Origin of the sequence: Flavobacterium sp. HBTb2-11-1 (assembly GCF_009826975.1) — a bacterium.
GTDB lineage: Bacteria > Bacteroidota > Bacteroidia > Flavobacteriales > Flavobacteriaceae > Flavobacterium.
This window is the reverse complement of the sequence record NZ_WUMO01000005.1, coordinates 288358-346028: the sequence shown is the minus strand read 5'-3', so window position 1 is coordinate 346028 and position 57671 is coordinate 288358. Positions and strand designations below refer to the sequence as shown.

The following is a 57671-nucleotide window of genomic DNA, read 5'->3' as shown; positions in this document are numbered from 1 at the left end:
CTGAAACCAAAACTCTTTTATTCACTTTCGGTAATCTGCCAATGATAAAAGACATTTGTTCGTGAAACCCTAATTGAAGCGATTTATCAAATTCATCTAAAATTAAAGTCTGAATTTTATCGGTTCTAAAAGTATCTCTGTCAATATGATCGGCAATTCTTCCAGGCGTTCCAATTAAAACCGCTGGCGGATTGCTCAAGTTTTTCATTTCCGTTTCAATCGAATGTCCGCCGTAACAAATATTGACTTTGTATTGCGTTCCCATTTTTTTCCAAACCTGTTCAATTTGAAGCCCTAATTCGCGTGACGGAACCAAAATCAAACACTGAACCGATAAGATTTCTGGCTGCAATAATTCTAAAATTGGAAGCAAAAACGCTAATGTTTTTCCAGATCCTGTTGGAGAAAGCAATAAGACATTATTATCGTTCAGAATAACATCATTAGCAGTTTCCTGCATTTCGTTGAGATTCTGAATCCCTAAATTCGAAAGTATGTCGTTGGAATGGTGTTTTTTCATGCTGCAAAAGTAGGGAAAATTTGTTTCAAGTTTTTTCTTGTTTCAGGTTCCAAGTTTGAATGGTGTTTTTTTTGTTTCACGCAGATTTAAAAAGATTTAAACAGATTTGAGCAGATTTGGGCAAAAATTTACCTCTCGCAGATTTTGCAGATTAAGCAGATTAAACTGCAAATATCAAAATTAAAAAAATCTGCAAAATCTGCGAGAGACAAATAACCACAAAGATTACATTTCACGCGGACTTAAAATGGATTTAGCAAATTTGAAAAAAATCAAAATTAATCTGCTCTAATCTGCAAAATCTGCGTGAAACAAAATTATAAGCAATGCAGATCAAACTTGAAACTTGAAACAAATAAAACCTATATTTGATTCCATAAAAACAGAATCATGAAACTTTTTACATTTCTCTTTTCACTTTTCACCATCACCATTTCTGCTCAAAACATTAAAAAATACGATACCTTCTTTGAAAAAGGAAACGGAAACCAATCCGCACCTTATCAGGAAACTATTGCTTATTTTAAAATGCTCGCTGCTGATTTTCCGACTATCCAAATAAAAGAAATGGGATTGACAGATTCTGGTGAACCTTTACACATGATTACTTTCAATCCTGACAAGGAATTTGATTTTGATAAAATTCAGAAAACCAAAGCTGTTTTGTTTGTAAATAATGGAATCCATGCTGGAGAACCTGACGGAATCGATGCCACAATGCAATTCTACAGAGATTTGGCAACAGGAAAAATGAAAGCACCAAAAAATACCGTTTTGGTTACGATTCCTGTTTATAATATTGGCGGTGCTTTAAACCGAAATTCGACAACGCGCGCCAATCAGGACGGACCCGAAATTTATGGCTTTAGAGGAAATGCCAGAAACTACGATTTAAATCGTGATTTAATGAAATCGGATACCAGAAACACTAAAAGTTTCGTGGAGATTTTCCAGAAAATAAATGCCGATGTTTTTATTGACAATCACGTAAGCAACGGTTCTGATTATCAATACAAACTGACGTACATCATGACACAGCACAACAAATTGGGAACAATTTTGGGCGATTTTATGAATAACGAAATGATGCCAGCTTTGGTAAAAGATCTTCAGAAAAAGAAAATCGAAACCACGCCTTATGTTGATTCGTTTAAAGATACACCAGACAAAGGCTTCGGGCAATTTGTAGATAGTCCGCGATATACAACGGGTTATACCTCGCTGTTTAATACGATTGGTTTTGTGGTCGAAACGCACATGCTAAAAAAATATGCCGAACGCGTAAAAATGACCTACGAATACATGAAATCGACTTTAGATTTTACTGATGCCAATTATCAAAAAATAAAAGATTTACGAGTAAAAAATTTAGAGCAATATCAGCCTAAAAAATCATACACTTTAAAATGGGAATTGGACAGCACAAAAGCAACCACTTTTTCGTTTTTAGGATATGAAGCAGGCTACAAAAAAAGCGACGCTACAACAGGGAATCGTTTGTATTACGACCGAAGCAAACCGTACAAAAAAGACGTTCCGTACATTAAAGAATTTAAATCGGTTAAAGAAGTTCTGATTCCGACAGCTTACATTGTTCCAAGAGGATATTGGAATATTATTGAGCTTTTGAAAAACAATAATATTTCGTTAAAAACAATTAAAAACGATACAATTATAGAAGTCGAAAGCTACAGAATTGCCGATTTTAAAACTGTTCCGTCTGCTTACGAAGGACATTATTTACACCGAAACACAACCGTAACTTCTAAAATCATTAAAATGGCTTTTGCTAAAGGAGATTACATCGTGCCAACGAATCAAAAAGGCGTAAAATATCTTCTTGAAGCTTTTGAACCAGAAGGCGTTGATTCGTTCTTTAATTGGAATTTCTTCGATGCTATTTTACAGCAAAAAGAACATTACTCTGAATATATTTTTGAAGATACTGCTGGACAACTTTTAAAAGATAATCCAACTCTAAAAGCAGAATTAGAAACCAAAAAACAAAACGACCGAGAGTTTGCCAAAAGCGCCGAAACGCAACTAGACTGGATTTACAAACATTCTGTTTATTATGAAAAGGCACATATGCAGTATCCTGTTTATCGTGTTTTGTAATTTTTTTTATAACGCAGAGTTCGCTAAGATTTTTTTGCTTTTGATTAAGTTTAGTAAAAACGCTGAGGTCGCAAAGTTTTACTAGATCAATTACTTATATTTAAAATATCGAAGAAATGGAAAATTTATTAAATAATATCTTTAGCTATTCAGTTGTTTCTGCATTGATTACCTTAATTATTACCAAAATAGTCGAGGGAAGAATACAAAGCTCTTTTGACAAGAAACTTGAAAACATAAAAAAAGAGCATTCGTTAGAAATCGCAAAATTTCATACCGAAATAGATTCATTGAAAGCTAAAGAAAATTTCAAATTCACAAAACTACACGAACAAAGATTTGAAGTTCTCAAAAACACCTACTCTTATATAAATAATACAAAAAGCGATTTATCAAAATATGTTGATTTAATGAAAACTGCTTCTATAGATTCTACTGACGAGCAATATAAACAGGAATTGCACGGAAATTTCATAAAATCACAAGAACAGTTTATAAAATATTTTGGTGATAATCTCATATTTTTTAGTGAAAATCTCGAAAATATAGTAGCCGATTTCGCTTTGGAATGCATGCATATTTCTAATGATTACGACACAAACAAGATTTTTAAAATTCCATTAGATACAGCGAGAAAAAGTCAAAAAAATGCAGAATCTTATTTAACACTTGACGATAATATTTATTTTATTATGAAAACGATAAAAACTGAATTTAGATATTTATTAGGTACAGATTTATAATTCGAGCTAACTTAATCATTAAACTTAATTACTATTATGAGCGAAGAAAATAGTAGAAAATCGATTTTAGATTATACTTCAATTGTAACTATAGGCGGTATATTATTGTATCAACTTGGTTGGTCATATTGGGAAACATACCTTAATAATTTTAACATTGATAGCTCTCTAATTGATATATCAATTGAAAAAATCATCTCTACAACATGGACTACTATACTTCTAGTATTACTTGCCTTACTAAGGTCAATTGAAGACTTTATAAGGTTAAAAAAACAAGATACAATTTCAGTACGTTATGTAATTTTATATCTAGTTTTTGGAATTTTTTTAATGTATGAATCGAGTAATTTTGAAAAATTTACTTTCATTCATGTTTTGTTATTTGGTGTATTACTTTTATCCATAACGTTATTAGGAAATAAAATTGATAAATTAGGACCAATTAATAAAAAAAGCTATTTAATTATTTTAATTGTAGTCGCTTATATAATGTCAGCAGTTTATTATCCTTTTCAAGCAAAAAAGGATTCAACTAAAATTATTTCTGATCGCACAAATAATGTTTTAATAGTATTAAAAGATCGAAATAAAAAAATAAATGGAAAGTTCATTACTTTTATGAATGATAAATATTTTATCTTAGTTGAAAATAAGTTCTGTAAAAGAGAAACAAGAATATTCAGCAATAGTGAGATTAATTATGTAGTATTTCCCACTAGCCCCCGCTAGCGAGAGCGTCCCGCTCGTGAACACAATCTAAATCAAAACTAAAGAGGTCATGAGTACCAAGAACATATAAAAAATAATGATTGCTTTACTTTGCGGACACAGATTGCAAATCTGCGCTAACGGATATGGTATGGCACTGACAACTCAAAATATTTTGCATATCTAAATACAAAATTTACCGACCTAATATATCCGAAAAATGAACAAAAATAGTACAATTATCCACGATACAATTATTGTCAGAGATACAATCTATCAAACGATTTCTGCTACAAAAATAGATAAAGCCGAAGTATACAAAGATATTTTAACAAACCAAACATCTACCAATAATACAATATTTTTAGTATTCTTTGGTCTTTTAACTCTTTTTATCGGTGCATCTTACTTGTACAACATAACTGTTGCTAAAACACAAATAATAAAACAGACTAAGAAAATCTTTGCGGCGGAAAAGAAGAAAATGCATAAGGAAATCAAAGAGGATTTAAATGAAAAATTTTATAAAATAAGAGGTGAAAGTGCTAGATTATTCTCAAATCAGTGCTTAGAAAATACTCCACTTAAAAATGTGCAATTATTATATTGGATTTGTCAATGTATTAAATATTATAGTAAGATAAAAGATGGAGGACTGGCAGTAAGACAATCTTGCAAAAGAGCTATTAAAATTTCTGAAACTATTAAAACAAAAAAAGCTGAATGTAAACCACTTCTACTAGAACAATATCCTAATTTACAACGCAATTTCTATAAGATATTTGAGAAATTACCATTAGAATTGTCAGAAGAAAAAAATAAGCTAAAAGAATTATTAGATGAGATAGTATCATAATTATATTAAAATACAATCATTTATTTTAATAGTTAAAATGTTTTATTGTCGAAACGCATATGCTGAAAAAATATACAGAACGTGTAAAAATGACATCCGAATACATGAAAGCGACAATGGATTTTACCGATGCTAATTTTCACGAAATCAAAGAGCTTCCCTGCTAGCGCGAGCATCCCGCTCGTGAACGCAATCTAAATCAATACGTAAAGAGGCACGAGAGGGACGCTCGCGCCAACGATATAAATTGAATAAAAAAAGCCTAATAAAACATCAAATTTTATTAGGCTTTCTTTTTATCATAAAAAGAATAAAACTTATTTATCCTTCAATATCTTCTCTAAAAATTCTACTTTTTCTTTTTCAGCTTGAACTAAACGTTCGTAAAGCTTTTTGTTTTCTTCGTAAGCTTCAATTAATTTATCTAAAGGATTGAAAGTAAATACTGATCCATGCGCAAATGCTCCATTACTGCCACTATTATCATAGAAATTATTAAAATAGTTAATCACGCTTTCTTCTGAAAAATTTTGAATTGCTTCAACACTTACTCCTAAAGCTTTTGCAATAGCTTTTAGTTTTTCATCATCGATGGTTTCACTATTTTCCAAAATAGAAATTGCCTGTTGGTTTGTTCCTAAAGCTTGAGCCAAAGCTTCTTGCTTCATGTCTCTAAGTTCACGAATTCGGCTTATTTTTCGTCCTATATGGTTTGGTTTTGTTAGTGTGCTCATAAATCAAAAGTGTTACTTATTTAACAAAAGTACGATTTTTGAAATATGAATTAATTAAAAATGACAATTTCCTTAAAAACAAATAAAATCTTACAAACGAAACCGTTTTGCGTGAGGGATAGAAGCTGGCTACCGAAGTAGCGCGGATAGCCCGACAGCAATAAAAAAAAGGCCCAATAAACGCAAAGTTGATTGGGTCTTTTCTTTTATTGGTGGCACGTCCAAATAAATAAATTTCAAATTCCAATTAAATACTGATTAACTGTTGGAATTTGGAATTTTTTCTATTGATTTTTTTTTCGTAGGATTTTTTTCTTCTTCAAACAATAATTTGATGTTTTCGTATGAGTTTTTAAGTGCTTCCTTGATTTGTTCTGGGTTTAACCACGCTACTTTTTCTATTCCTTCTTCTAATTGTCCGTGTGGCGTTCCTTCAAAATCGGAAAACATTTCGAACCAATGCGTGATTTTAAGTTTGTATTTTCCGTTGCGTTTAAAGATATGATAGGTTTTTTGAAGTTTATTCGTAATACGAAGCTGGTTTACTCCTGTCTCCTCCTCTACCTCACGCATAGCCGTCGCTTCAATGTCTTCCCCTTTCTCGATGCCGCCTTTTGGTAAATCCCATTTTCCGTTTCTAAAGATAAATAAGACTTCGCCTTTCTTGTTGTAGACAAAGCCTCCGCCCGCTTTATTTACCGGAATTTTGGCTTTTAGGGTTTTCATCATCTCACTTTCGTCGGGATGATATAGAATCGCTTTTTGAATTTTATTTTGAAAAATTTTTATAATAAGCTGTTCGATATCAATACTCTCCAACAAGAACAATTGGAAATCTGTTTCTTTCGAGATTTCATTTGTCAAAAAAAGTGGTTTGTCGTTTACAAAAACTTTATACATTTGTACTATGATTTTTAATAAAGATACTGCCGAAAAAACAGCCGAATTGCTTTTGCAAATAAATGCAATTAAATTGAATCCCGAAAATCCTTTTACATGGGCTTCTGGTTGGAAATCTCCTATTTATTGCGATAATAGGTTAATTCTTTCATTTCCGAGCATTAGAAACTATGTTCGTGATGAGTTTGCTAAAAACATCGAAAAACAATTTGGAAAGCCTGATGTGATTGCTGGTGTTGCTACTGGAGCCATTGGAGTTGGAATTTTGGTTGCCGAAAGTTTAGGGCTTCCATTCGTATACGTGCGTCCAGAACCTAAAAAACACGGTAGACAAAACCAAGTTGAAGGTTTTTTACAAAAAGGACAAAATGTTGTGGTTGTAGAAGACTTAATCAGTACTGGAAAAAGCAGTTTACTAGCTGTTGAAGCTTTAAGAAACGAAGGCGCTAATGTTAAAGGTATGGCGGCTGTGTTTACTTATGGTTTTGGCGTTGCCGAAGAAAACTTCAAAGAGGCTAATGTTGATTTATTCACATTGAGCAACTACGAAAACCTATTAGATCTAGCAGTTCAAAAACAATATATTACAGAAGATCAGCAATCGACTCTTCAAGAATGGAGCATAAGCCCATCAACTTGGGGACAAGAAAGCTAATTTTAGATTTCTGATTGCAGATTTTAGATTTTAGATTTTAAAGTCGCTTTGCCCTTTTTGGAATTTGTCCCGATAGCTATCGGGATTAAAAAATTGGAATTTTATTTAAAGTTTCAGCTTTGCGAACTTAAATAAAGTCAAGCAACATAAAAAACCTAGCGCACTTTGCGGTAAAAAACAAAACAAACAAAAAACAATATGAACTTAGAAAGTCCAAAAGTTACTGTTCAGAAATCAGCTCAGGATTTATTTGATCAACTGACTGATGTAAAGAATTTCGAAAAATTAATGCCAGACAATATCGCTAAATTTGAAGTGACTGGTGAAGACGCTTTTATTTTTGGATTGAAAGGGATGCCGGAAATCAAATTAAAAATGAAAGATAAAGTAGCTCCAAACAAAATTGTTTTGGGGGCTGCAAGCGATAAACTTCCGTTTACACTAACTTCAAACATTGACACTGTTTCTGATTCAGAAAGTGCTGTTCAATTATTTTTTGAAGGAGAATTCAATGCTATGATGGCAATGATGGTCAAAGGCCCAATCAGTAAGTTTATTGAAACTTTAGCAAACAATATGCACAAGCTTTAATAATGGTGAATTATTAATTGTGAATTATTAATGAAGCCTGATTTAATGAAATCGGGCTTTTTTTTGAATGCCACGAAGACGCTAAGGCACGAAGTTTTTTTCTTCTAAAATAATATACTAGACGCACTGCAGTGCTTCTCTACGGAAAAACCTTTGTCACTTTGCTTCTCTGTTACTTTGCAACTCTCAATAAAGCATTTTAACCTCTTTAATCTCAAACTCCGCAACAGAATCATCTTCTAGCAAAACCTGCAATTTTCCTATTGGAGAAACGCCTTGAATGATTCCCATAAAGTCTTGGTTATTATTATCTCTAAATGCAGTTGGAATTCCCTTTTTAAATAAAAAATTAAAATAATCATCCCAAAAAGTCTGCGATGAGGTATTCCACAATTGGATTTTCTCTTTTAGTTTTTCGACTATTAAAACTGCCAATTCTTCTTTATCAAAAGATTTACCAGCAATAGCCGCCATAGAAGAAGCAGTTGGTAATTCAGCAAAATCAGTTTGATTGACATTGATTCCGATTCCGGCAACTGACACGATTCTGCCATCGCTTTTTAAGGTATTTTCGATTAATATGCCAACTAGTTTCTTATTGTATGACAGAATGTCGTTTGGCCATTTAATACAAATATCAGGAATATTTAATATTTTTAAAACCTCTGCAACCGATAAAGAGACAACGAGACTTAAATTGAAAACTTCGTCGTTATTAAAGAGAAAATCTTTAATCAAAACGCTCATAGTTAAGTTTTTACCAGCTTGAGTCTTCCACACGCCACCTACTTGCCCCTTTCCTTTTGTCTGATTTTCAGCTGTTACCGTTGTAAAATTCTCTAGTTCATCTTGACTTGCCAAAGCCTTTAGAAAGTCATTTGTAGAATCTATGGCATCGAGTTTGATTAGTTTCATTAAATAATTTAAATATCTTAATTTAATATTTTGTTAAGGTTCAAAAATAATCACAAAATTTGGTAACTTTACAAATTCATATAAAATAATTCATGGCGAAAAAGACTATTAATAATGATGTTCTACTGGCGAACATAATCAAAGGGATTGAGGAAGTAAAAGGAAATGATATCGATATTCTTGACTTAAGAGAGATAGATACAGCTGTATGCGACTATTTTGTTATTTGCAACGGTAGCTCAAACACCCAAGTTAACGCCATCGTAAACTCAATTCAAAAAACAGTATCAAAAGACTTAAAAGATAAACCTTGGCACGTAGAAGGAACAGATAACGCAGAATGGGTTCTAATGGATTATGTACACATTGTAGTACACGTTTTCCAGAAACATATTCGCGAATATTATAACATCGAGAGCCTTTGGGGCGATGCCAAAATAACTTCAATCGAGAACAAATACTAAAGAAACTTTCATTAAATGGCTAAAGATAATAATCCAAATCCGAATAAATTTAAAATAAGTCCTTGGTTAATATACACCGCAATACTTTTAGTTTTTTTATTCATAAGTTTTGCCACAGGAGGATCAAGCTTAAGCGAACCTGCTCAATTAACTTCTTCTAAATTCAACACGCTTTTAGAAAAAGGCCAGATTGAAAAAGTAATTGTTTACAATAAAGCAGAAGCTGAGGTATATTTGAATGCTGCGGCTCTTAAAGACCCAGCAAACAAAAAAGTTGCTGAAGATATTTTCAAACAGCCAAACAAAGGCCCACATTACACTTTGGAAATTGGTAATGATCAAATCTTTCAGACTAAACTGGAAAAAGCAGTTAGCGAAGGAAAGCTGAAAGATTTCAACTTTCTTCAAAAAAATAACTGGAGCGATATTTTAATCAGCTTACTTCCTATCATCATCATAGTTGGTGTATGGATTTTCATTATGCGTAAAATGTCTGGCGGAGGAGCTGGAGGCGGCGGACAGATTTTCAATATCGGAAAATCTAAAGCTAAATTGTTTGATGAAAAAACAGACATTAAAACCACATTTAAAGATGTTGCAGGTTTAGAAGGCGCTAAAGAAGAAATTCAAGAGATTGTTGAATTCCTTAAAAATCCAGAAAAGTATACGAATCTTGGAGGTAAAATTCCAAAAGGAGCTTTATTGGTAGGACCTCCAGGAACGGGTAAAACTTTATTAGCAAAAGCTGTTGCTGGTGAAGCACAAGTACCTTTCTTCTCTCTTTCAGGTTCAGATTTCGTAGAAATGTTTGTAGGAGTTGGTGCTTCACGTGTACGTGACTTATTTAAACAAGCTAAAGAAAAATCTCCTGCTATCATCTTCATCGACGAGATTGATGCTGTTGGTAGAGCAAGAGGAAAAAGCAATATGTCTGGCGGAAACGACGAAAGAGAAAACACTTTGAACCAATTACTCACAGAAATGGATGGTTTTGGCACAAACTCTAACGTAATCGTTTTGGCAGCAACAAATAGAGCAGACGTTCTTGATAAAGCTTTAATGCGTGCAGGACGTTTTGACAGACAAATTTTTGTTGATTTACCAGACATTCGCGAAAGAGCTGAAATCTTTAAAGTACACTTAGCTCCTATCAAAAAAGTTGAAGGTCTTGATTTAGATTTCTTAGCAAAACAAACTCCAGGTTTCTCAGGTGCTGATATTGCCAATGTTTGTAACGAAGCCGCTCTTATTGCTGCCCGTAATAACAAAGCTGCTGTTGACAGACAAGATTTCCTTGACGCTGTTGATAGAATCATTGGCGGTCTTGAAAAGAAAAACAAAATCATTACTCCAGAAGAGAAAAGAGCAATTGCAATTCACGAAGCTGGTCACGCTACTGTAAGCTGGATGCTAGAACACGCTGCACCTCTTATTAAAGTAACTATTGTTCCTCGCGGACAAAGTTTAGGAGCTGCATGGTATCTGCCAGAAGAAAGACAAATCGTGAGAACAGATCAAATGTTAGACGAAATGTGTGCTACAATGGGTGGTAGAGCCGCTGAAAAAGTAACTTTCGACAGAATTTCGACTGGTGCATTAAGCGATTTAGAAAAAGTAACGCGTCAGGCTCGTGCAATGGTAACTATCTACGGATTGAACGATAAAATTGGAAACGTGACGTATTACGATTCAACTGGACAAAGCGAATATAATTTCTCTAAACCATATTCTGACGAAACAGCAAAAATTATTGACAAAGAAATTTCAGATTTAATCGAAGGTCAATACCAAAGAGCAATTCAGATTCTAGAGGAAAACAAAGATAAGTTAAATCAACTTGCTGATATTCTGATTGAAAAAGAGGTAATCTTTAAAGATGACTTAGAAAACATCTTCGGAAAACGCACTTTCGACAAAAATTTAGAAGAGGTAGTTTCATAACGAATTAGCAAATACATAATAATATTTTTCAAAATCTTAATTCAAAAGTCCCTTTTGAATTAAGATTTTTTTATCTTTGAACGTTTTCAATTAACATGTAAAGCATTTCATATAAAAAATGAATTTTTTCAAAAAAATATTTGGCTCTAGTGAGGCCGCTTCTGATGAAGTGAACGAAAGCGAATATGCAGGAACTTCTGCGCAGAACAGTCATTTATCCTTAGATGAACAATTTATTTTCAATTTCAAAAAAAATGGAGGTAAATTCTTGTACTGCGAAAACATGGGAGAGGTTTCTGAACAATTTGAAAATATCTTAGAAGAAAATGATTGGTTTGAACAAGAAGTTTTATGTTACGAACCTGCCTTATTTGGTTTATTAGACGAAAACAAATTATTTTACATTGCCCCTGCTAAACCAAAATTCTTATTGGCAAGCTGCGAGAACCTTATTGCTGATGAAGGTTCTATTTTATTTTCATCAAAACAAATCAGACAGAACAAACCAAACGAATTACCTGCAAATATTGTTATTATAGCCACTACCAGCCAAATCCTACCAATGAAAAGCGACGGATTGAGCGCTATAAAACGCAAATACGAAAGAGACATACCTACTAATATCACTACAATAAAATATTTCGAAAAAGCGAAAGACGAAGATTTTACTCAATACGGAAGTGTTGCAAAAAATCTTTATTTACTGCTTTTAGAAGATCTTTAAGATGAACGAAACACTGAAGAGAACCATTTCTGGTGCTGTTTATATCGCTTTATTACTAACTTCGATATTGTTTTCTACAGAAAGCTTCATTACTCTTTTTGGTGTTTTCCTGATTATTACGATATATGAATTTTCTAATATCGTAAACCTGAACAAAATATTTTCTATTCTCTTCGGAACTTTAGTTTATGCTGCCATTATTCTTGTAAGCCATTACAATAAACAGACAACTCAATTTATAAACGATACTTTAAATTCTGATATCAGTTTAGAAATCAATATAAAACAGCTGGATTTAATTCTTTTAGCTGTTACACTTGTCGTTTCTATAAAATGCATCATATTCTTATTTTATGATTCTGTTCAAAAAGTAAGCACTTCATCAAAATACTTATACCTTCTCGGATATATTACACTTCCATTTGTATTTATTGTAAAAATCTCTTTTGGAACAAATGATTATAATCCGAAAATTATCTTAGGATTATTTGTTTTGATTTGGACGAATGACACTTTTGCTTATTTGGTTGGAAAATCAATGGGAAAACACAAATTATTTGAACGCGTTTCTCCAAAAAAGACAATTGAAGGTTTTATTGGTGGTGTAGTTTTTGCCGCATTTGCCGGCTTTCTAATTTCTAAACTCTACATTCAGCCAAAACCTGAATTTAGCAGCAAATCGATTTTAATCTGGACCATTATAGCGTTAATTGTGAGCCTTTTTGGAACGATTGGCGACCTGATAGAATCCAAATTTAAACGAATTGCAGGTGTAAAAGACAGCGGCTCGATAATGCCTGGTCATGGAGGTATTTTAGATCGATTAGATAGTGTTATATTTGTAGCACCAATTATATTTTTATTTTATCAAATTTTATATTATGTTTCATAAAGAAGGTGGCCCGTCTATTTTATTAGGTTCTGTTTTTACAGTAGCAGTACTTTTAATTGCTGATAAATTCATTGATATTGCTTGGCTGAGAATGCTTGTTCAATTTGCAGCACTTGTAATTCTGATTATTATTTTACAATTCTTCAGAAATCCTAAAAGAATTGCAGTTAGAAACAACGATCACATTTTAGCTCCTGTTGATGGAAAAGTGGTGGTTATCGAGGAAGTTTATGAAGGAGAATATTTTAAAGATAAACGTTTACAGGTTTCTATTTTTATGTCGCCAATCAATGTGCACGTAACGCGTTACGCAATGGATGGCATCATTAAATTTAGCAAATACCATCCTGGTAAATTCCTTGTTGCTTGGCATCCAAAAGCAAGTGAAGAAAACGAAAGAACTACTGTAGTAATCGAAAACGAAACTTTTGGCGCTATTTTATACAGACAAATTGCTGGTGCTTTGGCTCGTAGAATTGTAAACTACGCTAAAGAAGGAATGCAAGTTGTTCAGGGAACTGACGCTGGTTTCATTAAATTTGGTTCAAGAGTAGATTTATTTTTACCTTTAGGTACACCAATCAATGTTGAGTTAAATCAAAAAGCAATTGGTGGAAAAACAATTATTGCCACAAAAGCATAAATGGCTGATAAAGATTTAGATATTCGCTTTAATAAAGCTGTAGAAGTCGCCATGACAATGACTCAAGCTTCGCTGCCACAAGACGTGCAGTTAAGACTTTATGCTTTTTACAAACAGGCTACTTTTGGAACAGCAGTTTACAATCAATCTCAAAATTTTGATTTACGAGATGCTTTTAAAACTAATGCCTGGATGCAGATAAGCCATATGTCTGTAGATGAAGCTAAAGAAAATTATATCGAGATTATCAATTCATTAACATCAAAATAAAAACATTATGAAGAAAAACGTTGTTCTTTTCAGCACTTTAGCTTCATTTTTACTATTATTTTCCTGTAAAGAAGATAAGCTGGTTGAAGTTGTTGAAGTTCCTCTTCCAACAAAAGAAGAAAAAATAACTATCGGTTCGCCAAATGATGTTAAAGCCGATCCTGGTTCTTTTGAAATGACAAAATTGCCATTTAATTATGATGCATTGGCACCAGACATTAGAAGCTTAACTTTAGAAACACATTATTCTAAGCATTATTTGTCGTATACTAATAATTTCAACAAAGAAATTCTTTCGACTGAGTTTGAAAATATGCCTATTGAAGACATTTTAAAAAAAATGCCTCTTACGAATTTAAAACTTCGTCAGAATGCGGGTGGATATTATAATCATACTTTGTATTTTAATATTCTCAGCCCGAAAGAACAAACTCCAAAAGATACTCTTGCAGGCTCTATAAATAAAGAATTTGGTTCTTTCAACAATCTGACAAATCAGTTTAAAGCACAGTCAGAAAAGCAGTTTGGTTCTGGATGGGTTTGGCTGGTTGTGGATAGATATGGCAAGCTACAAATTACTACCACAGACAATCAAGATAACCCATTGATGAAGAATGCTCTGATTCCAGGAACTCCGATTATGGGAATCGATCTTTGGGAACATGCTTATTATTTAGATTACCAAAACAGAAAAGGCAGTTATATTGATGCTTTTTACAATCATATCAATTGGGAAAAAGTAAACGAATATTACGTTGAAGCACTCAAGAAGGTTAAAAAAGTATAGAAAACAAGCTGATGCAATTAAGTGTCAGCTTTTTTTTATACCTTTTAGGTACTTAAACGAAGATCATGAAAGACATTGCCAATCGTTTTGCAGAAAACCCTATATTATCTCCCTCAGATATACCGCCAAGCAGAGAAGGTCTTGAAATTACCTGTCTATTAAATCCTGGCGTTTTTAGGTTTCAAAATAAAATCTGGCTGGCCGTACGCGTCGCAGAAAGACCTAAACAAGCCGAAACGAGCATTTCGTTTCCAATTCTAACAGAAGCAGGAACAATTCAAATTATTGAAATCTTAAAAAATCATCCCGAACTTATCGCAACAGATGCCCGTGTAATTAATTATCAAGGAATCGATTATTTAACTACCTTGTCACATATTCGCTTATTGTGCAGCGAAGACGGAAAACATTTTTATGAACCCGAAGATTACCCGCATTTGGTTGGCGAAGGAATACTGGAAACTTTCGGAATCGAGGATTGCCGTGTTTCTTTAATAGAAGATAAATATTACCTGACTTTTACTTCTGTATCTCCTAGCGGCGTGGGCGTAGGCCTGCGAACCACAACCGATTGGAAAAACTTTCAAAAACACGGAATGATATTTCCTCCTCACAATAAAGACTGTGCGATTTTTGAAGAGAAAATAAACGGCTTGTTTTATGCCTTACATCGCCCAAGCAGTGTAGATATTGGCGGAAATTATATTTGGATTGCTTCTTCTCCTGATGGCCTTCATTGGGGAAATCATAAATGTATTATCAAAACTAGAAAAGAAAGCTGGGATAGTAAAAGAGTCGGTGCTGGAGCTGCGCCCATAAAAACAGAATTGGGTTGGCTAGAAATTTACCACGGAGCCAACGAATTTCATCAATATTGCCTCGGTGCTTTTTTATTGGATTTGGAAGATCCTACCAAAGTAATTTCAAGAACAGAAACTCCAATTATGTTTCCGAAAACGAATTATGAATTAAGCGGTTTCTTTGGAAATGTAGTATTTACCAACGGCCATATTATTGAACCAGATGGCGATACCCTGACCGTTTACTATGGCGCTTCAGACGAATTTGTCTGTGGAGCTCAATTTTCAATTACAGAAATCCTTTCATTGCTTGAAAAAGTTTAAAAATATCTAAACACATAGAAACATAGATTTTTAAGCTAAAAAAATTCCAAAAGAAATTAGTTTCCACACATAGACAAGCCATGTGCATTTAAACTAGTGAAACGCCTTTTCTAAAGTATCCAAAGCTATGTTTCTATGTGTTAAAATTTTATTTCACATCAAATATAAACGATTCCGAAGATTTAATTTTAACTCGTGCAATTCCCTCGCCATTTTTGACCGTAAAATAAGTTTTATTATCAGAATACAATTTGTCGATAAGAACATAAGAACCATCTTTTAAATTCCATTTTGTAATAATATCAGAAGGAACTTTTAGATCAAATTCACTAGTTTTTTCAGATGAAAAATTAGCCACAATAATCAATTTCTGTTTTTCAGACCATCGTACATAAGAATAAATCAATTCATCATAACCAGGGTTATCCTGTCTATTTGCCGATTGAATTTCTGCAAAACTTCCCATCAAAGCAGGACTATTAATGGTAAAATTCAACAAACGCTTGTAAAAATCACGAAGCTGTTTTTCAGATTCGGAAAGCTGTCCGCCATCAAATTTGCCATCATTCATCCAACGCTGATGATTTGGAACTCCGATATAATCAAAAATTGAGGTTCTCGAGCGTTTTCCAAAACCTGCATCTTCATTTCCTGCCTCTCCTACTTCCTGTCCAAAATAAATCATCGTTGGCGAAGTACTGATTGTTGCCGAAACCACCATTAAAGGTTTTCCTCTTTCTGGCGTTCCTGCAAATTCTGGGCTTGCCAAACGCTGTTCATCATGGTTATCTAGAAAGTGAAGCATATGATGTTCGATATCAGACATTCCGTTCTGGATTTTTGTCAATTCGTCTGGCGAAGATTTTCCTCGAATAATATCTTTTAGCTTATCATAAGTTTCCACTTTATCGTACAGATAATCCATCTTTCCTAAACGAATATAATTGCGATATTCGTTTGGATTATAAACTTCTGCCAATAAAAATGCATTGGGGTTTTTCATTTTAATCGAAGAATTCATATAACTCCAAAATTCATACGGAACCATTTCAGCCATATCGTAACGGAATCCATCAACACCTTTTGCTGTCCAATATAAAGCAATATCTCTAAACTTTTTCCAAGAATCAGGGACATCTTTATCTTGCCAAAAAGTAAAATGTTCTTGATATGATTTTTGGTCAAAACCAGCAGGAAGTTCAGGAAAATCTTTGCTTCCGTCTGGACGCACTCCGTAATTTACTTTTACCGTTTCGTACCAGTCATTTTGATCCGGCTTAATTTTACGAGAACCATTTCCTGTCCATTTTGCTGGATTTTCGTCAAATTTCCCATCAATAAGCGGATTTTTTTCTCCGTTTAAAGGAATGTCTCCATCAGGAATTTCAAAATGTTGCTGCGGAATGTAATAGAAATTATTGTCTCGTTTGTATTCAACCGTAACATCATCGTCTGCACCAAAATCTTTTACTCCTGCTGGGTTCGATTTTCCTTCATATTTTCTTGCAATATGGTTTGGAACAATATCAATGATTACTTTTAAATCTACATTATGAGTGCGTTTGATTAAAGCCTCAAATTCATCTAATCGTTTTGCAGGATTTACAGCCAAATCTGGATTTACATTGTAATAATCTTTTACGGCATAAGGAGAACCTGCACGGCCTTTTACCACCTCTGGATCATCATTTGAAATTCCGTACGCCATATAATCACGCACCAAAGCATGATGCGGAACTCCTGTGTACCAAACATAGGTTACTCCCAAATCTTTTATTTCTTGGAGCGCTTTATCTGTAAAATCATTAAACTTTCCAACACCATTCTCCTCAATAGTTCCCCATGGTTTATTGTTTGTATTTTTATTTCCAAAAAGGCGAGTAAAAACTTGATAAACCACAACTTTCTTTTCTGCTGCAGTTTGTTCTTTTGCTGTGCTCATTTTTAAATCTTTTGTTTTACAGGCTGAAAATAGAACCGTTAATGTTATTCCGGCTGCAATTATTTTTTTACTTATCATATTTTAGCTATTCTTAACTTATCTCTTTGGTTCTGATTCAAAAAATATCAAAACAATTTTCTAAAAATAGCTCATTTTTTAAAACTCCGAAAACGATTTATCTAATTTACAATGTTTTCAGTTTAAAAAACAACTACTACAACGTGAGAGTTTGAGTTTTTGTTGAAAAATTAAATAGCACTTAAATCCTACTTTAGACTGTTAATGACTTATTATAAATTAATCCTAATATCGACCACATGTTCTAACCTTTTTTATAAATTTGACAAAAATTTAATCAGTTGAAGAAATCACTCTTTTTCATATTCTATTGTCTGTTTCTTAGCGTACAATTTATTTCTGCGCAGGCCAAAAAAACTGCACAAACCCCAAAAACAATCGTCATCGAGAATGCTGACTTTTCTGATGTCGATCAGGTTAATGTGCCAGATGCGCTTTTACTTACTGGAAACGTAAAAGTAAATCATGATGGTGTCGTATTAACTTGCAATAAAGCCTATTTTTTTCAAAAAGAGAATTATCTAAAAGCATTCGGAAATGTGCAATTAGTACAAGGAGATACTTTGTTTCTGAATAGTAAATATGCTGAATATAGCGGTAATGCAAAAAAAGCTTTTGCTACAGGAAATGCCGTTTTAACTTCACCAGATGCTACTCTGCAGACTGATACTATTAATTTTGACAGAAATGTTCAGGAAGCATTTTACAACACCAAAGGTACTATCATAAACAAAGACAATACTTTGGTAAGCAAATCTGGAAGGTATTTTGTAAAAGAAAAGAAATTCCAGTTTTTAACTGAAGTTACAATTACGAATCCGAAGTATGTGATTAAATCAAACCATTTGGATTATTATAGTAATTCTGGACATACGTATCTTCTTGGGCCTTCAACTATTACAAGTAAAGCCAATTACATTTATACCGAAAAAGGTTTTTATGATACGAAGAAAAACTTAGCGCATTTTCTACGAAAATCATACATCAAGTATGACGACAGGCGTATAGAAGGCGATAGTTTATTTTATAATCGAAATACCGAATTTGCTTCGGCAACACGAAATGTAAAAATAACCGATTCTATAAATAAAGGAATCGTAAAAGGCCATTATGCAGAGCTTTACAAACTAAAAGATTCAATGTTTGTAACCAAAAGGGCTGTTGCTGTAAATCTAGTTGAAAATGACTCAGTTTACATTCACGGACAAAAGTTAATGGTTACGGGAAAAGAAGGAGAAAGAATTTTGAGAGCATATAAAAATGTTCGTTTTTACAAAACAGATATGAGCGGTAAATGCGACTCAATACATTCTGATTCCAAAATAGCCTTAACGAAGTTGATCGGAAATCCGATTCTTTGGAATGGCGAAAGCCAGATTACAGGCGATGTAATGCACTTGATTGGCGATAATAAAACGAGAAAAATTGACTCTTTGAAAGTACTGAACAACACTTTTGTTTTATCCAAGGATACGCTTGGAACAGGATTCAATCAGGTCAAGGGACTCAATTTGTTTGGAAAATTCCGGGATGGAAAACTTCATGATATTGATGTAATCAAAAACACCGAGGTAATTTATTATATGCGGAATGACACCAATGAACTGATCGGAATCAATAAAAATGTCAGTAGTAAAATCAATATGATATTGGAAAACAACGCCATTGAAACGATTACGTTTTTCAATAAAGTCGACGGGGATATTTTCCCCGAAGATGAACTTCCTGAAAATGCTAGAAAACTGCGAGGAATGAAATGGCGTGGTGACGAAAGAATAAAATCGAAAGACGATATTTTTACCGCAGAGGAAAACGAAGAAAACGAAAAACTGATTAAACAAGGAAAAGATGAGGAAGAAAAAGGCAAAAACGTTCCGTTGAAAGTCAGGAAAGAAACTTTAAATTACGATAAGAAAAACCCTGCTGCTAAGACAGATACGAAAACTAAAAATAAGTAATTCAGCCTCAGTGACAGTTTTCAGTCTCAGTGTTCAGTGCAGCGCTTTACTCAAAACTTAACTCTGACTACTTAGAATCTTAGCATCTCAGCAACTTAGAAGCTTAAAAAAATGAATCCAGATTTTATAAAATACCAAGCGCAAACTTCTCCTTACCCACTGGGAATTGAAGTTTCGCACGCCATTGGCTCATACATTTACGACACAAACGATAAAAAATATTTAGATTTTGTTGCCGGAGTTTCGGCTTGCACTTTAGGACATCAGCATCCGAGAGTCAATCAAGCCATAAAAGATCAGTTGGACAAATATTCGCACGTAATGGTTTACGGTGAATATTCTCAAAGCCCAGCCGTTCAATATTGCAAAATGATGGCTTCTCTGCTTCCAGAATCTTTAAACAAAACCTATTTGGTTAATTCTGGCACTGAAGCGATTGAAGGCTCTTTAAAATTAGCCAAACGAGTTACAGGACGCAGCCAGCTTATTTCTTGCCACAACGCTTATCACGGAAACACTATGGGGTCTATGAGTGTTATGGGGTTTGAAGAACGCAAACAGGCTTTTAGACCTTTGCTTCCAGACGTTGATTTTATCACTTTCAATAATGAAGAAGATCTGCAAAAAATAACTACTCGAACAGCCGCAATTCTTTTAGAAACCATTCAAGGAGGCGCAGGTTTTATTCAGCCAGAAAATAACTTTTTACAGAAAGTCCGCAAACGCTGCGATGAGGTTGGAGCATTAATGATTGTTGATGAAATCCAACCAGGTTTTGGAAGAACGGGAAAACTTTTTGGTTTCCAAAATTATGATGTTGTTCCAGACATTGTTGTTATGGGTAAAGGAATGGGCGGCGGAATGCCGGTTGGCGCTTTTACCGCTTCTGCTGAAAAAATGGATCTTTTAACCGAAAACCCAAAATTAGGACATATAACCACTTTTGGAGGCCATCCTGTCATTGCGTCAGCTTGTCTCGCTACTTTGCAAGAATTAACTGAAACAAATTTAATGGCAGAAACACTAGAGAAGGAAAAACTCTTCAGATCGCTTTTGGTACATCCTTTGATTACAGAAGTTAGAGGAAAAGGATTAATGCTTGCCGCCATGACAGAATCGGCAGACATTACAAACGAAGTCATTTTAACCTGTCAAGACAGAGGACTTATTTTATTCTGGCTTTTATTTGAAGGATGCGCCATACGAATTACACCTCCTTTGACCATTTCTGAAGACGAAATTAGAGAAGGATGCGCGATTATTTTAGAAGTGATGGATGAAATAATGAAGAAGAACAACTAAATATAAAAAATTATTTTGAGCGCTGTTTTTAATAAAATAGACAGAAATTAAAGCTCAATTTCTATTTTAAAAAAATCTTCCGATACAAATAAAAAAATGAGAAAACCGAAGCTAATCCCTTAAGAATAAAAGAGATTTCTTCCCAAAATAGAATAAAAAACGCCATATATTGTTAATTAAATTGTTCAAAACAATTAATTTCTTATCCTTACAGCGATTATATGGTTGCCTAAATTTATAACAGGCTAATTTCAAATATACGAAGTATGCAATTAAGCAACGAAGAAGAAGATTATAACCTATCCCTATCCAAATTTGAGTCGATGTTAAAAACCAACAAAGTACTCTTTTTTGATTCTGAAGAATTCGAAGAAATAATTCTTCATTATTTAGACATAGGTAAGGCTAATTTAGCAAAAAAGGCCTTAAAACTTGCATTAGACCAGCATCCAAAATCTACAGGCTTAAAATTAGTACAAGTAGAAATGCTAGTTTATGATGACAAACTCGACATTGCTGAAAAGCTTTTGAATGAGTTATACGCAATTGAACCTAACAACGAGGAAATCTATATCCAGAAAGCCAATATCTGTTCCAAAAGAGATCAGCACGAAAAAGCAGTTGAACTGTTAAAAATTGCTCTTCAATATACTGATGATTATGCTGATGTGTATAATTTGATTGGAATGGAGTATCTTTTTATGGATAATCTCGAGCTTGCAAAGGACAGTTTTATCAAATGTCTTGAAGAAGACTTAGAAGATCAATCTGCTCTCTATAACGTAGTGTATTGTTTTGAATTTTTAGATCAAAACCAAGAAGCTATTGTATATCTTAACGAATATATCAACAGAAATCCGTACAGCGAAATTGCTTGGCATCAGCTTGGACGTCTTCATTATGGCGTAAAAGAATACGAAAATGCCATTCGCGCATTTGATTATGCAACGCTGATTGATGATGAATTTTTAGGAGCTTTTATGGAAAAAGCGAAAGCTTATGAACGCCTTAAAAAATACAATGAAGCAATTGAAAGCTATAATAGAACCATCGAATTGGACGATGCGACTTCGTATGCTCTGTTGCGAATTGGAAAATGTTACGAAAAACTTGGAAATTTAGCAAAAGCAATCCAATATTATAATCAGACTGTACACGAAGATCCGCTTTTAGATAAAGGCTGGATTGCCATAACAGATTTTCATCTTCGCCAGAAAAACTATCAGAAAGCATTGTTTTTTGTCAACAAAGCCTTGGCAATAGACAATCAGAATCGTTTGTACTGGAAAAGATATGCTACAATCAATAAACAAATGAATTTCTTTGAAGAAGCCGAATTTGGTTTCAGAAAAGCGGTTGAATTTGGAGATTATGCATTAGACACTTGGTTATATTGGGTTGATATTCTTCAGTTTTTAGGAGAATTTGAAACTGCTATCCAGACTTTGTTGCAGGCTACAGAATATTTCCCTGAAGAAAATGAAATCGAATACCGTTTAGCGGGATTGTATTTTATGATTCAAGACAACACAAAAGCTAAATTCCACTTAAGCAATGGCTTACGTTTAAACTTTGACAATTATATCTTGATAGAAGATTTGTTTCCTGTAGTTTGGACTAAAAAAACAATAAAAAATTATATAGAAAAACATCGTAAATAAGAATGGTTGATATTTTATTAAGAAGACGTTTTGGATTATTGGGACGCAACATAAGCTACTCTTTTTCAAAAGGTTATTTTACAGAGAAATTTAACAATGAAGTTTTTGCTGGTAACAGCTACGAGAATTTTGACATTTCTGAGATTAATTACTTCACAGAATTAATTAAAAATAATCCAGATTTAAAAGGGTTAAATGTTACTATTCCGTACAAAGAACAAGTTATTCCTTTCTTGGATAAATTATCAAAAAAAGCTGCTCTAATTGGCGCTGTCAATACCATTAAATTTACCAAAAATGGTAAATTAAAAGGCTACAACACCGATTATTATGGATTTAAGAAGTCTTTAAAACCACTATTGGAGCCTCATCATAAAAAAGCTCTTATTTTGGGAACAGGAGGCGCTTCTAAAGGTGTTGCTTTTGCTTTGGACGAATTAGACATTCCGTACACTTTTGTTTCGCGCGAAGCAAAAGAAAACATAATTGATTATGATTTGATTAACGCTACTACTTTTGATAATTTTCAAATTATAATTAATTGCACCCCAGTTGGAACAAGTCCGAATGTTGAAGCTTGTCCGAATTTGCCTTACGAGTTTTTTACAGAAAAACATATTGCTTACGATTTAATCTATAATCCAGCAGAAACCACTTTCTTGCGAAAAGCGAAAGAAAAAGGTGCTGTAATTAAAAATGGACATGATATGCTTATTTTTCAGGCCGAAAAAGCTTGGAAAATCTGGAACAAATAAAATTAAAATGTTAAAGTAATTTTCGTAAATTAGTCTACTCATTTGCAGACAGTTATGAAGAAACAATTACTTTACTTTAGCATTTTTTTTCTTATTACAGTTCTTGCATCAGCCCAAGACGAAGATATAGACAGACGCAATAGTCCATTTGCCGAGCCCAGGTATCACTACTTTCTACAAACTATCTTGCTATACAATGAGTATCTAGATACCAAGAATGGTTCGTTTAATACCACAAATTTGCGTGTTTTACAGCCAATAGGCAACAAAGCTTGGAATCTGAGATTTGACTTGCCCTTAATTTCAACCAATTCTAATTCCATCAATCAGACTGGACTTGGTGATATTGGCGCTGGACTTAGCTTTATTCCCTATTTCAAAAAAAATGATGGAATTGGGCTTAGAACTCGTGTTATCTCAAATTCTGCTTCAGATCCTAGTTTCGGAACTGGAAAATGGGTGGTTATTCCAGCTGGTATTTTTGCCAAATACTTTAATCACAAGAAATTTTTATGGATTGCAACTCTTGAACATTCTCAAAGTTTTGCAGGATCAAGCAACCGAAGCGATGTTAGTGTAACTCTCCTAGAAAACAATTTGTTATATTTTTTTGGTAAAAATTGGATCGCTACAGATGTAGCTTTTAGATACAATTACGTTCTAGACGGCTTTCAAAATAATGCTTTTATGGAATGTGGCCGAAAAATCACCCCTACAAATTTAGTTTATGTACACCCTAGCGTAGCTTTTGGAGGTGAAAAGTCATATAATTTTGGTATGGAAGTGGGGCTATTGGTTTTGTTTTAACGTAAACAAACTGCCGATTCAAATTCGATTTTTATGATTCATCTATTTTTTCATTAAAAAAATCACAAAAATATTATTTCTAACTTATCAATTAAAAAAGCAAAAATTAATATATCATACTGCTAAATTCAATTAAACAATAAGAATTTCATTGCAAATAAGCGTATAAACAAAGGATTTATTTTGTATTTAGAAACACCTTTACTATCTTTCGCACTGTTTAAAATAAAAACCTTATACATTTTAAGATGTTAGAAGAAAAGAATGATAACCTGCATGAAGCAGACGGAAAAACTGGAATCGAAGTAAATGATTCTATAGCAAATGATGCAATTGAAATCTCAGATTCTGAAACTCTGACCGAAGATTTGGCCTCAGAAACTGAAAATGAATTAGCTAATCAAGGAGATGCTCATCAGGAAGCATTAGATGTTATTACCAATTCGAACGCCGCTGAAAGCGAAGACGAAACGCTAAAGGAACGTCACGACATTCCTATGCAGGATTACAATACATTTTCTCTAGATGCTCTTGTTGATGAACTTAAAAAAATGGTGAATATAGACAAAGTAATGTCTGTAAAAGATCATATAGAAGAAATCAAAAAGGCTTTCCTATTACAATATCACCATCTTATAGAGGAGAAAAAAGAAGAGTTTTTAGCTTCTAATCCAGATCCTAACGAAGAATTTGAATATCATCTTCCTTTAAAATCAAAATTTGACGAATATTATAATGTTTTTAGAGAGAAAAGAAATGCTCATTTTAAACATTTACAGACCAATTTAAAAACCAATTTAGATAATCGTCTAGCTATTGTTGAAGAATTAAAGGAATTAATTAATCCGCAGGAAAATATCAAAGACACTCTTAAACATTTTAATGAATTAAGAGAAAGATGGAAAAATGCAGGTCCTATTCCAAAAGACAAATACAATCACGTTTGGAACAATTACCATTTTCACGTAGAAAACTTCTACGATTATCTTCATTTAGATCGTGAGGCTAGAGATTTAGATTTTAAACACAACTTAGAATTAAAACAAAAAATTATAGCTCGCGTTGAAGAATTGGTAAACGATGCTGATGTCAATAAATCTTTCCGTGAATTACAGGATTTACACCGAATCTGGAAAGAAGAAATCGGACCGGTTTCTAAAGAACATCGTGATGCGATCTGGAATCAGTTTAGCGAACTGACCAAAAAAATACACGATAAGCGAGAACTTTTATTTGAAAGCCAAAGAGCAAATGAGCAAAAAAATCTTGAAGTTAAAAAAGAGATCATTGCTAAAATCGAAGCGCTTGGAAGCGAAAAAGTGAACTCTCATTCACAATGGCTTGTTCAAATCCAGAAAGTAGAAGATTTAAGAAATGAGTTTTTTGCAGCCGGAAAAGTCCCTTCTGAAGTGAATGAAGAAACTTGGGCCGCTTTTAAAACTGCAGTTAGAAATTTCAACGCTTTCAAGAATTCGTTCTACAAGGACATTAAAAAAGACCAAAACGATAACTTAAATAAAAAACTGGCTCTAGTTGCAAAAGCAAAAGAATTACAGGAAAGCACCGATTTTCAAGCTACCACTCCCGTAATGAAACAAATCCAGGAAGAATGGAAACAAATTGGTCATGTCCCTAAAAAATATTCAGATAAAATCTGGAAAGAATTCAAGGACGCCTGCAACCATTATTTCGACAAGTTAAAAGAACACAAATCTGAGGAAAATAGTGAAGAAGTTGCAGCTTTTGACAATAAAAAAGCCTATTTGGATGTATTGAGAGCTTTCCAATTGACTGGAGAACACAAAACAGACTTAGATGCTATAAAAGCGCACATCGAAACTTGGAAGGGATTCGGAAAAGTTCCTTTTTCTAGAAGACACATCGAAGGAAAATTCAATAAAATCTTGGATGCTCTTTTTGAAAAACTGAGCTTAAGCAAAAAAGAATCTGAAATGATGCGTTTTGCAAACCGTCTTGATTCTCTAACTGACAGCAATGATACGCGCAAATTAGACAATGAAAAAATCTTTATCATGCGCAAAATTGAAGAAGTGCAAAATGAAATTTTTCAATTGGAAAATAACATTCAGTTCTTTACCAATACAAAAAATGCTAAAAAAGAGAATTCAATAGTTACAGAAGTACGTAAAAACATCGCTATTCACAAAGAAAGCCTTGAAGTATGGAAGGATAAATTGAAACAATTAAGAAACTTAGGACAAGAATAAACAGTTGAAATTCCAATTTTTTAAATTCCAAATTCCAATTAACAATGCTTAATTGGAATTTGGAATTTTATTTTTTTTTTATAATTTAAAAAGATACAATGACAATCATTGTGTCTTTTTTTTTAACCACAAGTTCACATAGCGTTGTCTTACTATGATGATGCAAACTTTGACAAAGATTACAAATCCTAGGACAAACTTAAAAACTTTGCATTCTTTGCGTATCCCGATAGCTATCGGGATTGTGCACTTTGCGGTTAAAACTCAATCCAACCTAAACCTAAAACTTAACAATACAATTAAATTTCATAAAATTATTCTGCAAAATATTGATTATATTTGAGTTACCACTATTCATTAACTTCAAACGAATAACATTTAATACTAATTTTTAAATAATAAGAATATGAAATTTACAAGAAAAGCACACGCCAACTGGAAAGGAACCGGTATGGAAGGAAAAGGAACAATTAGTACGCAAAGTACAACTTTAGATAACGCACAACTGTCTTTTAAAACAAGATTTGCAGATGGTGTTGGAACAAATCCAGAAGAATTAGTAGCTGCAGCTCATTCTGGCTGTTTTACGATGCAATTAAGCTTTTTACTTAACGAAGCTGGCTTTACAGCTGATGATTTAACTACAGAAGCTACAGTAACTTTTGAAGATGGAACAATCACTTTAATTCATTTGGATTTAAAAGGTAAAGTTCCTTCCATTTCTGCTGAGCAGTTTGCTTCAACAGCAGCTAAAGCAAAAGAAATTTGTCCGATTTCAAAATTGCTAAATACAACTATCACTTTATCTGCTGAATTAATCAGCTAAAGGCATAAAAAAAACATCCGCCGAGGCGGATGTTTTTTTTATTTTCAAAAGCTAATAATTACATTTTTGCTTTTAAAGCTTTAGCTTCTGCAGTCATTTCAAGAGCGTTGTAAACTCCTAATAATGTTTTAGAAACATCTTCGTTTTTAGGATCTAATTCGTTCGCTTTTTTAAGGTATGGAATAACTCCTTTGAAAACAGCTTCTCTTTGCGCTTTTAACACATCGTAACGTTTCATGTCTTTAGCAGAAGTTCCCAATTTGTTCATCTCGTCAATGATTGGTTTTTCAGCTTCTAATTTTAAAGCAGCAAGATTTAAATAAGCATTTGTGTAATCAGGATTAATTTCAATTGCTTTTAAGTAATATTTTTCAGCATCGGCATTGTTCTTAGCTCCAGCACTGATTACTCCTAAATTGAACACCAAATCAGCATTGTTTGGATCTTTTTGCAGAGCCTCACCAACTAATTTTTTGTACATGTCGTAATCTTTAGTCTCTAAATACAAGTTCGCTTCTGTCAAGATTAAAGAAGAATCTTCTGGATTTGCTTTTCTAGCATCAGCGATTGCTTTTTTAGCATCCTCTGTACGTCCTTTTTGAACTAAGATTAAAGCTAAATTTTTGTAGATTTCACCTCTTTTAGAAGGAATTGCCTCCGTTTTAGGTTTTTCGTGAGTTCCTAATTTAATAGCCACATCTCTATCTTTAGCATTAGCAAAGTTATCTTCATTACCGTTAGCTTTGTTTACAGCCAAGTATAAAGTTCCTTTTCCAGAAAAATTTAATTTTTTCAACTCTTCATACATTGGCAAAGCAAGATCAAAATCTTGTGAGTTTACAGCTGTTGACGCCGCATAATACAAGTTAATCGTATCTTTTTTGTCCAATTCATATGCCTCATACAATTTCTTCGCACCATCAGCATGTTTGTTTGCTTGTGTATCAGCAATTGCAGAATTAATCAACAATCCTTTAATGTTAGTGATTGATGCTGCAGCTTGAGTAGAATATTTCTGTTTTCCAGAAGCTTTTTCCACATCAATTAATTTTTTGTAACTGTCTGCCGCTGCTAACAAATTTTTACTTTCCTCTACTTTTTTGTTTGCAAGCTCCAGAAAAGCATTTCCTTGAACGAAATAGTATTGTGCTTGTTCTGTATCTTTAGCATTTGCAATTAAGCTTTCAGCATCTTTCAATTGTGCAAGAGCACCTTGTGCATCTCCGCCTTTTAAAGCTTTTTCAGCATTCTTAATTTGATCTTTTTGAGCAAACGTAGCTACAGAGATCAGTAATGCTGATGCAAGTATTACATATTTACTTTTCATAATGATATTTGTTTGTATTTAATTTTTTGTTTTTTTACTTATTCTTCAGAATCTTCATCCTCTGCCTCGGCATCGTCTTCATCTTCTACTTCTTCATCATCAGAGTCGTCATCCTCTTCTGCAGTTCCGTCATCTTCAAGAACTTCCATATCCGGTTTCACTCTCTCGATTGTTGATTCGATTACGTTTCCGTCTTCATCTACTTCTACTTCTTCTGCATCGTCTTTCATTACTGTTGTAACGGCAGCGATAGAGTCTTTACCTTTAAGGTTAATTAATCTAACACCTTGAGTAGCACGTCCCATAACACGTAAGTCTTCAATTGCCATTCTGATAGTCAATCCAGACTTATTAATAATCATTAAATCGTCTGCATCTGTAACCGCATTGATAGAAATCAGTTTACCCGTTTTCTCCGTGATATTAAGCGTTTTAACCCCTTTACCTCCACGGTTTGTAATTCTGTACACATCTTCTCCATCGTCATCAACCAATTTCGTACGTTTTCCGTATCCATTTTCAGTTACAACTAAGATTTGAGATGTAGAAATATCGTTTTTATCAACCGTAACCATTCCGATTACTTCATCAGTTTCGTCTTTTAAAGTAATTCCACGAACTCCAGAAGCTGTTCTTCCCATCGGACGTGTTTTAGTTTCTTCAAAACGAACCAATTTACCAGATTTAACTGCTAAGATAATTTGGCTTTCTCCGTTTGTCAACTGAGCTCCAATTAACTCATCGCCTTCTTTAATTGTAATTGCAGCAACTCCATTCGCTCTTGGTTTAGAATATTTCTCTAAAGAAGTTTTCTTCACCTGACCTTGTTTTGTCACCATTACAAGATTATGCGTATTGATATAATCTTTGTCTTTTAAGTCTTGTGTACAAATGAAAGCTTTTACTTTATCATCGCTTTCAATATTTACCAAGTTCTGAATTGCTCTACCTTTTGCCGTTTTGCTTCCTTCTGGAATTTCATAAACACGCATCCAGAAACATTTTCCTTTTTGGGTAAAGAACATCATATATTGGTGGTTTGTTGCCACGAACATGTGCTCTAAGAAATCTTGATCTCTTGTTCCAGCACTCTTCTGTCCAACCCCACCTCTATTTTGAGTTTTGTACTCAGATAAGTTGGTACGCTTGATATAACCTGCATGCGAAATAGTAATCACTACATTTTCGTCAGCAATCAAATCTTCAATACTTACATCACCTCCAGAATACTCTATTTGAGAACGGCGATCGTCACCGTATTTATCGCGAATTTCTGTAAGTTCTTCTTTAATTAATTCGATTCTTAAATTAACATCTGCTAATAAAGCTTTTAAGTGCTCGATTAACTTCATTAACTCTTCAAACTCAGCTCTTAATTTATCTTGCTCCAGACCTGTCAACTGACGCAAACGCATCTCAACAATTGCACGAGCCTGAATATCTGACAATTTAAATCTCTCGATTAATTTCTCTCTTGCTTCATCTGTGTTTTTAGACCCTCTAATTAACGCAATTACTTCGTCGATATTGTCAGAAGCAATGATTAATCCTTCTAAGATATGCGCTCTTTCTTCTGCTTTACGCAATTCGAATTGAGTTCTTCTCACTACTACATCATGACGGTGCTCAATAAAGTAGTGAATCATATCTTTCAGATTCAGCAATTGAGGGCGTCCTTTTACTAATGCAATATTATTTACACTGAAAGAAGACTGTAACTGAGTGTATTTGTATAAAGTATTTAAAACTACGTTTGGCGTAGCATCACGTTTTAAGATATAAACGATACGCATACCGCTTCTATCCGACTCGTCACGGATATTGGCAATACCTTCGATTTTTTTCTCATTAACCAAATCAGCCGTACGTTTGATCATTTCGGCTTTATTAACTTGGTATGGAATTTCAGTTACGATGATGCATTCTCTTCCGTCAACCTCTTCAAAACCAACTTTAGCACGCATTACAATACGTCCTCTACCCGTTTTAAAAGCTTCACGAACACCTTCGTATCCATAAATAATACCTCCAGTTGGAAAATCTGGAGCTTTAATATGAGTCATTAACTCATCAACTTCAATATCATTATTATCAAGATACGCCAAAGTACCATTGATAACTTCAGTTAAATTGTGTGGCGGCATGTTTGTCGCCATACCAACTGCAATACCTGTTGCTCCATTTACTAATAAAGTTGGAACTCTTGTTGGCATTACTTTTGGCTCATATATTGTATCGTCAAAGTTCAATTGAAAATCAACTGTTTCTTTTTCGATATCGGCCATAATCTCTTCAGAAATTTTACGCATTCTGGCCTCAGTATAACGCATTGCTGCAGGACTGTCTCCATCGACAGAACCAAAGTTACCCTGTCCGTCAACTAATAAATAACGCATACTCCATTCCTGCGCCATACGCACCATTGCATCGTAAACAGAGGTATCACCGTGTGGGTGATACTTACCCAGAACCTCCCCTACAATTCTCGCAGACTTTTTGTGGGCAGATCTTGATGTTACACCTAAATCATACATTCCGTAAAGAACTCTTCGATGCACTGGTTTCAAGCCATCTCTAACATCAGGAAGTGCTCTCGATACAATTACTGACATCGAATAATCGATGTAAGCTGACTTCATTTCATCCTCTATGTTAATAGGAATTAACTTTTCTCCTTCAGACATAAGTTGTTATATTAAATAATTATATTAGTTTTCAAAGCGTGCCAAGATACGTTTTTTTGAAATTTTTTCAGCTATTTCCTTACACTTATTTCAATGATTTATTAACAACTTTATTTTGGCTTTTAGTTAATAAATTAAACGTTTTTTAACGCTTTTATTGCCTTTTTTTTCGTCTATTAGCTGACAGGAGATGTCGATGGGTACGGTTTTTGTTTTTAAAACTGTAATTCACTAAATTTACAATACCAATTATATATTATGGATGATAATTTTTCACCAAGAGTAAAAGATGTAATTACGTACAGTAAAGAAGAGGCTCTACGTCTAGGGCACGACTTTATTGGTACAGAACATCTTATGCTAGGTATTTTGAGAGATGGTAACGGAAAAGCTATTCATATACTTAATAACCTAGCTGTCGATTTAGATCATTTACGCAGAAAAGTAGAAATACTAAGCCCTGCCAACCTGAGCGTTGAAGTAAATGCAGAAAAGAAAAACCTTCATCTTACCCGACAGGCCGAAAGAGCCCTGAAGACCACTTTTCTAGAAGCAAAAGTATTTCAAAGTTCATCAATTAGCACGGCACATTTGCTGTTATGTATCTTGAGAAACGAAAACGATCCAACAACCAAGCTGCTTAATAAACTAAAAATAGATTATGATGTGGCTAAAGAACAGTACTTAAATATGACTCCAAACGAAGAAGAATTCTTAGAAAACTTGCCAAGAAACGAATCGTACAATGACGATTCAGGACAAGATGACAGTCTAAAAGAAAGCAGTTTTAATAATCCCGCCAATAAGTCAAACAAAAAATCTAAGACTCCAGTTTTAGATAATTTTGGGAGAGATTTAACAGAAATGGCTGAAGAGGGAAAATTAGACCCTGTTGTCGGACGAGAAAAAGAAATTGAGCGTGTATCGCAAATTTTAAGCCGTAGAAAAAAGAACAATCCGCTTCTTATTGGAGAACCTGGAGTTGGTAAATCTGCTATTGCAGAAGGACTTGCTTTACGTATTATCCAAAAGAAAGTATCTCGTATTCTTTTCCATAAACGTGTTGTTACTTTAGATCTTGCAAGCTTAGTTGCCGGAACTAAATACAGAGGACAATTTGAAGAAAGAATGAAAGCCGTAATGAATGAGCTTGAGAAAAACGATGATATTATTCTTTTTATAGATGAGATCCATACTATTGTAGGAGCTGGCGGAGCAACAGGTTCGCTTGATGCTTCAAACATGTTCAAACCTGCATTAGCTAGAGGTGAGATACAATGTATTGGCGCTACTACTCTTGACGAGTACAGACAATATATTGAAAAAGATGGTGCTTTAGAGAGACGTTTCCAAAAAGTAATCGTTGAACCAACTTCTGTTGAAGAAACAATCGCTATTTTGAATAACGTAAAAGATAAATACGAAGATCACCACAACGTAACTTACACTCCGGAAGCTATTGAGGCTTGCGTTAAGTTAACAAACAGATATATGTCTGAGCGTTTCTTACCAGACAAAGCTATCGATGCTATGGATGAGGCTGGTTCTCGCGTACACATCACCAACATTGATGTTCCGAAACAAATTTTGGATTTAGAACGTCAGCTGGAAGAAGTTCGCGAAATGAAAAATATGGTTGTTAAAAAACAAAAATATGAAGAAGCAGCCAAACTTCGCGATGATGAAAAACGTATCGAAAAAGATCTTGCTTTAGCACAAGAACAATGGGAAGAAGATTCTAAAAACAATAGAATTGAAGTTACAGAAGATAATGTAGCCGATGTTGTTTCTATGATGACTGGAATTCCTGTAAATAGAATTGCTCAAACAGAAAGCAACAAATTGGCTCAATTGCCTGAATTGATTCAGAATAAAGTAATTGGTCAAAACGAAGCCGTTCTTAAAATCGCTCGTTCTATCCAACGCAACAGAGCTGGTCTTAAAGATCCGAACAAACCAATTGGTTCATTCATTTTCTTAGGTCAGACTGGTGTTGGTAAAACGCAATTGGCTAAAGTTTTAGCAAAAGAATTGTTTGATTCTGAAGATGCTTTAGTTCGTATTGATATGAGCGAATACATGGAGAAATTTGCGATTTCTCGTTTAGTTGGAGCGCCTCCAGGATACGTCGGGTACGAAGAAGGCGGTCAATTGACTGAAAAAGTTCGCAGAAAACCTTACTGTGTAGTTCTTTTAGATGAGATCGAAAAAGCACACCCAGATGTATTCAATATGATGCTTCAGGTTTTAGATGACGGATATTTGACAGATAGTTTAGGTCGTAAAATTGACTTTAAAAACACTATCATTATAATGACATCTAACGTTGGTGCACGCCAATTGAAAGATTTCGGACAAGGTGTTGGATTCGGAACTGCTGCAAGAACAGCTCAGGCCGATGAAAATTCAAAAAGCATTATCGAAAATGCATTGAAAAAAACTTTTGCTCCTGAGTTCTTAAACAGAATTGATGACGTAATTGTATTCAACGCTCTAGAAAAAGCTGATATCGATTTGATTATCGAAATCGAATTGAAAAAACTATATTCTCGTATTGCAGAGTTAGGCTACAAATTAAGCTTAACAGACAAAGCAAAAGCGTTTATTGCCGAAAAAGGTTTTGACAAACAGTTTGGAGCTAGACCGCTGAAAAGAGCAATTCAGAAATATGTTGAAGATTTATTAGCAGAAGAAATCATCACTTCAAAAATTCATTCTGGTGACGAAATCATGATGGACCTAAAAGATGATTCACAAGAATTATCAGTAGAAATTCATAAAGCTGAAGAGCCAACGAATCAATAAATTATTCAAAATTTATAATATTCATAATATGCCCGTTACGTTTTCATAACATAACGGGTATTTTTTTTATTAAAAATCACTATCTTTAGTAAAAGCAAATAGCTATTTTTGAATTTAAATTCTATAATAAAAAACAAAATATGCTTCAAAACAAAGTCATTTTAGGCAGCGAAGAATGGTGCTCATTTCCAGAACTAGGAATCCCGACAATTAAAGCTCGTGTAGATTCTGGTGCCAAAACTTCGGCAATGCACGCTTTAAACATAGCGCCTTTTATAAAAAATGATGCTAATTGGGTTAAATTCGACATTAATCCGATTCAGAATAATATCAAAACCATTATTCATTGTGAAGCACCTTTGGTCGACAAGCGAATTGTAAAAAGCTCGAGCGGTTTTAGAGAACATCGTTATGTGATCCAAACCAGCTTGAAAATTGGCGATGCCAAATGGCCAATCGAAATGACTTTGACTAATCGCGATTCTATGGGTTTCAGAATGCTTTTAGGACGCGAAGCTATGAGCGGAAGGGTTTTAGTAGATCCTGAACAAAAATACCTTTTAGGACAGCCTACAGCAGAATCTTTAAAAGAATTATATCAAAACTCAGAAAAAGCAAAAACCGGTTTGCGAATTGGTCTTTTGGCCAGCAATCCAGAATTGTATAGCAATAAAAGAATTATGGAAGCCGGCGAAATGCGCGGTCACGAAATGCATTTCTTAAATATTAAGGAATGCTACATGAAATTGGACGCCAAGAAACCTGAGATTCATTACAGAGGCGGAAAAATTCTAAACGAATTTGATGCTATTATTCCAAGAATTCGTCCGAGCATTACTTTTTACGGTTGTGCTTTAACACGCCAGTTTGAAGCATTGAAAGTTTTTGTTTTAAATTCAGCAACAGCTATAACTCAATCTCGAGACAAACTATATTCTTTACAATTATTACTGAATAGCGGAATCGATATTCCAACTACTGGATTTGCCAATTCTCCGCTTGATACAGACAATTTAATTAAAATGGTTGGCGGTTCACCTTTAATTGTAAAATTATTAGAAGGAACACAGGGAAAAGGTGTCGTTTTGGCTGAAACAAAAAAAGCTGCAGAAAGTGTTATCAATGCTTTCAAAAGTTTAAATGCCAACATTTTGGTTCAGGAATTCATTAAAGAAGCCAACGGAAAAGATATTCGCTGTTTTGTGATTGACGGAAAAGTAGTTGCTGCGATCCAACGTGAGGCTATGCCTGGCGAATTTAGAGCAAACATTCACCTTGGCGGAACGGCATCTGTTATTAAAATTACTCCTGAAGAGAAAAAGATTGCCATTAAAGCGGCAAAAGCAATGGATCTAAAAGTTGCGGGTGTTGATATTATTCGCTCTTCTAAAGGTCCGTTATTGCTTGAAGTAAACTCTTCCCCAGGTCTTGAAGGAATTGAAGGCGCAACCAACAAAGATGTGGCCGGAGAAATGATTAGAGCTATTGAAAAGAATTTTAAATTATAATTAATTTAGTCTTTTTCAACACTCCATTTATGAAAAAAATCACAATCTTTCTAATTTTAATCCTATTTGGATGCAGTAAAAATGATTGCACTAATAATGAAAAGATTAGAAAGATTGAAACTGATAAAATTGTAGAAACCCTTTTCCAACAAAAATATATAGAGAATTATAAAAATTCATATACGTTTTGCATTAGTCTCAGAAAACTCAAAATCAACACAGAAAGTTTATATACCGATTCAACAAAAAAAATAAAAACTGTAAAGCTTCCCAGGATTGGCCCAAAAATTTTTGAAAATGCTGAAATCTATATTGAAAACCTTCTTGAGGTAAATTTAAATGGGAAAAAGTTTTTTAACCTCAATGATTCAATAAATTTTGTCAAACAAAATAATTGCTTTTTAGAATATACATTACCCAAAACAGTCAGCAGAAAGGTAAAAACAATTTCAGTTTTTCAAGCAGAAAAAGACGAAAACTTCATTATTTTATCAGTTCCTATTTTTTCTGAAGACAACAAAAAAGTCTATATCAAAATTGATTATTATCCCAAAAGATATCAGTATGGAACATCTCTATATCTAGCAAAAATAGATAGTGTTTGGAAAGTCATATCAAGTAAAGACTATTACGGTACCTACTGATTTTTTTATTATTTTAAAAGCTTTGTCAAAATCCTAAACTTTGAAAGAGCTTTTTTTATTTAACTTTAAAATAAAAAAAATGACTTTTCCTTATTTAGATATAATCATTCGAAGTGTTGCCGTTTATTTTTTCATGACAATTGCTTTACGAATATTTGGCAAAAAAGAACTTTCTCAATTAAACACAGCCGATGTAATTCTTATTTTATTAATCAGCAATTCTGTTCAGAACGCAATGGTTGGTCCTGATACAAGTTTAACGGGAGGATTAATTGCTGCTTTGGTTTTGTTTGTAATAAATTTTATCATTAAAAAACTGACTCGCAAGTACAAAACTCTTAGCAATATACTATTGGACAAACCCGAAGTATTAATTCACGACGGAAAATTAGACTTTAAAGCTTTAAGCAGATTAGATATTTCTGACGAAGAGCTTAAAGAAGCCATGAGAGAACACGGAATTGAATTTTTTAAAAATGTAAAACTGGCCATGTTAGAAATTGACGGAACGATCAGTATCATTTCTGAAGATCAAAACCAATTAAAACAGACTCATTACAAACGCAGACATAACCGTAAAAATCTTCAAAAGTTTTAATTTTTAACGAATCAAAATCAACTACTCGTTACTGATTCGTTTATTTCCCAACTTGAATCCTAACCGCTCCTAAACCATCTTTAAAATCATCTGCTTTTTCGTATTTCGGAGTAACGATTTCCTTTCCTTCTTTGTCAATAAAACCATATTGGCTATTCAACTTTATTACAGCTATTCCATCTTTAAAAGATTCAATCAAATCATATTTTACAGATGTAATTTCTTTTCCTACCTTATCAATCAATCCATATTTATCGCCTAATTTCACTTGAATCAGATCCTCGTTCAAAACCATAAAATCGTATTGTATTGGCACAATTTCTTTTCCTTCATTATCTAAGATGCCATATTTATTCTCCTGTTTTACAATTGATACATTGTCTTTAAAATAAAAATTCATATCGTACTTCACAGGAATTACAATTTTTCCGTCTTCACTAATTACTCCATATTTAGAATTAGATTCTACTATTGCAACACCATCTTTAAAATTCTGTACGCGATCATAAGTTGGCGGAACAACCTCTTTCCCAATCTGATCTACAATACCAAATTTGCCATTTAATTTCACAACTGCAAACCGATCTGTAAAATCAATTATTTCGTCATATTTTGGACTTATTTCTTCTCCAACTACATCGATAAAACCCCATTTATTATTCAGTTTGACAGCTGTTATTTCAGGTGATAAGGCTTTTACATCATCGTATTTTTTAGTTAGCAAAACATCAGAAGATTTAACTACATATTGAGCTTTAGCATTTTTATTGCTCACTATTATCCAATTCGGTTTGTTAATTATTTCATCATAAATACAACGAATAACCTCTTTTCCGGTTTTATCTACCACACCGCTTTTTCCTTTTAATTGTACAACGGCAAAACCATTTTCAAATGCGCTGATACCATCATACTTGCAAGGAACGATTTCTTTTCCTGTCTGATCGACAAAACCATATTTAAAAGTTTTTTCCTTTAATTGAGCAAAACTAGTTTTTACAATCAGCAATAAAACCAATACAATTATTCTCTTCATCATTTTAAATATTAAACTATTTTCAAAAGTCTATAAAATTAGCTGTTCCTATAGCCTCTAAAAGCTTTTATACTTTTACTTTAAAACAAATTAAAACAAAAAAAACCGATTTCAGATTTGAAATCGGTTTTGTATATTAACAAAATGTGACTTACTTTTCACATTTCACAAAATTCATTTTTTTTCAGATTAAATAAAGACGCTTAGAATAAAATAAACCAAACCTGCTAATAAAGCCGAAATTGGAATAGTTAAGATCCAAGCCCAGATTAAACTCACTGTAACTCCCCATCTAACGGCAGAAACACGTTTTGTTAATCCAACCCCGATAATAGAACCTGTAATAGTGTGCGTCGTACTTACTGGAATTTTTAAGTGTTCTGTAAAGTAAAGTGTCAAAGCACCTGCAGTTTCAGCAGCAACACCTTCAAACGAGCTTACTTTAGTGATTTTAGAACCCATTGTTTTCACAATTTTCCATCCACCGCTCAAAGTTCCTGCAGCAATGGCAGAATAACACGCAAGAGGAATCCAGCTTGGCATTACACCTTTAATTCCTAAATCATCGTTTGGAAGCACAACATCTAACCAAGCATCCATATGAACTCCTGGATTTGTATTGATATAAACTGCTACAGCCGCAGCAATAATACCCATTACTTTTTGAGAGTCGTTTCCTCCGTGACCTAAACTAAAAGCCGCAGAAGACAATAACTGCATTTTCTTTAAAGCAGCATCGGCTTGATGAAGATTTAAACTGCTGAATATTAAACAAAATGCGCTTACTGTTAAGATAATAAAAGCTACTAAGAACCATTTAATATTATGAGCTTCAAAAGCAACACTCCAGAAATGTGAATCAAATCTTGGCTTTTCAATTTTTTCGTAAGGCACCATTTGGTAGTATACAAAAACAATAGTAGCAATCATTAAAGCTGCAGTAAAGATTTTAGGGCCGATAGTTTTACGAGAAGCATTTAAAAGCCAGATTGAAATTAAATAAGAAGCCAATGCTCCTAATAATGGCGCTAAAACAATAAAAGCAATGATAATGAGAACTCCCGAAGGCATTGCTCCATCTTTTCCTGCTTTATACCAGCTTACAATTTCATACCAATAGTGAGTTGCTCCGTCTTCTCCAATATACCCAGAGAAACCATGAACTGCAATAGCATGCGCCACAGCAGCTCCAGCAAAACCACCGATAAGAGTATGAGAAGAACTGGAAGGAATTCCTAACCACCAAGTCAATAAATTCCAACAGATTGCAGCGATAACTCCGGCCAAAATTACAACTAGGTTAATCTCCATGGTGTGCGCTGTTTTGGCAACAGTATCTGCAACACCAAATCCGAAAACCCAATACGCCAGAAAGTTAAAAAATGCTGCCCAGACTACCGCCTGAAAAGGTGTCAAAACCTTTGTCGCAACAACAGTCGCAATAGCATTTGCCGCATCATGAAAACCATTGATGTAATCAAAAATTAAGGCAAGTACTATAATTAATATAAGTATAGTCATAAGATTATAACTTCAGATTGAAAAATTGAATTAAGAATGTTTTACAGAAATAGATTCTAGTATGTTAGCAACACTCTTACATTTATCTGTTGCTGATTCTAAAACAGATAACACTTCTTTATATTTAATAATATTTTTAGCGTCTGTTTCGTTTTCAAAAATTTCAAAAACTGCTTTGTTATAAACGTTATCAGATTTGTTTTCTAGTTTGTTGATTCTAGCACACGCATCTTTAATAACTTTAAAGTTTTGTAGATTTCTCAACTCTTTTACTGCACTGTCAATGTTTTGACAAGCTTCAAGGTTGATTTCTGTCATTTTTCTGATAGATTTTGTAATCTTATCGACTTGATACAATCTCATACGGCTAGATGCACCGTGAAGGTAATCTGCAACGTTATCAATTGAAGTAATTAACGTATGAATATCTTCTCTGTCAAACGGAGTAATAAAGTTTCTGCTTAACTCTAAGTTAGTCTGACGAGTAATGTCTTCTCCTTTTTGTTCTAATTCGTCAATTTTTTGAAAAAGGATCTCTCTTTCTTTTAATGGTAAATTTACAGCTTCGTGTAAGTTAGAAGCTAATTCAATTAAATTGCTTGAAGCCTCTTCAAAAAGTGGAAAGAATTTTTTGTCTTTCGGCACTAAAAATTGGAAAATACTGTTTATTGACATTGTTTTATTTTTGATAGTGCAAAATTACCTTCAATAACACGTTCCAGTGTTAAGCCATTGTTAACAAATCGTTTTCAATTTGAAAACTCGAAAGGAATAAAACCGTGTTTTCTATGTCATTATGTAAGATTCTGTCTTCCTTTACCAAAGGCACCACTTCTCTGTAGCTGTTTAAGAACATTTCGATAAAATCGCTTGATTTTAGTGGCTCTCTGTACGCTATAGCCTGTGATGCATTTAATAATTCGATTGCCAAAATACGCTCTAAATTATCTAAAATTCGTAAGGCTTTTGTTGCGCCGTTTGCTCCCATGCTCACGTGATCTTCTTGACCATTACTTGAAACAATACTATCAATACTTGCTGGAGTAGCCAATTGTTTGTTCTGGCTTGCAATACTCGCTGCTGTATATTGTGGAATCATGAATCCTGAATTTAATCCTGGATTATCTACCAAAAATGCTGGAAGATTACGCAATCCCGAAATTAACTGATACGTTCTTCTTTCAGAAATACTTCCTAATTCTGCCAAAGCAATTGCCATAAAGTCTAAAGCTAAAGCTAAAGGCTGTCCGTGGAAATTCCCTCCCGAAATAATCTGATCAGCTTCGATAAATATATTAGGGTTATCTGTAACTGAGTTTATTTCTGTTTTGAATACTTTACGAACGTAATCAATCGCATCTTTGGAAGCTCCGTGAACCTGCGGCATGCAGCGGAAAGAATACGGATCTTGAACATGTTTCTTTTCTTGAGCAATGATTTCACTTCCGTCCAAGAATTCAGTAATTCTCTGTGCTGTTACGATTTGTCCTTTGTGTGGACGTATATAATGTATCAATTCGTTAAATGGTTCGATTCTTCCATCAAAACCTTCCAAAGAAATAGTTCCGATTAAATCTGCCAAATACGAATATTTATACGCTTTAATTAAAATATGTGCTCCATAAGCACTCATAAACTGCGTTCCGTTCAATAAAGCCAAACCTTCTTTTGACTGTAAAACGATTGGTTCCCAGTTAAAATGTTTTAAAACTTCAGCAGAAGCAACCTTTTTCCCTTCAAACAACACAATTCCTTCTCCTATTAAAGGTAAAGATAAATGCGCCAAAGGAGCTAAATCTCCAGAAGCTCCAAGCGAACCTTGAGTATAGATTATCGGAAGAATATCATTATTATAGAAATCAACCAAACGTTGCAATGTGATTAGCTGAATTCCAGAATGTCCATAGCTTAAAGATTGGATTTTCAGTAAAAGCATCATCTTCACAATCTCAGCTGGAACTTCCTCTCCTGTTCCGCAAGCGTGTGATTTTACTAAGTTTTCCTGAAGTTTAGATAAGTTTTCATTAGAGATTTTCACACTATATAAAGATCCGAAACCTGTATTGATTCCGTAAATCGGAGCCGTATGCGATGCCATTTTCTTATCTAAATAATCACGGCATTTCTGAACATTCACTTTAGCTTCTTCAGACAATTCAAGTATCTTATTCTGACTTAGAACTTCTTGTAATGTTTCTAAAGTAATCGTTTCTGAACTTATATAATGGATCTCTCTCATGATGATTGTAAATTTTAAACGCCAAAATTCAACAAATCAATATTAAAAAGCAACATTTTATCACAATAATTAAAATTTCAATAAAAACTCTTAACATACATTCAATCGCTTTTCAAATCAAAACATTCCGTTTTTGTCCGTTTTTCATCTCTTTTTGGGCTAAACATCAATCTTTTGCAAAGGTTAATCCTTCAAAAAAGGCAGTTCAAAATATATCAAAACATCAATTTAACATATTCAATTTTAACAAATACTCAATATTGATTTATAGAGATTTGAATTATTAAAATATTCGTAAAAAAGCTTTTTAAGTTTTTAACTCTTATAAAAAGCTGTACTTTTGAAAAATCAAAAATGAAAAATAACAGCATAAAATATCAATCTTCGATTATTACAACTCAAACAGGAGTTGCAATTGCTGCTACCATTATTTCTACTACAACAACTACTACCCCTTAGGGGTATACATTTTTACATATAATCCGGGTTATCTATACTTTTTTCTAAAAAGAAGAAAGGTATTGGATAGATGAAAACATTTACAAAAAAAATAGTCAGAGTTTTCAGTTTCAGTTCACAGCTAATAAACCTTTGAACCTTTGTTACTCAAAATCTTTGCACCTTATTAAAAAATATCACTAAAATGAAAGTATTAAAATTTGGCGGAACTTCGGTTGCCAATGCTCAAAATATAAAACTCGTTCTCGAAATTGTTAACCAAAAAGCGAAACAGGATCAGCTAGTTGTTGTAGTTTCTGCATTAAGCAAAGTAACCGATCTATTGCAATCGGCGGCGGCAAAAGCGGCAGCAAATGACGAAAGCTTTAGAGAAGTTGTTGCCGAAATCGAGAAAAAACATCTTGACACTTTAAAAGAATTGATTCCTGTAAGCGAACAAAGCAGTCTTTTAAGCCATGTTAAGAGAATCATCAACCATTTAGAAACTTTATTAGACGGCTGTTTCTTGCTTGGCGAATTATCTCCAAGAACTGCCGATACTATTTTAAGTTTTGGAGAATTGCTTTCGTCTTTCATCATCGCTCAGGCGTATCAACAAATTAGCAAAGATGCGGTTTACAAAGACAGTCGCGAATTAATTAAAACAGATAACAACTTCGGAAAAGCTGCGGTTAATTTTGAAGTTTCTAATAAATTAATCCAAGAATATTTTGGTTCTAATCAATCAAGAATCAATATTCTGCCTGGATTTATTGCGCAAACTTTAGACGGAATCACTTCGACTTTAGGACGCGGAGGATCAGATTATACTGCAGCGATTATTGCCGGAGCAATCGATGCCGAACAATTAGAAATCTGGACTGACGTAAACGGAATGTTTACTGCCAATCCTAAAATTGTAAAACAAGCACAGCCAATTGCTACTATTTCGTATCAGGAAGCAATGGAATTGTCGCACTTTGGAGCAAAAGTTTTGTATCCGCCAACAATTCAGCCCGTTTTAAGAAAAAACATTCCGATTTTAATCAAAAATACTTTTGAACCAGAAGCCGAGGGAACTTTAATTTCCAATCAGGTTTCATCAAAAGATACAGTTGTAAAAGGAATCAGCCATATTGATCATATTTCGCTTTTAACTCTTGAAGGCCCAGGAATGATTGGTGTTGCGGGTTCGTCAAGACGTTTGTTCGAAGTATTATCTCAAGAAAAAATCAACGTAATTTTTATTACTCAGGCTTCTTCAGAGCATTCAATCTGTATTGGAATCCTGAATTCTGATGCTGATAATGCCGAAGCTGCAATAAACAGAGCATTCGAAATCGAAATTTCGCAGAACAAAATCGATCCTTGTTATGTAGAAAAAGATCTTTGCATTATTGCTTTGGTTGGTGAAAACATGAAAAATCACCAAGGTTTGAGCGGAAGAATGTTCAGTACTTTAGGAAAAAACAACGTAAACATTCGTGCGATTGCGCAAGGTGCTTCTGAAAGAAACATTTCGACTGTAATTAACGAAAGAGACGTTAAAAAAGCATTGAATACTTTACACGAAAACTTCTTCGAAGAAAACACAAAACAGCTGAACCTATTTGTAATGGGAGTTGGAAATGTGGGAGAAAAATTCATCGAGCAGATTCACAATCAAAGAAAGTTTTTAAAAGACAATTTAAAAATCAACGTTCGCGTAATTGCTTTGTCAAATTCAAGAAAAATGGTATTTGACGAAGACGGAATTTCTTTAAAAAATTGGGATGCCGCTTTAAGCGAAGGCGAACCAGCAAGCATTGAAGAATTTATAAAAAAAGCAAAAGAACTGAATTTACGTAACAGTATTTTTGTGGATATTACTGCAAACGCAACAGTTTCTGAAGCATACGAGAAATTCTTAAAAGAAAGTATTGCCGTTGTAACTTGTAACAAAATTGCTTGTTCTTCTGCTTACGACAACTATAAAAAATTAAAAAGCTTATCTCGCCAATACAACGCTCCGTTTTTATTTGAAACGAATGTTGGTGCGGGATTGCCAATTATTGATACGGTAAAAAACCTGATTGCATCTGGAGATAAAGTGCATAAAATTCAAGCGGTTTTATCTGGAAGTTTGAACTTTATTTTCAACAATTTTGATGAGAATAATTCTTTCCACGATGTGGTGAAAGAAGCTGGAGTTCAAGGTTTCACAGAACCAGATCCGAAAATCGACTTAAGCGGAATCGACGTTGCTAGAAAAATCCTAATCCTAATTCGCGAAAGCGGTTACGAAATGGACATCGACGCCATTGCGAACGAATCGTTCTTGCCAGCAGAATGTTTAGCAACAACAAACAACGACGATTTCTTTGCTTCGTTGATCAAACATGCTTCTCATTTTGAAGGTATTTACAAAGAAGCTTTAGCAAAAGATTCAAGATTGAAGTACGTAGCGCAATTCGAAAACGGAAAAGCAAGCGTAGGTCTTCAATTTATTCCGAAAGATCATCCTTTCTATAACTTAGAAGGAAAAGACAATATCGTGCTTTTCTACACAGATCGTTACGTAGATCAGCCTTTATTGATCAAAGGAGCCGGAGCCGGAGCTGCGGTAACAGCATCAGGAATTTTTGCTGACGTGATTCGTATTGGGAATGTTTAGCCGCTAAGGCACTAAGCCGCTAAGTTTTTAAGTCTTTTCTTTGAGACTTAGCGCAAAAATAAAGAAATCTTTGCGTCTTAGCGCCTTTGTGGCAAAAAACCAAAGCCTTAAAAAAAATAAAACTTTGTGACTTTGTGCCTTCGTGGCAAAAACCAAAAAAAAATGGAAATAAAATTATTCTGTCCAGCAACTATCGCCAACCTCTCATGCGGATTTGACGTATTGGGACTTTGCTTAGACAATGCGGGCGATGAAATGATTGTTCGAAAAGTCGATCAAAAAGGAGTTCGAATCACTAAAATTGTTGGTGCCGATTTGCCTTTGGAAACCGAGAAAAACGTTTCTGGAGTCGCTGCTTTGGCAATGCTGGAAACTTTAGACGAATTGAATTTCGGATTTGAAATCGAAATTTACAAAAACATAAAAGCCGGAAGCGGAATCGGAAGCAGTGCCGCAAGTTCTGCCGGAGCGGTTTTCGGGATTAATGAATTATTGGGAAAACCTTATTCTCGTAAAGATTTAGTTCAGTTTGCGATGCAGGGCGAGAAATTAGCCAGCGGAAACGCCCATGCCGACAATGTTGCTCCTGCCCTTTTAGGCGCTTTTACTTTGGTAAGAAGTTATTCGCCTTTGGATATTATCAGAATTGACAGTCCTGAGGAATTATACGCAACGGTTGTTCATCCGCAAATTGAATTAAAAACATCTGACGCTCGTTCGGTTTTAAAACAAAACGTTTCCCTAAAAAGTGCTATCACGCAATGGGGTAACGTAGGCGGATTGGTCGCTGGTCTTTACACCAAAGATTACGATTTAATCGGAAGATCGCTTCACGACGAAATCGTTGAACCAGTTCGAAGCGTTTTAATTCCAGGTTTCGACCAAATCAAACAAACAGCTTACGAAAACGGCGCTTTAGGTTCTGGAATTTCAGGTTCTGGCCCATCGATTTTCGCTCTAAGCAAAGGAAAAGAAACCGCCGAAAAAATCGCAAAAGCCATGAGCGACGTTTACGAAAAAATGAATTTACCATATGAAATTCACGTTTCGAAGATTAATCCTGATGGCGTACGCATTCTTTAGCACTTCGTGCGCTGTAAGCAATAGGCTTTAGGCAATAAGCTTAAAACCTTTGCGTAATACTTTGTCAGGCTGAGCAATCTCGAGGCTTCGGGAGAAGCCCACGCAAAGTATAACCGCACAGTTTGTCATCCTGAGGAACGAAGGATCACACCAGAAGCTCGACAAAGAGTAGACAAATAGCATAACCATGCAGTTTGTCATTTCGACGTAAGGAGACCCGAGCGATAGCGAATAGGCGAAGCAAATCTCCACGAGAAACTCTACAAAGATTAGCTCAACGTTACGGAGTTACTTGCGAAGATTTCTCGTTCCTCGAAATGACAAAAAAGCCGAATAAAACTAATTGAATAATTCAAGGCTAAAAAAAATACACAAGGCAAAAAAGCTTAAAGCCTACTGCCTAAAGCCTAAAGCAACAAAAAAAAAAATGAAATACTACAGTTTAAACCATAATGCCCCAAAAGTTTCTTTTCAGGAAGCTGTTATACAAGGATTAGCAACTGACAAAGGATTATATTTCCCAGAAAGTATTACACCGCTTGATCCTTCTTTTTTTGAGAAAATCGAAAGTTTAAGCCACGAAGAAATTGCTTTTGAAGCGATTAAACAATTTGTTGGAGACGAAATTCCAGCAGAAAAACTAAAAGAAATCATTGCTGAAACTTTAGTTTTTGATTTCCCTGTTGTGAAAGTCGAAAACGGAATCTATTCGCTAGAATTATTCCACGGACCAACAATGGCGTTTAAAGACGTTGGAGCACGTTTTATGTCGCGTTGTTTGGGTTATTTCAATAAAGACAAAAAAGACGCTAAAAACACCGTTTTAGTAGCGACTTCCGGAGATACAGGCGGAGCCGTTGCCAGCGGATTTTTAGGCGTTGACGGTGTTGATGTGGTCATTTTATATCCGTCAGGAAAAGTGAGCGATATTCAAGAAAAACAATTGACTACTTTAGGGCAAAACATTAAAGCACTTGAAGTTGACGGTGTTTTTGACGATTGTCAGGATATGGTAAAAAAAGCGTTTTTAGACGAAACTTTAGCGCATAAAAACCTGACTTCTGCCAACTCGATTAATATTGCGCGCTGGTTACCGCAAATGTTTTATTTCTTCTTTGCTTACAAAGCGTTGAAAAGCCAAAACAAACCTTTAGTTTTCTCTTGCCCAAGCGGAAACTTCGGGAATATCTGTGCCGGAATTATGGCTAAGAAATTAGGTTTGCCAATTGAGCATTTTGTAGCTTCTACAAATGTAAACGACACCGTACCAAGATTCTTAGAAAACGGGAAATACGACCCAAAACCTTCTAAAGCAACAATTTCCAACGCTATGGACGTTGGAAACCCAAGTAACTTTATTAGAATTCAGGAATTGTACAATAATGACTTAAAAGCTTTCGAAAAAGACTTTTCTTCTTATAGCTATACGGATGAAGAAACGCTTGAAGCGCTAAAGAAAATTTATAACACAGACGGTTATATCGCAGAACCGCACGGCGCTGTGGGTTATTTAGGTTTGAAAAAAGAACTGGAAAAACACCCGAACGCAATTGGTATTTTCTTAGAAACGGCACATCCTATTAAGTTCTTAGATGTTGTTGAACCGGCGCTAGGAATTACACTTCCTATTCCTGCTCAAATTGAGAGTGTTATTAATGAGGAGAAGGTTAGTACGAAGATTAAGAGCTATGAGGAGTTGAAGGGGTTCTTGGGGTAAAAAACATATTATAAATGATTAAAGCGAGTAAAAAGTTTTTTACTCGCTTTTTTGTACATAACATTGAAATTACTCTTGAAAATATATCGACTACGGAAACCCGTAAAAATTAGCAATAAAAAATAAATATATTTGAAAAGTATAAGAAAACTAAACAAACCTAAATACTAACTATTTATTTTTTTTTATGAATGAGCCAACTATAACTTGGTTTAGTGCCACCAAAAATGCAATCCTGAAATTACAACAAGAATATAGTGTAAATAGAGGCATGATTTTAACTGAAGGAGATTTAGAGTGTCACTTGTTTTCAAAACTTATGCAAGAAGATACTTTGAAAGGATACCATAGTAGCAAAAATGATAGTTACTGGAAAACCAGTAACGGTTCTGACTATAAAACCAGTTATGTACATTCTCAGGTAACTTGGTTTAAACCAGACAAAAAATCAGGCTTTGAAGTTGACTTAACAATTTGTAAGCCAGAATTGTTGGAAGTAATTAACATTGAATTATTTGAAGAATACACTAGTAAAGGTTTTGCTTATGATGGCCCATGTATTGCGATTGAAATCAAGTTCATTAGAGATATGCAAAAAGCTCACCAATACGGACAAGAAGATTTTCTAAAGCTTAGAGATAAACTAATACCTGCAAAAATCAAGAATATAAGATTAGAAAATTATAAACTAAGTAATATGGATAATACTGCTTTTATAAGTGTCGTTGGATGCAAGAATAAAGATTTGTTTGATAAAGCTAAACATTATTTAGGAAAACATTTGTTCCAAAAAAACAAACCTCTACCGAACAATTTATTTACATGCCTTTTTTATCAAGACGAAATAATTTGGGATCAAGACGAGTTAATAAGTGCTTATAATTCATATGATACAAACTTATAAAAGTTAGTATACTCCTATTTGGGAATTACGCTTTCGATTCAAAAACAAATTGAAAGTGTTATTCAGTGAGGGAAAAGTAAGTACGAATATTGAGATTTATGATGAGTTGAAAGTTTTATTGATTTAATCAATTATACAAATTTTATATCAGGAAAATTTTGAAATTCAAAAAACTATGGATAAAAAAACTTAATTCAAACACATGATTGTTTTTACTTTAAAAGCAAAAAAATATAATATTTATATTATTATTATTGTAAAATAAAAAACAACAAATTACAAAACCAAAGTACACATGGAAAATTTAGAATTTGATGATATAATTTCAGATGATGAAGTAATAGAAATTCCTCATGAAGTTAGGAAAATTAATACTCAAGCTTATGACAAAAGTGTTTCTGATATAGTTCGTATGATTGAAGACGGTGATATAAATCTAAATCCTGAATATCAACGAAATTATATTTGGGATAATAAAAAATCATCTCTTTTAATTGAATCAATAATTCTAAATGTTCCTATTCCTGTAATATATGTCTCACAAGAAGAAGATGATTCTTGGACTGTTATTGATGGTTTACAACGACTAAACTCGCTCTATCGTTATTTTCAACGCGATTATAAATTATCTGGTTTAGAAATACTAACAGAATTAAACAAAAGCGATATTAAAACTCTAAACCCGAAAGCGGTGAGAGTATTAAAAAATGGATTACTTCGAATAATAGTTATTTCTCATGACTCACATCCAGAAATAAAATATGATGTGTTCATGAGATTAAATACAGGAGCAGTAAAATTAAATGACCAAGAATTGAGAAATTGCCTTTATAGAGGGTCATTAAATGACAAATTAAAAAACATCGTTGCTAAACCTAATATTTTAAAGTTATTCAATCTGGAGTCTCCACATAATAGAATGGCTGATTGTGAACTTATACTTAGATTTTTATCTTTATTAGATAATTATGATAAAACCAATGATCATATAAATAATTATAAGGGAAGAATGAAAAATTTTATTAACGAATATCTTTTAAAATATAAAAATCTTAATGCAGATGCACTAAAAAGATTAGATAATATGATTGAAGATACATCGAAAACAATAATAGAAATCTATACTGTAAATGCATTTAAAAGATTTAATTCTGAAGGACAATATGAATCTACCTTAAATAGATCTTTAATGGATATATTATTTATTAGTACAACTGTCCTACCAAGTGACAGATTATTGAAAAATAAAGATAAAATATTTGCTCGTTATAAAGAACTCGTAATTAATGATACTGAATTCCGCAACAGTGTGACAATAGGAACATCAGACACAAAAGTTTTAAATTACAGACTTAATAGATGGATTTCAGAAATAAAGAAAATCATAAATGAATAATTTTGAATCCGTTAACGATTTTAGGGAAGCATTAAAAGAAATTCATATACTAATAGAGAATGCTATTTCTTCTATCGATGATAATCTACAGTATAGAACATTTAACAAATCTTCAATAGTATTACTGTGTGGAAAATTCGAATCCTTTTTAGAATGTTTTCTTGACGAATTTGGCTATTACATCTTGAACAACTTCTCAAATAAGAAACTAGAGTCTTACATCAAAAATCATCTTATTGATGTATTAATTAAAGAATTAGAAATAAAAAAAAACAATAACGAAAAAAGAGAAGAGGTTTTGATGAAATTCGTCAAAATCCTTGGAGTAGAAGAAGTTTTATGTAACGAATTTAACCTAGATACCAAATTTAGTTATGGCAAACATGGGCAAAGTGAAGTTACAAAGCTTTTAAAAAAATTTGGATTTAATGAGTTTGCTAATTCTGAAGAAAACAAAATCTTTTATGAAAAATTTAATTCTTTAAATAATATCCGTAATAATATTTTACATCAAGATTCGACCCCTTCTTTAACTCATCAGGATGTAATAAGTTATCAAAATATAATAATAAATTTCGTTGAAAATTTATCTGATGAATCTATAAAAATTATTCAGGAAATGAACAATAATGGTATTGAATCAAACGAACAATTATCTACAGCATAATCTTAAAAATTATTCATACATATTGCTTTCATTACTATTATGGGTCCGTTGGAAAACAAAAAAAAGAGACCTCATCAAAGGTCTCTTTTCAATTTAATATATCTTCAAAACGTTTATTTCCCGTTCAATAATTTCTCCAAATACTCCACTTTATCTTTTTCAGCTTGCACCAAACGTTCGTAAAGTTCTACAACTTTGTCTAAAGGATTAAAAGTACAATTATAATCACCTGTTGTAATAATAGGAATAGCACCGTGATCCTTAAAAGTATTTCCAATAATATTAAAAACCACTTCTTCCGAAAAGTTTTTAATCGCTTCAACAGAAACACCAAGGGCTTCTGCAATTTGGTTAAGCTTTTCGTCGTCAACATTTTCACTCGCTTCAATATTCGAAACTGTTTGTTGCGTTACGCCAATTGCCATTGCCAAAGCTTCCTGCTTCATGCCTTTTAGTTCTCTAATTCGGCTAATATTTCTGCCGATATGTTTTGGTTTTACTGCTGTGCTCATGAATCAAAGATATTTAAAATTCTTAAGGAAAAATAGATTTTTGTAAAAAACTAAGTCCATTTGTGATATACAAACGTAAATATTTTTGTAACTCAAAATCTCTGGCTTACTTGCCGCTAATTACACAAAAGTAAGATTTTTACATCAATTAAAACTACAAGCCATGACAAAACCAAGTAAATTATCAATAACCGATTTTTTAGAATTTGCAGCCAGACTTAACTATTTTACACAATTAAAACCCAGTAAAAAGAACAGAAACTCTTTTAAAACCAAAATGACCATATCGTGTTACAACGAATTAATGCAAACCATTATTTCGCTATTAAGAACAAGTATTAACACGCTTCAACAGGAAGAATCTCAAACTGCCATTGATGCTATGCTTCTTCTTGAAATCGCGATACAGCTTTTGCCTTCTGATGAAATGGAATTGTTGGATGAGTTGTATAAAGTGCTTCATGACTAAAACTAGCAGACAATTTTGTAAGATCGATCACAGAACACCGCTATTAATAAAAGTTGTTCTGATAGCGCGGATTATAAAGATTTTTTAATTTAATCAGTCTAAATCCGCGTCTTCGTGATAACGAATCTGTTTTATCCGCGTTCTAATTTATGCAGCTTTATTTCTTCGTTCCCAACAAATACAAAATCCTCGCAGGACCAGATTTTACTTTTCCAACTTCCCAATTAAAATTATCTTTATTTTCTAATTTAGAAATCAACTCGTTCATTTCGTCAACAGAATAGGTTCTTAAAGACGAAACCACACCGTCCCACAAAACCAAAATCGGAACAATTGGAATTAGGTATGTAAAAATGATTCTGCCAATTTTAAACGGACGAATAAAAGGCGTTGTCAGCAAAACAGAAATTGGCGAAAGTAGCATAGCCACAATACTTGGAGCGCTTCTCTCCTGCCCTTCAAAAATCGCAATCGAATTATTTGTATCAATTGCATTCTGCAAAATCTGCTGAGCGTCTTTTGGTTTAAAATGATGAAAAGATAAAAACTGTGTTCGAAGTCCTTTTAGGTTTTCGGGAACGTTTCTGGCATCGACGGAAGTTTTTACAAAATCAAAATTATCAGCTTGTTTTTGTGTATGTTCGAATGCAGGAATGTTGGGATAATAATCCGTCAGCAGAATTTTAAGATCTGGATTGTTTTTTTGCAATTCAGTATTTAACCAAATCAATCCGCCACCTCCGCCCGAAGCCAAATCTATAATTTGATTGGTTTGGCTTTCTTTTAAAGCTTTTTCAATTACGGGAACAATTCCTCTGTACATGGCAGTTTTATTCGAAAGAAACTGCAGAAAATCGGTCATGTAATTTCTAATAAATTCTGGAAGCCATTGTTGGTCTTCAAACTCAAATAAGTGTATTCTGCTCATACTTTATTGATTTTGCGTTCTATACAAATTTCTAGAATTTTATTTAAATATTTACTTACAATAATCAAAAAATCAATTGCCTCCAGCTTTAGCTTAATGTCATTACGTTAAGTTTTTTTTTTAAGATTTCCTTTATTCTAACTCTCGCAAAGTCGCAAAGACGCAGAGAAAATTGTACTAAACTTTGGGACTTTGCGTCTCTGCGAGAAAAAATTAAGGATTAACTTAATAACATTGGGCTTTGCTGAGGTTTACATTTTTGATTCTATTCGGCTTTAGCCAAAAAACTACAAAACTTTGGCTAAAGCCATTTTCTAACATAACTTTGCTTCTCCAGCTAAAGCTGGAGGCAATTCAATTTTGTCTTTTGCTAAAGCAAAATTTCAATTCAAAACTTAAAAATTACAGCCTAGTATTACAATGATTACAAAAGCAACAATCGAAGATATTCCAGCATTAACCATCTTAATTAACTCAGCTTATAGAGGTGAAACTTCTAAAAAAGGCTGGACAACCGAAGCGCATTTACTAGAAGGAAAAAGAACCGACGAGCAAGAAATGACCGAAATTTTTCTTGATCCAAAAAACACGATTCTGAAATTTACAGAAAATGACAAGATTATCGGTTCGGTTTTATTGGTAGAGAAAGAACAGCAATTGTATTTAGGAATGCTTACCGTTTCGCCAGAACTTCAAAACAGCGGAATCGGGAAAAAACTTTTAGCCGAAGCCGAAAATCATGCTAAATCTCTTGGGTTGTCAAGTATTATTATGACAGTTATTTCGGTTCGCGAAGAGCTTGTAGCTTGGTACAAACGTCACGGTTATACAGATACAGGCAAACGTGAAGCTTTTCCTGAGAGTGAAATTCATACTACGGTTTCTGCTGAACCTTTGGAGTTTATTTATTTGGAGAAAAGTATTTAAGTTTTTGTTTTGCCACTAAGGCGCGAAGACACGAAGTTTTTTTTAATCTCGCAATCCCGATAGCTATCGGGATTGCGAGATTTTTTACGCAACGTTAGACGCACTGCAGTGCGTCTCTACAGAAGACCTTTGTCACTTTGTTACTCTGTACCTTTGATCCTTCAAATCAAGATACCGTTCTCTTAATCTTCGAAAGAAACTCGTGCGAAACACCTAAATAAGAAGACAAATTCTTATTATTTATCGAACGTATCTTTTGCGGGTAACGCTCTTTAAAGTCGAGATAACGCTGTTTTGAGGTTTTATGCAACACATCGAGAAGCCGTTGCTGAATAGCTACATTGGCCCGTTCGATCATTAAAACATGAAACTTAATGAGTTTTGGAATTACGGCAAATAAATACGCTTTTTGCATTTTATTGATAACTACTATTTCGCTGTCTTCAATAGCTTTAATGTTGTATGTGGTTGGTTTTTGGTGGTAAAAACTTTCCAGATCGCAAATCCATTCGTTTTCGAAAGAGAAGAAAATGACGGTTTCTGTTCCGTTTTCGTTTAAAATGTAGGTTTTGAATGAACCTTTCAAAATAAATCCTTCGTAACTGCTATTCGAATTCTGAACTTGTAAGAATTGATTCTTTTTCAGTTTGATAAGTTCTGCTTTTGAGACAATAATATCCCATTCTTCATCTGTGAGCGGAATCTTTCGCTCAATGTTTGCTCGTAGTAGGTTGTACATCTTGTGGTTTTTGTGGTTTTTTGTGAGGTTTAAATTTGTTTTTTCAACTCATTATTAATTAGGGGCTTAAATTAATGTAATCGATTACGTAAAAATAGACATAAAATAGATTTTTGTAAATTTAGAACTGTTAAAAAAACATATTTCATAGATTTTTTTACCAAAGTTTGAACTTGTTCAACTTTTTTCCTACAAATAATATTGAGTTTTGCGTTGTTAAACTTTTATAAATAACCAAACTTAATTATGAACTTAAAATCAACACTTTCAATGTTCGCTGCAGCATTGATTTTCGGATTTACGGCATGTAATTCTGAAGAAATTGCTTCAAACTCAAAAGCAAGTATTCAACCAACAAACGAAACCGAGATTGATGCATCTGCAACCAATCCGACGGGTAAAATCGGAAATTGCGCTGAGGTTCCCGGATGGGCTTCACAAAACGGAGGCACAACTGGCGGAGGTTCTGCTGCTGAAACTACAGTTACAACCTACGCTCAGCTAAAAGCAGCAATTGAAAACACTGCTGTAAAAGTGATTAAAGTTTCTGGAACGATTACGGTTACCACAAGATTGTCATTTCAGGATCAGACTGGAAAAACGATTTATGGCGCAAGCGGTGCAAAACTGGTTTCGACAAATCAGACCAAAGATGCTTCTGGAATTATCAACATTAAAAGATGTAAAAACATCATCATCAGAAACTTGATTTTTGAAGGTCCTGGTGCTTATGATACTGATGGTTGGGATAATGCCATTTTGGACGAATGTACAAATGTATGGGTTGACCATTGCGAATTTAGAGATGGCGTTGACGGAAACTTCGACATCAAAAACAAATCGGATTATATTTCGGTTACGTATTCTAAATTCCACTATCTAAAACCACCAAAAGCAGGAGGTTCTGGCGGAACTGACGATCATAGATTTTCTAATTTAATTGGCTCAAGCGATGGCGCAACTGCTGACCGCGGAAAATTAAGAATCACTTTTGCTAGATGCTGGTGGGCTCCAGGCTGTAAAGAAAGAATGCCTAGAGTTCGTTTTGGACAAGTGCATATTGTAAACAGTTTCTTTAACAGCACCGTAAGCAACAAATGTATTGCAGCAGGATTTGAAGCAAATATTCGCGTAGAAAGCAACGTTTTTGAAGGTGTTAAAAATCCAATCGATTTAATGACGGGTTATACTGCCGTTACAGCTACTGATAATGTATTTACAAACGTAACAGGAACTCAAGCTGGAAGCGGTACTGCTTTTACTCCGCCATATTCTATCGTGAAATTGGCTAAAACGGCTGTTAAAGCTGATATCTCTGCTAACGCAGGACCTACTTTAGGTGGAAATGTTTGTGGTTCTTTCTAATAGATTTTTTTGTTTGGCACAAAGGCGCTAAGACACGAAGTTTTTTAATCTCGCAAAGACGCAGAGTCGCAAAGTTTTTTTATTCTTTGCGCCTTCGCGACTTTGCGAGATATTTTTTAGTCTAAGCTTAAATTATCTTATATAACTTATATGGTCAAAAACAATTACAAAACGAGTTCTTCAAACAAACGCTGAACCGTTTTCTCCAAATCGGGAGTCAAACCAGGATGCGGTCTTGAGGTTTGGATTGCCGAACTTCTAATGGCCGTTAACCATCGAAAACGTTCTGGAATCTCAAATTCGGCAATTGGACCGCCGTCTTTCGCTCCGTTAGCGATTTTTACTAAAGAGGTTAAATTGCACTCTAATTGTTCGATGTCGAAATCATTAGAAAGCGCTTGTATTTTTTCTTTATTTAAATGAAAAAGAACCTTTATAAATTTGGCTTTTTTGCAAAACAAAATGATTCCGATATTCAGGAATTCTTCGCGCTCTACCCTTGGCACAACACGAATCACAGCATATTCATATAAGTGGTTATCTTGCATTTTGCGCCTGATTTACAAATATTTCTGAATTCTCTAATCTTGTCTTTAAAAATTGCAAATAAACATTTCGCAATCCTTCAGGAGTTTCATCCGCATCTTCCCATTGCAACCAGTCTAGTGGAATTGTATTGACAATTTCTTCTAAAATTTCAGGTGTTAGGATCACTTTAAACTCAGCATCAACTTCTTTTAACATTGAAGCTTGAGGCAACAAAACGTGATCTTTTATCAACGCAAACGGACTTTTAGCGTGCTGTTCCCAGTTATTCCAAGAATGATGGAAATACAAACATGCTCCATGATCAATCAGCCATAATTCTTTATGCCAGATCAGCATATTGGTATTTTTGAAAGTTCTGTCTACGTTTGTGATATATGCGTCTAGCCAAACAATTTGTGAAGCCAATTTAGCATCGACTGTTGTTACAGCAGGATCAAAAGTAATGGCGCCAGATAAAAAGTGAAGCGCCAAGTTTAAGCCTTGACTTCCTTGTAACAAATCCTGGATTTCTTCATCCGCTTCTGTTCTTCCGAAAGCTTCGTCTAGGTTTGCGAAAACTAATTCTGGCAATTGCAGTTTTAAGGCTTTAGCGATTTGTCCGCCAACTAATTCGGCTATTAGGGCTTTTACGCCGTGACCGGCTCCTCTAAATTTTAATACGTATTTAAAATCGTCATCGGCTTCTGCTAAAGCGGGTAAAGAACCTCCTTCGCGCAGTGGCGTTATATAACGCATGACATTTACTGTTCTTAAGTCGAAATTTTTCATATTACAAACTTAAGGTTTTTGCCACGAAGACACAAAGACACGAAGTTTTTTTAATCTCGCAGATTTTACAGATTAAGCAGATTTATGTTCGCTTTTTTGTCATCCTGAGGAACGAAGGATCGCACTAGGAGCTCGACAAAGATTGGCGAATACTTTATGGTTACTGTGCGGAGTTTCTTGTGTGATCCTTCGTTCCTCAGGATGACAAAACGTACAGCTAATTATCAAATTGACTAATTCTCTAATTCTAAAAAAGCTTTCCCTAAATACTTAATAATTGTCGAAGCCGTAAAAGATTCATAACCCGTTTTGGGTAAAGCTAAATCGGCTGTTAATCCGTGGAGGTAGACGCCCATTTTGGAAGCGTATTTGGGTTCGTATCCTTGCGCTAGAAGACTTGTCAGGATTCCGGTTAAAACGTCTCCGCTTCCTGCTGTCGCTAGCGCTGCATTTCCACTTGTATTTTCGTAGACTGACGTTCTGTTTATGATGTATGTCGGAGCGCCTTTCATAACTACAATCACTTTATACTTTTCTGAAAAAGCGATTGTTTTTTGAAATTTCTCAGCTTCAGAATTCCATTTTCCAATTAAACGTTCTAGTTCTTTTGGATGAGGTGTTAGAATGGTATCTTCTGGAACTAACTCTAACCAAGATATATTTTCTGAAATAATGTTCAATGCATCAGCATCAATAACCAAAGGCGCTTTATTGACTCTTAAAAATTCAAATAACGCTTTTTGAGTTCCGAGCTCCTTTCCTATTCCTGGGCCGATTCCGATAGCTTGCGGAATTAGCGGTAAATGAATGTTGGTAATGAAATTTGTGTTTTCATCGGTTACGGTCATTACTTCGGGAATAGAAATTTGAAGTATTTGATAACCGCATTTAGGTATAAAAGTCGTTACGAGTCCGCAGCCTGTTTTGAGGCAGGATTTTGAAGCCAAAACCGCCGCTCCTATTTTTCCGTAGCTTCCCGCAATAATCACCGCATGACCTTGTGTTCCTTTGTGGGTTTGAGGATTTACGGGTTTGTATAATTTCTGAAT

At 34.0% G+C, this 57671-nt stretch carries 51 protein-coding genes (2 of these 51 only partly in view); 34 read left to right on the top strand and 17 right to left on the bottom strand.

What is annotated here, in order from left to right:
* A protein-coding gene (locus GR162_RS13255) for a DEAD/DEAH box helicase (RefSeq protein WP_160782563.1) crosses the window boundary here: on the bottom strand, positions 1 to 520 show its beginning. Its footprint begins 842 nt before the window's first position; 520 of the gene's 1362 nt are visible here — the first part of the coding sequence; its start codon is at positions 518 to 520; the stop codon falls past the left edge of the window.
* Between the two features lie 390 nt (positions 521 to 910).
* On the opposite strand from GR162_RS13255, the gene GR162_RS13250 reads away from it, so the two are divergent.
* From GR162_RS13250 to GR162_RS13235, 4 genes are all read left to right on the top strand, one after another.
* The gene (locus GR162_RS13250; protein WP_160782562.1) at positions 911 to 2638 is read left to right on the top strand and encodes a M14 family metallopeptidase; all 1728 of its coding nucleotides are present in this window, start codon (positions 911 to 913) and stop codon (positions 2636 to 2638) included.
* Positions 2639 to 2754: 116 nt separating this feature from the next.
* Positions 2755 to 3381, top strand: a complete 627-nt coding sequence (locus tag GR162_RS13245) for a hypothetical protein (RefSeq protein ID WP_160782561.1) — start codon at positions 2755 to 2757, stop codon at positions 3379 to 3381.
* A 36-nt stretch (positions 3382 to 3417) separates the two neighbouring features.
* A complete protein-coding gene (locus tag GR162_RS13240) occupies positions 3418 to 4113 on the top strand; it encodes a hypothetical protein (protein ID WP_160782560.1) in 696 nt (231 codons plus the stop codon).
* A gap of 199 nt (positions 4114 to 4312) precedes the next feature.
* Positions 4313 to 4948 (top strand): hypothetical protein, encoded by a 636-nt coding sequence (locus GR162_RS13235; protein WP_160782559.1) that lies wholly within the window; start codon positions 4313 to 4315, stop codon positions 4946 to 4948.
* 317 nt (positions 4949 to 5265) lie between these two features.
* Here GR162_RS13235 and GR162_RS13230 read toward each other — a convergent pair whose 3' ends face one another.
* Both GR162_RS13230 and GR162_RS13225 read right to left on the bottom strand, forming a co-directional pair.
* Positions 5266 to 5682 carry a helix-turn-helix domain-containing protein gene (locus GR162_RS13230; RefSeq protein ID WP_160782558.1) on the bottom strand — a complete coding sequence of 139 codons (417 nt, stop codon included), beginning with the start codon at positions 5680 to 5682 and terminating at the stop codon, positions 5266 to 5268.
* Positions 5683 to 5940: 258 nt separating this feature from the next.
* A complete protein-coding gene (locus tag GR162_RS13225; protein WP_160782557.1) occupies positions 5941 to 6582 on the bottom strand; it encodes an NUDIX hydrolase in 642 nt (213 codons plus the stop codon).
* A gap of 7 nt (positions 6583 to 6589) precedes the next feature.
* Here GR162_RS13225 and pyrE point away from each other — a divergent pair, with 7 nt between their 5' ends.
* Positions 6590 to 7237: an orotate phosphoribosyltransferase gene (pyrE, locus tag GR162_RS13220; protein ID WP_160782556.1), complete on the top strand. Its 648-nt coding sequence runs from the start codon at positions 6590 to 6592 to the stop codon at positions 7235 to 7237.
* 198 nt (positions 7238 to 7435) lie between these two features.
* Positions 7436 to 7828 carry a hypothetical protein gene (locus tag GR162_RS13215; RefSeq protein WP_008462773.1) on the top strand — a complete coding sequence of 131 codons (393 nt, stop codon included), beginning with the start codon at positions 7436 to 7438 and terminating at the stop codon, positions 7826 to 7828.
* Positions 7829 to 8014: 186 nt separating this feature from the next.
* Here the strand turns inward: GR162_RS13215 and GR162_RS13210 are convergent, their stop codons facing one another.
* Positions 8015 to 8743, bottom strand: coding sequence for a biotin--[acetyl-CoA-carboxylase] ligase (locus GR162_RS13210; protein ID WP_160782555.1), 729 nt, complete (start codon positions 8741 to 8743; stop codon positions 8015 to 8017).
* Between the two features lie 92 nt (positions 8744 to 8835).
* Here GR162_RS13210 and rsfS point away from each other — a divergent pair, with 92 nt between their 5' ends.
* The 8 genes from rsfS to GR162_RS13170 all read left to right on the top strand — a co-directional run bounded on the left by rsfS (position 8836) and on the right by GR162_RS13170 (position 15588).
* The gene (gene rsfS / locus GR162_RS13205; RefSeq protein WP_008462770.1) at positions 8836 to 9207 is read left to right on the top strand and encodes a ribosome silencing factor; all 372 of its coding nucleotides are present in this window, start codon (positions 8836 to 8838) and stop codon (positions 9205 to 9207) included.
* A gap of 15 nt (positions 9208 to 9222) precedes the next feature.
* The gene (ftsH, locus tag GR162_RS13200; protein WP_008462768.1) at positions 9223 to 11148 is read left to right on the top strand and encodes an ATP-dependent zinc metalloprotease FtsH; all 1926 of its coding nucleotides are present in this window, start codon (positions 9223 to 9225) and stop codon (positions 11146 to 11148) included.
* A 118-nt stretch (positions 11149 to 11266) separates the two neighbouring features.
* The gene (locus GR162_RS13195) at positions 11267 to 11872 is read left to right on the top strand and encodes a lactate utilization protein B/C (protein ID WP_066032158.1); all 606 of its coding nucleotides are present in this window, start codon (positions 11267 to 11269) and stop codon (positions 11870 to 11872) included.
* A gap of 1 nt (position 11873) precedes the next feature.
* Positions 11874 to 12764, top strand: coding sequence for a phosphatidate cytidylyltransferase (locus tag GR162_RS13190; protein ID WP_160782554.1), 891 nt, complete (start codon positions 11874 to 11876; stop codon positions 12762 to 12764).
* Entirely contained in the window at positions 12754 to 13407 is a 654-nt protein-coding gene (locus tag GR162_RS13185) for a phosphatidylserine decarboxylase family protein (protein WP_160782553.1), read from the top strand. Before GR162_RS13190 ends, GR162_RS13185 begins: the two co-directional genes overlap by 11 nt.
* On the top strand, positions 13408 to 13677 hold the full coding sequence (locus tag GR162_RS13180; protein ID WP_008462758.1) for an acyl-CoA-binding protein: 270 nt from the start codon (positions 13408 to 13410) through the stop codon (positions 13675 to 13677). It abuts the gene before it with no gap.
* A gap of 7 nt (positions 13678 to 13684) precedes the next feature.
* The gene (locus GR162_RS13175) at positions 13685 to 14464 is read left to right on the top strand and encodes a superoxide dismutase (protein ID WP_008462756.1); all 780 of its coding nucleotides are present in this window, start codon (positions 13685 to 13687) and stop codon (positions 14462 to 14464) included.
* A gap of 65 nt (positions 14465 to 14529) precedes the next feature.
* Positions 14530 to 15588: a glycoside hydrolase family 130 protein gene (locus GR162_RS13170; RefSeq protein WP_160782552.1), complete on the top strand. Its 1059-nt coding sequence runs from the start codon at positions 14530 to 14532 to the stop codon at positions 15586 to 15588.
* Between the two features lie 148 nt (positions 15589 to 15736).
* On the opposite strand, the gene GR162_RS13165 is transcribed toward GR162_RS13170, so the two are convergent.
* On the bottom strand, positions 15737 to 17608 hold the full coding sequence (locus GR162_RS13165) for an alpha-amylase family glycosyl hydrolase (protein ID WP_160782551.1): 1872 nt from the start codon (positions 17606 to 17608) through the stop codon (positions 15737 to 15739).
* A gap of 281 nt (positions 17609 to 17889) precedes the next feature.
* Between GR162_RS13165 and GR162_RS13160 the strand changes: the two genes are divergently transcribed.
* From GR162_RS13160 to GR162_RS13130, 7 genes are all read left to right on the top strand, one after another.
* A complete protein-coding gene (locus GR162_RS13160) occupies positions 17890 to 19566 on the top strand; it encodes an OstA-like protein (RefSeq protein WP_160782550.1) in 1677 nt (558 codons plus the stop codon).
* Positions 19567 to 19677: 111 nt separating this feature from the next.
* The gene (locus GR162_RS13155) at positions 19678 to 20868 is read left to right on the top strand and encodes an aspartate aminotransferase family protein (protein ID WP_160782549.1); all 1191 of its coding nucleotides are present in this window, start codon (positions 19678 to 19680) and stop codon (positions 20866 to 20868) included.
* A gap of 266 nt (positions 20869 to 21134) precedes the next feature.
* Positions 21135 to 22529: a tetratricopeptide repeat protein gene (locus GR162_RS13150; protein ID WP_160782548.1), complete on the top strand. Its 1395-nt coding sequence runs from the start codon at positions 21135 to 21137 to the stop codon at positions 22527 to 22529.
* A gap of 2 nt (positions 22530 to 22531) precedes the next feature.
* Positions 22532 to 23284 (top strand): shikimate dehydrogenase, encoded by a 753-nt coding sequence (locus GR162_RS13145; RefSeq protein ID WP_160782547.1) that lies wholly within the window; start codon positions 22532 to 22534, stop codon positions 23282 to 23284.
* A gap of 54 nt (positions 23285 to 23338) precedes the next feature.
* Complete coding sequence (locus GR162_RS13140) at positions 23339 to 24091, top strand: lipid A phosphoethanolamine transferase (protein WP_160782546.1); 753 nt, start codon at positions 23339 to 23341, stop codon at positions 24089 to 24091.
* A 248-nt stretch (positions 24092 to 24339) separates the two neighbouring features.
* The gene (locus GR162_RS13135; RefSeq protein ID WP_160782545.1) at positions 24340 to 26319 is read left to right on the top strand and encodes a DUF349 domain-containing protein; all 1980 of its coding nucleotides are present in this window, start codon (positions 24340 to 24342) and stop codon (positions 26317 to 26319) included.
* A gap of 406 nt (positions 26320 to 26725) precedes the next feature.
* The gene (locus GR162_RS13130) at positions 26726 to 27145 is read left to right on the top strand and encodes an OsmC family protein (RefSeq protein ID WP_008462742.1); all 420 of its coding nucleotides are present in this window, start codon (positions 26726 to 26728) and stop codon (positions 27143 to 27145) included.
* Between the two features lie 58 nt (positions 27146 to 27203).
* Here the strand turns inward: GR162_RS13130 and GR162_RS13125 are convergent, their stop codons facing one another.
* Positions 27204 to 28472 carry a tetratricopeptide repeat protein gene (locus tag GR162_RS13125; RefSeq protein WP_160782544.1) on the bottom strand — a complete coding sequence of 423 codons (1269 nt, stop codon included), beginning with the start codon at positions 28470 to 28472 and terminating at the stop codon, positions 27204 to 27206.
* A 38-nt stretch (positions 28473 to 28510) separates the two neighbouring features.
* Positions 28511 to 31156, bottom strand: a complete 2646-nt coding sequence (gyrA, locus tag GR162_RS13120; protein WP_160782543.1) for a DNA gyrase subunit A — start codon at positions 31154 to 31156, stop codon at positions 28511 to 28513.
* 258 nt (positions 31157 to 31414) lie between these two features.
* On the opposite strand from gyrA, the gene GR162_RS13115 reads away from it, so the two are divergent.
* The 4 genes from GR162_RS13115 to GR162_RS13100 all read left to right on the top strand — a co-directional run bounded on the left by GR162_RS13115 (position 31415) and on the right by GR162_RS13100 (position 36711).
* Positions 31415 to 33961, top strand: a complete 2547-nt coding sequence (locus GR162_RS13115; RefSeq protein WP_119789945.1) for an ATP-dependent Clp protease ATP-binding subunit — start codon at positions 31415 to 31417, stop codon at positions 33959 to 33961.
* Between the two features lie 140 nt (positions 33962 to 34101).
* A complete protein-coding gene (gene rimK, locus GR162_RS13110; RefSeq protein ID WP_008462738.1) occupies positions 34102 to 35469 on the top strand; it encodes a 30S ribosomal protein S6--L-glutamate ligase in 1368 nt (455 codons plus the stop codon).
* Positions 35470 to 35498: 29 nt separating this feature from the next.
* On the top strand, positions 35499 to 36113 hold the full coding sequence (locus GR162_RS13105) for a hypothetical protein (RefSeq protein WP_160782542.1): 615 nt from the start codon (positions 35499 to 35501) through the stop codon (positions 36111 to 36113).
* 79 nt (positions 36114 to 36192) lie between these two features.
* On the top strand, positions 36193 to 36711 hold the full coding sequence (locus tag GR162_RS13100) for a DUF421 domain-containing protein (protein WP_160782541.1): 519 nt from the start codon (positions 36193 to 36195) through the stop codon (positions 36709 to 36711).
* Between the two features lie 40 nt (positions 36712 to 36751).
* Here GR162_RS13100 and GR162_RS13095 read toward each other — a convergent pair whose 3' ends face one another.
* From GR162_RS13095 to hutH, 4 genes are all read right to left on the bottom strand, one after another.
* Positions 36752 to 37750: a WG repeat-containing protein gene (locus GR162_RS13095; RefSeq protein WP_160782540.1), complete on the bottom strand. Its 999-nt coding sequence runs from the start codon at positions 37748 to 37750 to the stop codon at positions 36752 to 36754.
* Positions 37751 to 37936: 186 nt separating this feature from the next.
* Positions 37937 to 39268, bottom strand: a complete 1332-nt coding sequence (locus GR162_RS13090) for an inorganic phosphate transporter (protein ID WP_160782539.1) — start codon at positions 39266 to 39268, stop codon at positions 37937 to 37939.
* 30 nt (positions 39269 to 39298) lie between these two features.
* Complete coding sequence (locus GR162_RS13085) at positions 39299 to 39943, bottom strand: DUF47 domain-containing protein (protein ID WP_008462731.1); 645 nt, start codon at positions 39941 to 39943, stop codon at positions 39299 to 39301.
* A 49-nt stretch (positions 39944 to 39992) separates the two neighbouring features.
* The gene (hutH, locus tag GR162_RS13080; protein WP_160782538.1) at positions 39993 to 41507 is read right to left on the bottom strand and encodes a histidine ammonia-lyase; all 1515 of its coding nucleotides are present in this window, start codon (positions 41505 to 41507) and stop codon (positions 39993 to 39995) included.
* Between the two features lie 643 nt (positions 41508 to 42150).
* On the opposite strand from hutH, the gene thrA reads away from it, so the two are divergent.
* From thrA to GR162_RS13050, 6 genes are all read left to right on the top strand, one after another.
* Positions 42151 to 44598, top strand: coding sequence for a bifunctional aspartate kinase/homoserine dehydrogenase I (gene thrA, locus GR162_RS13075; protein ID WP_160782537.1), 2448 nt, complete (start codon positions 42151 to 42153; stop codon positions 44596 to 44598).
* A gap of 162 nt (positions 44599 to 44760) precedes the next feature.
* Positions 44761 to 45681, top strand: a complete 921-nt coding sequence (locus GR162_RS13070) for a homoserine kinase (protein ID WP_160782536.1) — start codon at positions 44761 to 44763, stop codon at positions 45679 to 45681.
* Between the two features lie 427 nt (positions 45682 to 46108).
* Positions 46109 to 47398 carry a threonine synthase gene (gene thrC / locus GR162_RS13065; RefSeq protein ID WP_160782535.1) on the top strand — a complete coding sequence of 430 codons (1290 nt, stop codon included), beginning with the start codon at positions 46109 to 46111 and terminating at the stop codon, positions 47396 to 47398.
* 187 nt (positions 47399 to 47585) lie between these two features.
* Complete coding sequence (locus tag GR162_RS13060; RefSeq protein WP_160782534.1) at positions 47586 to 48302, top strand: hypothetical protein; 717 nt, start codon at positions 47586 to 47588, stop codon at positions 48300 to 48302.
* A 295-nt stretch (positions 48303 to 48597) separates the two neighbouring features.
* Positions 48598 to 49698 (top strand): DUF262 domain-containing protein, encoded by a 1101-nt coding sequence (locus tag GR162_RS13055; protein ID WP_160782533.1) that lies wholly within the window; start codon positions 48598 to 48600, stop codon positions 49696 to 49698.
* A complete protein-coding gene (locus GR162_RS13050; RefSeq protein ID WP_160782532.1) occupies positions 49691 to 50365 on the top strand; it encodes a HEPN domain-containing protein in 675 nt (224 codons plus the stop codon). The genes GR162_RS13055 and GR162_RS13050 overlap by 8 nt, the downstream gene beginning before the upstream one ends.
* Positions 50366 to 50478: 113 nt before the next feature.
* Here the strand turns inward: GR162_RS13050 and GR162_RS13045 are convergent, their stop codons facing one another.
* A complete protein-coding gene (locus GR162_RS13045; protein WP_160782531.1) occupies positions 50479 to 50877 on the bottom strand; it encodes a helix-turn-helix domain-containing protein in 399 nt (132 codons plus the stop codon).
* 163 nt (positions 50878 to 51040) lie between these two features.
* Here GR162_RS13045 and GR162_RS13040 point away from each other — a divergent pair, with 163 nt between their 5' ends.
* Entirely contained in the window at positions 51041 to 51346 is a 306-nt protein-coding gene (locus tag GR162_RS13040) for a hypothetical protein (RefSeq protein WP_160782530.1), read from the top strand.
* Between the two features lie 157 nt (positions 51347 to 51503).
* Here GR162_RS13040 and GR162_RS13035 read toward each other — a convergent pair whose 3' ends face one another.
* Positions 51504 to 52274, bottom strand: coding sequence for a hypothetical protein (locus tag GR162_RS13035; protein WP_202393941.1), 771 nt, complete (start codon positions 52272 to 52274; stop codon positions 51504 to 51506).
* Between the two features lie 420 nt (positions 52275 to 52694).
* Here GR162_RS13035 and GR162_RS13030 point away from each other — a divergent pair, with 420 nt between their 5' ends.
* Positions 52695 to 53201, top strand: coding sequence for a GNAT family N-acetyltransferase (locus GR162_RS13030; protein ID WP_160782529.1), 507 nt, complete (start codon positions 52695 to 52697; stop codon positions 53199 to 53201).
* Positions 53202 to 53367: 166 nt separating this feature from the next.
* Here the strand turns inward: GR162_RS13030 and GR162_RS13025 are convergent, their stop codons facing one another.
* Positions 53368 to 53940: a Crp/Fnr family transcriptional regulator gene (locus tag GR162_RS13025; protein ID WP_008462714.1), complete on the bottom strand. Its 573-nt coding sequence runs from the start codon at positions 53938 to 53940 to the stop codon at positions 53368 to 53370.
* Positions 53941 to 54186: 246 nt separating this feature from the next.
* Here GR162_RS13025 and GR162_RS13020 point away from each other — a divergent pair, with 246 nt between their 5' ends.
* On the top strand, positions 54187 to 55305 hold the full coding sequence (locus GR162_RS13020; RefSeq protein ID WP_160782528.1) for a polysaccharide lyase family 1 protein: 1119 nt from the start codon (positions 54187 to 54189) through the stop codon (positions 55303 to 55305).
* A gap of 164 nt (positions 55306 to 55469) precedes the next feature.
* On the opposite strand, the gene GR162_RS13015 is transcribed toward GR162_RS13020, so the two are convergent.
* The 3 genes from GR162_RS13015 to GR162_RS13005 form a co-directional block, all read right to left on the bottom strand.
* On the bottom strand, positions 55470 to 55853 hold the full coding sequence (locus tag GR162_RS13015; protein ID WP_160782527.1) for a DUF3037 domain-containing protein: 384 nt from the start codon (positions 55851 to 55853) through the stop codon (positions 55470 to 55472).
* The gene (locus GR162_RS13010) at positions 55843 to 56622 is read right to left on the bottom strand and encodes a HipA family kinase (RefSeq protein WP_160782526.1); all 780 of its coding nucleotides are present in this window, start codon (positions 56620 to 56622) and stop codon (positions 55843 to 55845) included. The genes GR162_RS13015 and GR162_RS13010 overlap by 11 nt, the downstream gene beginning before the upstream one ends.
* 233 nt (positions 56623 to 56855) lie before the next feature.
* Positions 56856 to 57671: the 3' portion of an NAD(P)H-hydrate dehydratase gene (locus tag GR162_RS13005; RefSeq protein ID WP_160782525.1), read on the bottom strand. It continues 33 nt past the right edge of the window; only the last 816 of its 849 coding nucleotides appear in the window; its start codon lies off the right edge, out of view; its stop codon occupies positions 56856 to 56858.

What these genes read in the sequence shown, in the direction of transcription:
- GR162_RS13250 (WP_160782562.1), top strand. Translation starts at nt 911, where the DNA reads ATGAAACTTTTTACATTTCTCTTTTCACTTTTCACCATCACCATTTCT.
- GR162_RS13245 (WP_160782561.1), top strand. Translation starts at nt 2,755, where the DNA reads ATGGAAAATTTATTAAATAATATCTTTAGCTATTCAGTTGTTTCTGCA.
- GR162_RS13240 (WP_160782560.1), top strand. Translation starts at nt 3,418, where the DNA reads ATGAGCGAAGAAAATAGTAGAAAATCGATTTTAGATTATACTTCAATT.
- GR162_RS13235 (WP_160782559.1), top strand. Translation starts at nt 4,313, where the DNA reads ATGAACAAAAATAGTACAATTATCCACGATACAATTATTGTCAGAGAT.
- GR162_RS13230 (WP_160782558.1), bottom strand. Translation starts at nt 5,682, where the DNA reads ATGAGCACACTAACAAAACCAAACCATATAGGACGAAAAATAAGCCGA.
- GR162_RS13225 (WP_160782557.1), bottom strand. Translation starts at nt 6,582, where the DNA reads ATGTATAAAGTTTTTGTAAACGACAAACCACTTTTTTTGACAAATGAA.
- pyrE (WP_160782556.1), top strand. Translation starts at nt 6,590, where the DNA reads ATGATTTTTAATAAAGATACTGCCGAAAAAACAGCCGAATTGCTTTTG.
- GR162_RS13215 (WP_008462773.1), top strand. Translation starts at nt 7,436, where the DNA reads ATGAACTTAGAAAGTCCAAAAGTTACTGTTCAGAAATCAGCTCAGGAT.
- GR162_RS13210 (WP_160782555.1), bottom strand. Translation starts at nt 8,743, where the DNA reads ATGAAACTAATCAAACTCGATGCCATAGATTCTACAAATGACTTTCTA.
- rsfS (WP_008462770.1), top strand. Translation starts at nt 8,836, where the DNA reads ATGGCGAAAAAGACTATTAATAATGATGTTCTACTGGCGAACATAATC.
- ftsH (WP_008462768.1), top strand. Translation starts at nt 9,223, where the DNA reads ATGGCTAAAGATAATAATCCAAATCCGAATAAATTTAAAATAAGTCCT.
- GR162_RS13195 (WP_066032158.1), top strand. Translation starts at nt 11,267, where the DNA reads ATGAATTTTTTCAAAAAAATATTTGGCTCTAGTGAGGCCGCTTCTGAT.
- GR162_RS13190 (WP_160782554.1), top strand. Translation starts at nt 11,874, where the DNA reads ATGAACGAAACACTGAAGAGAACCATTTCTGGTGCTGTTTATATCGCT.
- GR162_RS13185 (WP_160782553.1), top strand. Translation starts at nt 12,754, where the DNA reads ATGTTTCATAAAGAAGGTGGCCCGTCTATTTTATTAGGTTCTGTTTTT.
- GR162_RS13180 (WP_008462758.1), top strand. Translation starts at nt 13,408, where the DNA reads ATGGCTGATAAAGATTTAGATATTCGCTTTAATAAAGCTGTAGAAGTC.
- GR162_RS13175 (WP_008462756.1), top strand. Translation starts at nt 13,685, where the DNA reads ATGAAGAAAAACGTTGTTCTTTTCAGCACTTTAGCTTCATTTTTACTA.
- GR162_RS13170 (WP_160782552.1), top strand. Translation starts at nt 14,530, where the DNA reads ATGAAAGACATTGCCAATCGTTTTGCAGAAAACCCTATATTATCTCCC.
- GR162_RS13165 (WP_160782551.1), bottom strand. Translation starts at nt 17,608, where the DNA reads ATGATAAGTAAAAAAATAATTGCAGCCGGAATAACATTAACGGTTCTA.
- GR162_RS13155 (WP_160782549.1), top strand. Translation starts at nt 19,678, where the DNA reads ATGAATCCAGATTTTATAAAATACCAAGCGCAAACTTCTCCTTACCCA.
- GR162_RS13150 (WP_160782548.1), top strand. Translation starts at nt 21,135, where the DNA reads ATGCAATTAAGCAACGAAGAAGAAGATTATAACCTATCCCTATCCAAA.
- GR162_RS13145 (WP_160782547.1), top strand. Translation starts at nt 22,532, where the DNA reads ATGGTTGATATTTTATTAAGAAGACGTTTTGGATTATTGGGACGCAAC.
- GR162_RS13140 (WP_160782546.1), top strand. Translation starts at nt 23,339, where the DNA reads ATGAAGAAACAATTACTTTACTTTAGCATTTTTTTTCTTATTACAGTT.
- GR162_RS13135 (WP_160782545.1), top strand. Translation starts at nt 24,340, where the DNA reads ATGTTAGAAGAAAAGAATGATAACCTGCATGAAGCAGACGGAAAAACT.
- GR162_RS13130 (WP_008462742.1), top strand. Translation starts at nt 26,726, where the DNA reads ATGAAATTTACAAGAAAAGCACACGCCAACTGGAAAGGAACCGGTATG.
- GR162_RS13125 (WP_160782544.1), bottom strand. Translation starts at nt 28,472, where the DNA reads ATGAAAAGTAAATATGTAATACTTGCATCAGCATTACTGATCTCTGTA.
- gyrA (WP_160782543.1), bottom strand. Translation starts at nt 31,156, where the DNA reads ATGTCTGAAGGAGAAAAGTTAATTCCTATTAACATAGAGGATGAAATG.
- GR162_RS13115 (WP_119789945.1), top strand. Translation starts at nt 31,415, where the DNA reads ATGGATGATAATTTTTCACCAAGAGTAAAAGATGTAATTACGTACAGT.
- rimK (WP_008462738.1), top strand. Translation starts at nt 34,102, where the DNA reads ATGCTTCAAAACAAAGTCATTTTAGGCAGCGAAGAATGGTGCTCATTT.
- GR162_RS13105 (WP_160782542.1), top strand. Translation starts at nt 35,499, where the DNA reads ATGAAAAAAATCACAATCTTTCTAATTTTAATCCTATTTGGATGCAGT.
- GR162_RS13100 (WP_160782541.1), top strand. Translation starts at nt 36,193, where the DNA reads ATGACTTTTCCTTATTTAGATATAATCATTCGAAGTGTTGCCGTTTAT.
- GR162_RS13095 (WP_160782540.1), bottom strand. Translation starts at nt 37,750, where the DNA reads ATGATGAAGAGAATAATTGTATTGGTTTTATTGCTGATTGTAAAAACT.
- GR162_RS13090 (WP_160782539.1), bottom strand. Translation starts at nt 39,268, where the DNA reads ATGACTATACTTATATTAATTATAGTACTTGCCTTAATTTTTGATTAC.
- GR162_RS13085 (WP_008462731.1), bottom strand. Translation starts at nt 39,943, where the DNA reads ATGTCAATAAACAGTATTTTCCAATTTTTAGTGCCGAAAGACAAAAAA.
- hutH (WP_160782538.1), bottom strand. Translation starts at nt 41,507, where the DNA reads ATGAGAGAGATCCATTATATAAGTTCAGAAACGATTACTTTAGAAACA.
- thrA (WP_160782537.1), top strand. Translation starts at nt 42,151, where the DNA reads ATGAAAGTATTAAAATTTGGCGGAACTTCGGTTGCCAATGCTCAAAAT.
- GR162_RS13070 (WP_160782536.1), top strand. Translation starts at nt 44,761, where the DNA reads ATGGAAATAAAATTATTCTGTCCAGCAACTATCGCCAACCTCTCATGC.
- thrC (WP_160782535.1), top strand. Translation starts at nt 46,109, where the DNA reads ATGAAATACTACAGTTTAAACCATAATGCCCCAAAAGTTTCTTTTCAG.
- GR162_RS13060 (WP_160782534.1), top strand. Translation starts at nt 47,586, where the DNA reads ATGAATGAGCCAACTATAACTTGGTTTAGTGCCACCAAAAATGCAATC.
- GR162_RS13055 (WP_160782533.1), top strand. Translation starts at nt 48,598, where the DNA reads ATGGAAAATTTAGAATTTGATGATATAATTTCAGATGATGAAGTAATA.
- GR162_RS13050 (WP_160782532.1), top strand. Translation starts at nt 49,691, where the DNA reads ATGAATAATTTTGAATCCGTTAACGATTTTAGGGAAGCATTAAAAGAA.
- GR162_RS13045 (WP_160782531.1), bottom strand. Translation starts at nt 50,877, where the DNA reads ATGAGCACAGCAGTAAAACCAAAACATATCGGCAGAAATATTAGCCGA.
- GR162_RS13040 (WP_160782530.1), top strand. Translation starts at nt 51,041, where the DNA reads ATGACAAAACCAAGTAAATTATCAATAACCGATTTTTTAGAATTTGCA.
- GR162_RS13035 (WP_202393941.1), bottom strand. Translation starts at nt 52,274, where the DNA reads ATGAGCAGAATACACTTATTTGAGTTTGAAGACCAACAATGGCTTCCA.
- GR162_RS13030 (WP_160782529.1), top strand. Translation starts at nt 52,695, where the DNA reads ATGATTACAAAAGCAACAATCGAAGATATTCCAGCATTAACCATCTTA.
- GR162_RS13025 (WP_008462714.1), bottom strand. Translation starts at nt 53,940, where the DNA reads ATGTACAACCTACTACGAGCAAACATTGAGCGAAAGATTCCGCTCACA.
- GR162_RS13020 (WP_160782528.1), top strand. Translation starts at nt 54,187, where the DNA reads ATGAACTTAAAATCAACACTTTCAATGTTCGCTGCAGCATTGATTTTC.
- GR162_RS13015 (WP_160782527.1), bottom strand. Translation starts at nt 55,853, where the DNA reads ATGCAAGATAACCACTTATATGAATATGCTGTGATTCGTGTTGTGCCA.
- GR162_RS13010 (WP_160782526.1), bottom strand. Translation starts at nt 56,622, where the DNA reads ATGAAAAATTTCGACTTAAGAACAGTAAATGTCATGCGTTATATAACG.